The organism is Nocardia suismassiliense (assembly GCF_900269665.1).
GTDB classification, from domain to species: Bacteria; Actinomycetota; Actinomycetes; order Mycobacteriales; family Mycobacteriaceae; genus Nocardia; species Nocardia suismassiliense.
On the sequence record NZ_LT985361.1, the window covers coordinates 2,815,263 to 2,870,696 of the forward strand.

Annotated in this window: 61 protein-coding genes (1 of these 61 cut by a window edge); 46 read left to right on the forward strand and 15 right to left on the reverse strand. The window is 68.4% G+C overall.

The window, feature by feature from the left end; all coding sequences use genetic code 11:
- Positions 1-213 precede the first annotated feature (213 nt).
- Positions 214-375 (forward strand): hypothetical protein, encoded by a 162-nt coding sequence (locus tag DBO33_RS42725; RefSeq protein WP_159080227.1) that lies wholly within the window; start codon positions 214-216, stop codon positions 373-375.
- A gap of 104 nt (positions 376-479) precedes the next feature.
- Here DBO33_RS42725 and DBO33_RS12650 read toward each other — a convergent pair whose 3' ends face one another.
- Positions 480-1,424, reverse strand: coding sequence for a bifunctional helix-turn-helix transcriptional regulator/GNAT family N-acetyltransferase (locus DBO33_RS12650; RefSeq protein WP_107655202.1), 945 nt, complete (start codon positions 1,422-1,424; stop codon positions 480-482).
- Between the two features lie 181 nt (positions 1,425-1,605).
- Between DBO33_RS12650 and DBO33_RS12655 the strand changes: the two genes are divergently transcribed.
- Entirely contained in the window at positions 1,606-2,880 is a 1,275-nt protein-coding gene (locus tag DBO33_RS12655; RefSeq protein WP_107655203.1) for an adenosylmethionine--8-amino-7-oxononanoate transaminase, read from the forward strand.
- A 12-nt stretch (positions 2,881-2,892) separates the two neighbouring features.
- Here the strand turns inward: DBO33_RS12655 and DBO33_RS12660 are convergent, their stop codons facing one another.
- On the reverse strand, positions 2,893-3,264 hold the full coding sequence (locus DBO33_RS12660; RefSeq protein ID WP_107660213.1) for a cupin domain-containing protein: 372 nt from the start codon (positions 3,262-3,264) through the stop codon (positions 2,893-2,895).
- Positions 3,265-3,325: 61 nt separating this feature from the next.
- Here DBO33_RS12660 and DBO33_RS12665 point away from each other — a divergent pair, with 61 nt between their 5' ends.
- Genes DBO33_RS12665 through bioD form a run of 3 tightly spaced genes read left to right on the forward strand, consistent with a single transcriptional unit; the run spans position 3,326 to position 5,717 of the window.
- Positions 3,326-3,805: a MarR family winged helix-turn-helix transcriptional regulator gene (locus tag DBO33_RS12665; RefSeq protein WP_107655204.1), complete on the forward strand. Its 480-nt coding sequence runs from the start codon at positions 3,326-3,328 to the stop codon at positions 3,803-3,805.
- A 54-nt stretch (positions 3,806-3,859) separates the two neighbouring features.
- Positions 3,860-5,014, forward strand: coding sequence for an 8-amino-7-oxononanoate synthase (locus tag DBO33_RS12670; RefSeq protein WP_107655205.1), 1,155 nt, complete (start codon positions 3,860-3,862; stop codon positions 5,012-5,014).
- Positions 5,015-5,042: 28 nt separating this feature from the next.
- Complete coding sequence (gene bioD, locus DBO33_RS12675) at positions 5,043-5,717, forward strand: dethiobiotin synthase (protein ID WP_107655206.1); 675 nt, start codon at positions 5,043-5,045, stop codon at positions 5,715-5,717.
- A 21-nt stretch (positions 5,718-5,738) separates the two neighbouring features.
- Here the strand turns inward: bioD and DBO33_RS12680 are convergent, their stop codons facing one another.
- The 3 genes from DBO33_RS12680 to DBO33_RS12690 form a co-directional block, all read right to left on the reverse strand.
- Complete coding sequence (locus tag DBO33_RS12680) at positions 5,739-6,764, reverse strand: ABC transporter substrate-binding protein (RefSeq protein WP_107655207.1); 1,026 nt, start codon at positions 6,762-6,764, stop codon at positions 5,739-5,741.
- Positions 6,765-6,826: 62 nt separating this feature from the next.
- Complete coding sequence (locus DBO33_RS12685) at positions 6,827-7,909, reverse strand: ABC transporter ATP-binding protein (RefSeq protein WP_234390807.1); 1,083 nt, start codon at positions 7,907-7,909, stop codon at positions 6,827-6,829.
- The gene (locus tag DBO33_RS12690) at positions 7,906-8,937 is read right to left on the reverse strand and encodes a FecCD family ABC transporter permease (RefSeq protein ID WP_107655208.1); all 1,032 of its coding nucleotides are present in this window, start codon (positions 8,935-8,937) and stop codon (positions 7,906-7,908) included. The genes DBO33_RS12685 and DBO33_RS12690 overlap by 4 nt, the downstream gene beginning before the upstream one ends.
- Before the next feature lie 414 nt (positions 8,938-9,351).
- On the opposite strand from DBO33_RS12690, the gene DBO33_RS12695 reads away from it, so the two are divergent.
- From DBO33_RS12695 to DBO33_RS12715, 5 genes are all read left to right on the forward strand, one after another.
- Positions 9,352-10,521: an alpha/beta fold hydrolase gene (locus DBO33_RS12695; protein ID WP_107655209.1), complete on the forward strand. Its 1,170-nt coding sequence runs from the start codon at positions 9,352-9,354 to the stop codon at positions 10,519-10,521.
- A gap of 63 nt (positions 10,522-10,584) precedes the next feature.
- Positions 10,585-11,679 (forward strand): ABC transporter substrate-binding protein, encoded by a 1,095-nt coding sequence (locus tag DBO33_RS12700; RefSeq protein WP_107655210.1) that lies wholly within the window; start codon positions 10,585-10,587, stop codon positions 11,677-11,679.
- Positions 11,679-12,539: an ABC transporter permease gene (locus DBO33_RS12705; protein ID WP_107655211.1), complete on the forward strand. Its 861-nt coding sequence runs from the start codon at positions 11,679-11,681 to the stop codon at positions 12,537-12,539. Before DBO33_RS12700 ends, DBO33_RS12705 begins: the two co-directional genes overlap by 1 nt.
- Positions 12,515-13,267, forward strand: a complete 753-nt coding sequence (locus DBO33_RS12710; RefSeq protein ID WP_199856595.1) for an ABC transporter ATP-binding protein — start codon at positions 12,515-12,517, stop codon at positions 13,265-13,267. The genes DBO33_RS12705 and DBO33_RS12710 overlap by 25 nt, the downstream gene beginning before the upstream one ends.
- Complete coding sequence (locus DBO33_RS12715) at positions 13,264-14,613, forward strand: LLM class flavin-dependent oxidoreductase (protein WP_107655213.1); 1,350 nt, start codon at positions 13,264-13,266, stop codon at positions 14,611-14,613. The genes DBO33_RS12710 and DBO33_RS12715 overlap by 4 nt, the downstream gene beginning before the upstream one ends.
- Before the next feature lie 78 nt (positions 14,614-14,691).
- On the opposite strand, the gene DBO33_RS12720 is transcribed toward DBO33_RS12715, so the two are convergent.
- Positions 14,692-15,276: a TetR/AcrR family transcriptional regulator C-terminal domain-containing protein gene (locus DBO33_RS12720; protein WP_107655214.1), complete on the reverse strand. Its 585-nt coding sequence runs from the start codon at positions 15,274-15,276 to the stop codon at positions 14,692-14,694.
- Between the two features lie 218 nt (positions 15,277-15,494).
- On the opposite strand from DBO33_RS12720, the gene bioB reads away from it, so the two are divergent.
- The 5 genes from bioB to DBO33_RS12745 all read left to right on the forward strand — a co-directional run bounded on the left by bioB (position 15,495) and on the right by DBO33_RS12745 (position 18,364).
- A complete protein-coding gene (gene bioB / locus DBO33_RS12725) occupies positions 15,495-16,508 on the forward strand; it encodes a biotin synthase BioB (protein ID WP_107655215.1) in 1,014 nt (337 codons plus the stop codon).
- 26 nt (positions 16,509-16,534) lie between these two features.
- On the forward strand, positions 16,535-16,744 hold the full coding sequence (gene bsaP, locus DBO33_RS12730) for a biotin synthase auxiliary protein BsaP (protein ID WP_107655216.1): 210 nt from the start codon (positions 16,535-16,537) through the stop codon (positions 16,742-16,744).
- A 20-nt stretch (positions 16,745-16,764) separates the two neighbouring features.
- A complete protein-coding gene (locus tag DBO33_RS12735; RefSeq protein ID WP_107660215.1) occupies positions 16,765-17,412 on the forward strand; it encodes a DUF2567 domain-containing protein in 648 nt (215 codons plus the stop codon).
- A 93-nt stretch (positions 17,413-17,505) separates the two neighbouring features.
- Entirely contained in the window at positions 17,506-18,039 is a 534-nt protein-coding gene (locus tag DBO33_RS12740) for a DUF1353 domain-containing protein (protein ID WP_107660216.1), read from the forward strand.
- Between the two features lie 139 nt (positions 18,040-18,178).
- Positions 18,179-18,364 carry a hypothetical protein gene (locus DBO33_RS12745; protein ID WP_107655217.1) on the forward strand — a complete coding sequence of 62 codons (186 nt, stop codon included), beginning with the start codon at positions 18,179-18,181 and terminating at the stop codon, positions 18,362-18,364.
- A gap of 68 nt (positions 18,365-18,432) precedes the next feature.
- On the opposite strand, the gene DBO33_RS12750 is transcribed toward DBO33_RS12745, so the two are convergent.
- A complete protein-coding gene (locus tag DBO33_RS12750) occupies positions 18,433-19,191 on the reverse strand; it encodes an NUDIX hydrolase (RefSeq protein ID WP_107655218.1) in 759 nt (252 codons plus the stop codon).
- A 76-nt stretch (positions 19,192-19,267) separates the two neighbouring features.
- On the opposite strand from DBO33_RS12750, the gene nadA reads away from it, so the two are divergent.
- The 5 genes from nadA (at position 19,268) to DBO33_RS12775 (ending at position 25,331) form a co-directional block, all read left to right on the forward strand.
- A complete protein-coding gene (gene nadA / locus DBO33_RS12755; protein ID WP_107660217.1) occupies positions 19,268-20,326 on the forward strand; it encodes a quinolinate synthase NadA in 1,059 nt (352 codons plus the stop codon).
- 50 nt (positions 20,327-20,376) lie between these two features.
- A complete protein-coding gene (locus tag DBO33_RS12760; RefSeq protein ID WP_107655219.1) occupies positions 20,377-21,999 on the forward strand; it encodes an L-aspartate oxidase in 1,623 nt (540 codons plus the stop codon).
- A gap of 98 nt (positions 22,000-22,097) precedes the next feature.
- On the forward strand, positions 22,098-22,958 hold the full coding sequence (gene nadC, locus DBO33_RS12765) for a carboxylating nicotinate-nucleotide diphosphorylase (protein WP_107655220.1): 861 nt from the start codon (positions 22,098-22,100) through the stop codon (positions 22,956-22,958).
- Between the two features lie 102 nt (positions 22,959-23,060).
- A complete protein-coding gene (locus DBO33_RS12770; RefSeq protein WP_107655221.1) occupies positions 23,061-24,062 on the forward strand; it encodes an alpha/beta hydrolase family protein in 1,002 nt (333 codons plus the stop codon).
- Positions 24,063-24,329: 267 nt separating this feature from the next.
- A complete protein-coding gene (locus tag DBO33_RS12775; protein ID WP_107655222.1) occupies positions 24,330-25,331 on the forward strand; it encodes an alpha/beta hydrolase family protein in 1,002 nt (333 codons plus the stop codon).
- Between the two features lie 83 nt (positions 25,332-25,414).
- Here the strand turns inward: DBO33_RS12775 and DBO33_RS12780 are convergent, their stop codons facing one another.
- Both DBO33_RS12780 and DBO33_RS12785 read right to left on the reverse strand, forming a co-directional pair.
- Positions 25,415-26,593 (reverse strand): winged helix DNA-binding domain-containing protein, encoded by a 1,179-nt coding sequence (locus DBO33_RS12780; protein ID WP_107655223.1) that lies wholly within the window; start codon positions 26,591-26,593, stop codon positions 25,415-25,417.
- A 23-nt stretch (positions 26,594-26,616) separates the two neighbouring features.
- Positions 26,617-26,958 carry an ArsR/SmtB family transcription factor gene (locus tag DBO33_RS12785; protein ID WP_107655224.1) on the reverse strand — a complete coding sequence of 114 codons (342 nt, stop codon included), beginning with the start codon at positions 26,956-26,958 and terminating at the stop codon, positions 26,617-26,619.
- 106 nt (positions 26,959-27,064) lie between these two features.
- Here DBO33_RS12785 and DBO33_RS12790 point away from each other — a divergent pair, with 106 nt between their 5' ends.
- From DBO33_RS12790 to hisH, 10 genes are all read left to right on the forward strand, one after another.
- The gene (locus DBO33_RS12790; protein ID WP_107655225.1) at positions 27,065-28,345 is read left to right on the forward strand and encodes an MFS transporter; all 1,281 of its coding nucleotides are present in this window, start codon (positions 27,065-27,067) and stop codon (positions 28,343-28,345) included.
- Positions 28,342-29,331 carry an alpha/beta hydrolase family protein gene (locus DBO33_RS12795; protein WP_234390808.1) on the forward strand — a complete coding sequence of 330 codons (990 nt, stop codon included), beginning with the start codon at positions 28,342-28,344 and terminating at the stop codon, positions 29,329-29,331. The genes DBO33_RS12790 and DBO33_RS12795 overlap by 4 nt, the downstream gene beginning before the upstream one ends.
- A 124-nt stretch (positions 29,332-29,455) precedes the next feature.
- Positions 29,456-30,322, forward strand: coding sequence for an arylamine N-acetyltransferase family protein (locus DBO33_RS12800; protein ID WP_107655226.1), 867 nt, complete (start codon positions 29,456-29,458; stop codon positions 30,320-30,322).
- Between the two features lie 71 nt (positions 30,323-30,393).
- Positions 30,394-32,145 carry a penicillin-binding transpeptidase domain-containing protein gene (locus DBO33_RS12805; protein WP_107655227.1) on the forward strand — a complete coding sequence of 584 codons (1,752 nt, stop codon included), beginning with the start codon at positions 30,394-30,396 and terminating at the stop codon, positions 32,143-32,145.
- A 15-nt stretch (positions 32,146-32,160) separates the two neighbouring features.
- Positions 32,161-33,819, forward strand: coding sequence for a protein kinase domain-containing protein (locus DBO33_RS12810; protein WP_456093876.1), 1,659 nt, complete (start codon positions 32,161-32,163; stop codon positions 33,817-33,819).
- Between the two features lie 670 nt (positions 33,820-34,489).
- Positions 34,490-35,092 carry a maleylpyruvate isomerase family mycothiol-dependent enzyme gene (locus DBO33_RS12815; protein ID WP_234390809.1) on the forward strand — a complete coding sequence of 201 codons (603 nt, stop codon included), beginning with the start codon at positions 34,490-34,492 and terminating at the stop codon, positions 35,090-35,092.
- A gap of 101 nt (positions 35,093-35,193) precedes the next feature.
- The gene (gene hisD / locus DBO33_RS12820; RefSeq protein WP_107655230.1) at positions 35,194-36,531 is read left to right on the forward strand and encodes a histidinol dehydrogenase; all 1,338 of its coding nucleotides are present in this window, start codon (positions 35,194-35,196) and stop codon (positions 36,529-36,531) included.
- Complete coding sequence (locus tag DBO33_RS12825; RefSeq protein WP_107655231.1) at positions 36,528-37,661, forward strand: histidinol-phosphate transaminase; 1,134 nt, start codon at positions 36,528-36,530, stop codon at positions 37,659-37,661. Before hisD ends, DBO33_RS12825 begins: the two co-directional genes overlap by 4 nt.
- Before the next feature lie 20 nt (positions 37,662-37,681).
- Positions 37,682-38,299: an imidazoleglycerol-phosphate dehydratase HisB gene (gene hisB / locus DBO33_RS12830; protein ID WP_107660219.1), complete on the forward strand. Its 618-nt coding sequence runs from the start codon at positions 37,682-37,684 to the stop codon at positions 38,297-38,299.
- Positions 38,296-38,925: an imidazole glycerol phosphate synthase subunit HisH gene (gene hisH, locus DBO33_RS12835; protein ID WP_107655232.1), complete on the forward strand. Its 630-nt coding sequence runs from the start codon at positions 38,296-38,298 to the stop codon at positions 38,923-38,925. The genes hisB and hisH overlap by 4 nt, the downstream gene beginning before the upstream one ends.
- Before the next feature lie 2 nt (positions 38,926-38,927).
- Here hisH and DBO33_RS12840 read toward each other — a convergent pair whose 3' ends face one another.
- Positions 38,928-39,389 (reverse strand): hypothetical protein, encoded by a 462-nt coding sequence (locus DBO33_RS12840; RefSeq protein ID WP_107655233.1) that lies wholly within the window; start codon positions 39,387-39,389, stop codon positions 38,928-38,930.
- Between the two features lie 212 nt (positions 39,390-39,601).
- Here DBO33_RS12840 and DBO33_RS12845 point away from each other — a divergent pair, with 212 nt between their 5' ends.
- From DBO33_RS12845 to hisI, 8 genes are all read left to right on the forward strand, one after another.
- On the forward strand, positions 39,602-40,129 hold the full coding sequence (locus tag DBO33_RS12845; protein WP_107655234.1) for a hypothetical protein: 528 nt from the start codon (positions 39,602-39,604) through the stop codon (positions 40,127-40,129).
- A gap of 178 nt (positions 40,130-40,307) precedes the next feature.
- Positions 40,308-40,748 carry a MarR family winged helix-turn-helix transcriptional regulator gene (locus DBO33_RS12850; RefSeq protein WP_107660220.1) on the forward strand — a complete coding sequence of 147 codons (441 nt, stop codon included), beginning with the start codon at positions 40,308-40,310 and terminating at the stop codon, positions 40,746-40,748.
- A 211-nt stretch (positions 40,749-40,959) separates the two neighbouring features.
- Entirely contained in the window at positions 40,960-41,691 is a 732-nt protein-coding gene (priA, locus tag DBO33_RS12855; protein ID WP_107655235.1) for a bifunctional 1-(5-phosphoribosyl)-5-((5-phosphoribosylamino)methylideneamino)imidazole-4-carboxamide isomerase/phosphoribosylanthranilate isomerase PriA, read from the forward strand.
- On the forward strand, positions 41,688-42,503 hold the full coding sequence (locus DBO33_RS12860; protein ID WP_107655236.1) for an inositol monophosphatase family protein: 816 nt from the start codon (positions 41,688-41,690) through the stop codon (positions 42,501-42,503). The genes priA and DBO33_RS12860 overlap by 4 nt, the downstream gene beginning before the upstream one ends.
- A gap of 4 nt (positions 42,504-42,507) precedes the next feature.
- Positions 42,508-43,281, forward strand: a complete 774-nt coding sequence (hisF, locus tag DBO33_RS12865) for an imidazole glycerol phosphate synthase subunit HisF (RefSeq protein ID WP_107655237.1) — start codon at positions 42,508-42,510, stop codon at positions 43,279-43,281.
- Positions 43,282-43,391: 110 nt separating this feature from the next.
- Positions 43,392-44,336 carry a TIGR03564 family F420-dependent LLM class oxidoreductase gene (locus tag DBO33_RS12870; protein WP_107655238.1) on the forward strand — a complete coding sequence of 315 codons (945 nt, stop codon included), beginning with the start codon at positions 43,392-43,394 and terminating at the stop codon, positions 44,334-44,336.
- A gap of 298 nt (positions 44,337-44,634) precedes the next feature.
- Complete coding sequence (locus DBO33_RS12875) at positions 44,635-45,060, forward strand: MarR family winged helix-turn-helix transcriptional regulator (protein ID WP_199856596.1); 426 nt, start codon at positions 44,635-44,637, stop codon at positions 45,058-45,060.
- Positions 45,061-45,067: 7 nt separating this feature from the next.
- Entirely contained in the window at positions 45,068-45,415 is a 348-nt protein-coding gene (hisI, locus tag DBO33_RS12880; protein WP_107655240.1) for a phosphoribosyl-AMP cyclohydrolase, read from the forward strand.
- A gap of 55 nt (positions 45,416-45,470) precedes the next feature.
- On the opposite strand, the gene DBO33_RS12885 is transcribed toward hisI, so the two are convergent.
- From DBO33_RS12885 to DBO33_RS12900, 4 genes are all read right to left on the reverse strand, one after another.
- Entirely contained in the window at positions 45,471-45,968 is a 498-nt protein-coding gene (locus DBO33_RS12885) for a MarR family winged helix-turn-helix transcriptional regulator (RefSeq protein WP_107655241.1), read from the reverse strand.
- A 144-nt stretch (positions 45,969-46,112) separates the two neighbouring features.
- Entirely contained in the window at positions 46,113-46,685 is a 573-nt protein-coding gene (locus DBO33_RS12890) for a permease (protein ID WP_107655242.1), read from the reverse strand.
- Positions 46,686-46,767: 82 nt separating this feature from the next.
- The gene (locus DBO33_RS12895; protein WP_107655243.1) at positions 46,768-47,229 is read right to left on the reverse strand and encodes a peroxiredoxin; all 462 of its coding nucleotides are present in this window, start codon (positions 47,227-47,229) and stop codon (positions 46,768-46,770) included.
- 118 nt (positions 47,230-47,347) lie between these two features.
- Positions 47,348-47,641, reverse strand: a complete 294-nt coding sequence (locus DBO33_RS12900; RefSeq protein ID WP_107655244.1) for a hypothetical protein — start codon at positions 47,639-47,641, stop codon at positions 47,348-47,350.
- An 86-nt stretch (positions 47,642-47,727) separates the two neighbouring features.
- On the opposite strand from DBO33_RS12900, the gene DBO33_RS12905 reads away from it, so the two are divergent.
- The 8 genes from DBO33_RS12905 (at position 47,728) to DBO33_RS12940 (ending at position 55,283) form a co-directional block, all read left to right on the forward strand.
- Positions 47,728-47,877, forward strand: coding sequence for a hypothetical protein (locus tag DBO33_RS12905; RefSeq protein WP_159080228.1), 150 nt, complete (start codon positions 47,728-47,730; stop codon positions 47,875-47,877).
- A gap of 2 nt (positions 47,878-47,879) precedes the next feature.
- Positions 47,880-49,427, forward strand: coding sequence for an anthranilate synthase component I (locus tag DBO33_RS12910; protein WP_107655246.1), 1,548 nt, complete (start codon positions 47,880-47,882; stop codon positions 49,425-49,427).
- Positions 49,424-50,230, forward strand: coding sequence for a TIGR02234 family membrane protein (locus tag DBO33_RS12915; RefSeq protein ID WP_107655247.1), 807 nt, complete (start codon positions 49,424-49,426; stop codon positions 50,228-50,230). The genes DBO33_RS12910 and DBO33_RS12915 overlap by 4 nt, the downstream gene beginning before the upstream one ends.
- A 183-nt stretch (positions 50,231-50,413) precedes the next feature.
- On the forward strand, positions 50,414-51,232 hold the full coding sequence (trpC, locus tag DBO33_RS12920) for an indole-3-glycerol phosphate synthase TrpC (protein WP_107655248.1): 819 nt from the start codon (positions 50,414-50,416) through the stop codon (positions 51,230-51,232).
- A complete protein-coding gene (gene trpB / locus DBO33_RS12925) occupies positions 51,229-52,491 on the forward strand; it encodes a tryptophan synthase subunit beta (RefSeq protein WP_107655249.1) in 1,263 nt (420 codons plus the stop codon). The genes trpC and trpB overlap by 4 nt, the downstream gene beginning before the upstream one ends.
- Positions 52,488-53,288 carry a tryptophan synthase subunit alpha gene (gene trpA / locus DBO33_RS12930; protein ID WP_107655250.1) on the forward strand — a complete coding sequence of 267 codons (801 nt, stop codon included), beginning with the start codon at positions 52,488-52,490 and terminating at the stop codon, positions 53,286-53,288. The genes trpB and trpA overlap by 4 nt, the downstream gene beginning before the upstream one ends.
- 95 nt (positions 53,289-53,383) lie before the next feature.
- Positions 53,384-54,514: a prolipoprotein diacylglyceryl transferase gene (gene lgt / locus DBO33_RS12935; RefSeq protein ID WP_107655251.1), complete on the forward strand. Its 1,131-nt coding sequence runs from the start codon at positions 53,384-53,386 to the stop codon at positions 54,512-54,514.
- A 238-nt stretch (positions 54,515-54,752) separates the two neighbouring features.
- Positions 54,753-55,283 (forward strand): TM2 domain-containing protein, encoded by a 531-nt coding sequence (locus tag DBO33_RS12940; RefSeq protein ID WP_107655252.1) that lies wholly within the window; start codon positions 54,753-54,755, stop codon positions 55,281-55,283.
- Positions 55,284-55,355: 72 nt separating this feature from the next.
- Here the strand turns inward: DBO33_RS12940 and DBO33_RS42730 are convergent, their stop codons facing one another.
- On the reverse strand, positions 55,356-55,434 hold the final stretch of the coding sequence (locus tag DBO33_RS42730; protein WP_159080229.1) for a hypothetical protein. It continues 266 nt past the right edge of the window; 79 of the gene's 345 nt are visible here — the last part of the coding sequence; the start codon falls outside the window, past its right edge; the stop codon is at positions 55,356-55,358.

Consider the following 55,434-nt stretch of genomic DNA (forward strand, 5'->3'; position numbering starts at 1 on the left):
CCCGGGACTCGCGGCGCGGGGCCGGCCGCCCGGCGGCGCCGGGCGCCCTCGGGGTTCTTCCGCCTTCTGGACCCGCCCGGCTCCGGAATCCCCGCCCGGGGGGGGGGGGGGGGCGGGGGGCGGGGGGGGGGGGGGGGGCGGGCCCCCCATGGGGGGCGGGGGGTTTGGGGGGGGCGGCGGGCCGCCCCCGCCGATAGGCGGGCGCGGCTGGTCGTGCTGACCGACGCCGGTAAAGACGCGCTCGGCATTGCGGCGCAACGGATTCAGGGCATCGAGCAGATGATCGCCGGAAGTCTGGGCGATGGCGGGTTAGTCGATCTGCGGCGGGCGCTGGTCCTGGTGAACGAGGCGCTGGCGGCGGACGTCGCGCAGTGACTATCCCGCGATCCGGTGTACAGGCCGTGGGCTCGGTCTGCCGTCGATCGAGGTGCCTCTACTCCATATGTCGCGCAAGGTCTTTCGGCGCGAGTCAGGCAGTGCTACTTGGGTGACTCGAGTGACCGCCGCCAGGTCTGACCGATCAGGTCCGCACCCCAGCTGTGGTGTGGGCTCTCTTCCACCAGTTCGAAACCGGCCCGCTGATAGATGTGCCGAGCTGCGGTGAGCACGTCGTTGGTCCACAGCACCATCTCGCGGTAGCCCGCGGCGGTCGCGAAGCGCAGGCACTGCTCGACCAGCGCGGACCCGACGCCGAGTCCGCGCGCGCTTGGCTCGACCAGCAGCAGCCGCAACCGTGCGGTGGTCTCGCTCTCGGCGACGCAGAAGATGCTGCCCACCGGCTCGCCGCCGGATTCGGCGATCCAGGCCTGCTCGCGCTGCTCGTCGTGGGCGTTGAGGTAGTCGGCGACGATGCGCACGATCAACTCCTCATACGTTCCGTCCCAACCGTATTCGGCGCTGTAGAGCCGGGCGTGCCGTTCGATGACCCAGCCGTAGTCACCGGGCTTCGGCGCCCGGATGACGAACGGTGGCGCCGCCGCCGCGTGGGCGGGATGGTCCAGGATCTGCTGGATGGTGCGCATCGCGGTGACCAGCCGGGCGCGGGCGGCGGGCGGTTTGGCGGTTAGCAGGTAGCCGATCTCGTCGCTGGAGCGTTGGTCGAGCACCGCGAAGATTTCCTTGCCCTTGGTGGTGAGCCGGACCTCTTGGCGGCGGCCGTCGCTGTCGGAGCGGTTGCGCTGGACCAGGCCCGCGCTCTCGAAGCGGGCCAGGATGCGGCTCAGGTAGCCGGCGTCGAGATCCAGTGTCTGGCGCAGGGTTACCACCTCGGCGGTGCCGGAATTGGCCAGCTCGAACAGGATTCGGACCTCGGTCAGCGAATACTCGCTGTCCAGCAAGCCTTCGCGGAGCACACCGATGACCTTGGTGTAGCGGCGGTTGAATTCCCGGACTGCGGCGATGTCCGTGGCGGCGACGGTGGTCACGACGGCTCCGTTCCTGCGGTGCGACTCGGTTGATCTTTGACGGAGTCAAAGAATAACCCTGGACGACCGCTGAGCGCCGGGAATTCGCACGGATGCGGCTCGCGCGCAGCTCCGGTGGTAACTTGAACGGCGTTCAAGCCCGTCCGCTGGGCGGGGTCGTCGCTCGACCGCGAGGATTCCTGTGGCACTGACCCGTGACGAGATCGCCGCTATCGACGCCAAACACGTCTGGCACCCCTACGGCGGATTCCCGGCCACCACCGAGCCTTTGGTGGTCGCCGAAGCCCGCGGCACGCGGCTGACGCTGGCCGACGGCCGCGAGGTGATCGACGGCATGAGCTCCTGGTGGGCCGCCATTCACGGTTACCGGCACCCGGTGCTCGACGCCGCGTTGGTGGCGCAGTCGCAGCGGATGAGCCACGTGATGTTCGGCGGTCTTACCCACGAACCCGCCGCTCGGCTGGCCGAACTGCTGGTCGAGCTGACCCCGGCCGGCCTGGACAAGGTGTTCCTGTGCGACTCCGGTTCGGTGTCGGTCGAGGTCGCGGTGAAGATGTGCCTGCAATATTGGCGCGCGCTCGGCCGCCCGGAGAAACGGCGGCTGCTCACCTGGCGCGGCGGCTATCACGGCGACACCTTCACGCCGATGAGCGTGTGCGATCCGACCGGCGGCATGCACTCGCTGTGGACCGATGTGCTGGTCGATCAGGTCTTCGCGCCGATGCCACCGAGTGACTACCGGCCGGAGTATGTGGCGGAGCTGGACCGGCTGATCGGCGCCAACGCCGGCGAGCTCGCGGCGGTGATCGTGGAACCCGTCGTGCAAGGCGCGGGTGGGATGCGCTGGCATCACCCGCGCTACCTGACGGATTTGCGCAGGCTGTGCGACGAGCACGGCGTGCTGCTGGTCTTCGATGAGATCGCGACCGGATTCGGCCGCACCGGAACGTTTTTCGCGGCCGATCAGGTCGGCGTCGGGCCGGATGTGATGTGTATCGGCAAGGCGCTGACCGGCGGCTACCTCACCCTGGCCGCCACGCTGTGCACCGCGCTGATCGCCGAGACGATCAGCGCGGGACACGGCGGCTTGATGCACGGGCCGACCTTCATGGGCAACCCGCTGGCCTGCGCGGTCGCGGTGGCCTCACTGGAACTGCTGACGGCCGGGGACTGGCGTGGCGACGTGGCGCGCATCGAAGCCGGTCTCGAAGCCGGCCTTGCCCCGTTGCGTGCGCTGCCGAATGTCGTCGAGGCCCGGGTGCTCGGCGCGATCGGCGTGATCGAACTCGACCGCCCCGTGGACATGCGTACCGCGACCGACGCCGCGGTCGCTGCCGGGGTGTGGCTGCGGCCGTTCCGGAATCTCGTGTACACGATGCCGCCGTTCATCAGCACCGACGCGGACATCGCGGCGATCACGACCGGCATGCGTGCCGCTGTTGCGGCGCAGTCGTGATCGCCGGTCGGCTCAGGCGATCCAGGGCGGCACGACCAGGGTGTCGCTGCCCGGCACGCCCGCCTTGGCGCCCGCCTGTGCCGTGACGATGGCGGTGAAGCCATGCTCGGTGTGCACCTGGCGCAGCGCGTTGGCGGGCATGATCACCGTATCGCCTTCGGCGGCAGTGAGTTTCGTGCCGTCGAGGTCGACGGTGAGACTGCCCGCGACGACGGTCCAGATCTGCTCGGTGTCGATGATGTGGACCGGGCCCGACCTGTCGGCGGGCACCTCGACCCGCCAGAGGGCGAGCGCGGTGCCGCCCTGGGTGGGCGAGGCGAGGGTGGTCATGACACCGCCGGGGGTTTCGGTGCGACGGGTTTCGGTGTGTTGGATGAGCGTCATGCGTGGGCACTCCGTAAGATAGACAATCAGGTTGTCCATATAGTCAACGAGGTTGTCCAATATGTCAAGTGATGCCGGTGGATATGAACTGCCGTTGCGGATGCTGCTCGGCTTTCGTGCGGTCATCGACGAGGTGCACGCCGAGTTGGCCGAGCACGGGCACGCCGAGCTGCGGCCGATGCACGGCTTCCTTTTCCAGGCCGTCGGCCGGGTGGGTGGGCCGTACGGGTGTACCGCCGCCGATCTCGGTCGCGCCCTCGGTATCTCGAAACAGGCCGCGGGCAAGCACATCGAGACGCTCGAGCGGTTGGATTATCTGCGGCAGGGTCATGATCCGACCGATGCGCGGCGCAAGGTCTATACGTTGACCGAGCGCGCCGTCGACATGCTGAATCGGTCCGCGCAGGTCTTCGATCGCATTCATGAGCGCTGGGCGCGGCAACTCGGCGCCGATCGACTGGCGCAACTCGAGCAGGATCTGCGCACGGTGACGCCGGGGGAGGTGTTTCGCTTCGATACGCCGAACTGGTTCTCCGGGTGAGCGGATCGGTCGGGGCTATGCGTCCTGAACGGTGTTCAAGTATGCTCCGGAGCTGTGACTACCGATCCATTGAGTTGGTTGGACGAGCGTGCGTCCGCGCGGGTGGCCGCCGGACTGCGGCGTGAACTTCGTCCCCGCGCGGCGCGGTCGCCGTCGCTCGACCTGGCCTCCAACGACTATCTCGGGCTGGTTCGCCACCCCGAGGTGATCGACGGAGCGATCGAGTCGGTGCGGCGCTGGGGGGCGGGCTCGACCGGCTCCCGGCTCGTCACCGGCACCACCGTCGAGCACGAGCTGCTGGAGACCGAGCTCGCCGAATTCGTCGGTGCCGAGGCGGGACTCGTGTTCGCCTCCGGATACGCCGCCAACCTCGGCGCGGTCACCGCGCTGGCAGGGCGTGGTGCGCTGGTCGTTTCCGATGCGGGCAGTCACGCGTCGCTCGTCGACGCGTGCAGGCTGTCGCGGGCCAGGGTGGAGGTTGCCGCCCACGGGGATGTCGACGCGGTGGATCGCCTGCTTGCCGCGCGGACCGAGGAGCGGGCGCTGGTGCTCACCGATTCGGTGTTCAGCGCCGACGGTGATCTCGCGCCGCTCGCCGAGCTGCACCGGGTGACCCGGGCGCGGGGCGCGGTGCTGATCGTGGACGAGGCGCACGGTCTCGGAGTGCGTGGCGCGGGTGGGCGCGGGCTGGTGCACGAGCTCGGACTGGCCGGCGAGCCGGATCTGGTGATCACCGCGACATTGTCGAAATCCCTTGCGGCGCAAGGTGGCGTGGTGCTGGCCAGTGAGCGGGTCCGGGCGCATCTGATCGATGCCGCGCGCACCTTCATTTTCGATACCGGCCTCGCGCCGGCCGCCGTCGGCGCGGCGCGGGCGGCGCTGCGGGTGCTGCGCCGAGAACCCGAACTGGCGGGCCGGGTGCTGGAGCGGGCCGCCGATATCGCGCGGATCGCCGGTGTGTCGGTGCCGGATTCGGCGGTGGTGTCGGTGGTGCTCGGTAAGGCGCAGGTCGCCTTCGATGCCGCGCAGGCCTGCCGGGCGCAGGGCCTGGATGTCGGTTGCTTCCGGCCGCCGTCGGTGCCGGAGGGTACGTCGCGGCTGCGGCTCACCGCCCGCGCCAACCTGACGGAGGCCGAGCTCGACACCATCGCAACGGTTCTCGGTGATGTGCTGGCGCAGGCGCGTGGGTTGGACGCGGTGCGGGCATGAACGTCGCTGGAACACGAAGGATGGCGGTATGAGCGTTCTCTTGGTTACCGGGACTTCTACGGAAGTCGGCAAGACTGTGGTCACTGCGGCTGTGGCGGCGGCCGCGCTCGCCGCCGGCCGGTCGGTCGCTGTCTGTAAGCCGGGCCAAACCGGGGTAGCCGCAGGCGAACCCGGCGATCTGGCCGAAGTCGAACGGCTCAGTGGTGTCACCCGGACCTCCGAATTCGCGCGTTACCCGGATCCGCTCGCGCCCGATACCGCCGCCCGTCGTGCGGGATTGCCCGAGCTCACCGTGGCCGAAACCGTCGCGGGCATAGCGGCGCTCGACGATGCCGAACTCATCTTGGTGGAGGGCGCCGGCGGTCTGCTGGTTCGGCTCGGCGATTTCACCCTGCTCGATCTCGCCCAGAAACTCGACGCACCAGTACTTCTGGTGACCGCCGCCGGACTCGGCACGCTCAACCACACCGAATTGACCACGCGCGCTCTGCATTCGGCGGGTGTGCGATGCGCGGGCTTGGTGATCGGGTCGTGGCCTGCCGAACCCGACCTCGCCGCGACCTGCAACCGCGTCGACCTACCGCGCGTCACCGGTGTCGACCTGGTCGGCGCGATCCCCGAAGGTGCGGGCTCCTGGGACCGCGACCGCTTCACCGCCGCGGTGCCCGGCTGGTTCACTCCCGACTGGTCGCCGTTTACCTGAAGATGATCGCCGTCTCGGGCTTCAGCGGAGGGCGTCGTCGACCTGGGGTTGGATGCTGGAGGCGGGGACCAGGTTCCACTGTTCCAGTTGCTTGCGGATCTGTTCGGCGGCGTCGATGTTGAGGGGGCCGCTGGTCCACATGGCGTAGGGGAGGTTGAGGAAGCGGCCCTCGGTGACGGCGCGGAGTTGGTTGATGCCGGGCTTGGCGCGCAGGGCCTCGACCTTCTGGGCGAAGGTCTGCGGCGGGTAGTCGACGAACATGATGGCGTCGGGGTCGGCGGCGGCCAGTCGCTCCCAGGAGACCCGGGTCCAGGTGTCGGCCACGTCGCTGAGCGCGTTGTGACCACCGGCGGCGTCCAGGATCGCCTGGGGCGCACCGAAACTGCCGCTGGACATGAGGGAATCGGTGGCGCTGTCGAACAGGAAGATGGTCGGCTTGCGCTCGGCCTGCGGTGCGGCGGTCAGCGCGGCGAGGCGTCGATCCAGATCGGCGGTCACCTCGGTGGCGCGGTCGGCGCGGCCGGTGATGGCGCCCAGGTTGGTGAGATCGGTGCGCAGCGCCGTCCACGGCTCGACGATGCCGCGCGGGCGTTCACCATTTCGCTGACGGCAGCTCTCGGTCAGGGTGTAGGCCGCGATCCCGGCCTTGCTCAACGACTCCGGGGTCAGGTTCTTGGCTTCGTCATAGCCGTAGCTCCAGCCCGCGACCATCACGTCGGGACCCTGCGCCAGCACGGTCTCGCGCGAAGGATATTCGGGCGCAACAGACTTCAGCTGATCGACAACCGGACCGTAGTGCCTGCGCAACGTATCGGCGTCGCGCTGCACACTCGACACCGCGACCACCTGGTCCTGTGCCCCGAGTGCGAGCGCCATCGAGATCAGATTCCCGTCGTTGACGAACAAGCGTTGCGCGGGGGCCGGAAACCGCACGTCCACATCGCAATTCCGGATCGTGAGATCTCCGGCTGCGGTGTTGTCCGCACTACATCCGGCCACCGCCGCGGCCAGTGTGACCGCTACCAACACTCGCAGAGTGTGCTTCATAGATTCGCCTTTCAATGCTGGGTGCGTGCGTGGAGTGCTGATGCGTGCTGGCCGATGCAGGTTCACAGCGTCGCCTCGCGGGCGGTGATCAGGAGGTGAGGTTCGCCGGTTTCGGGATGGGGGACGCGGAGGGCGCGGACGCCGAACACCGTGTCGACGACCTCGGAAGCCAGGGCGACGGCCGGCGCGGCGAGGGGATGAGCGGTGCCGTTGTGTAGCACCAGGATTCGGTCGCAGTAGCGGTCCGCCAGGGTCAGATCGTGCAGCGCCATGATGACGGTTCGTTGCAGGGTGCGGGTCAGCGCGAGGAGTTCGAGGCGGTGGGTGATGTCCAGATGATTGGTCGGTTCGTCCAGCAGCAGCACCGGGGTGTTCTGCACAAGCGCGCGGGCGAGCAGCACTCGTTGGCGTTCACCGCCGGAGAGTCGATGAACCGGTCGGTCGGCGAACCCGGTCAGGTCCACCGTGGCCAACGCGTCTTGAACCGCCTGCTGTTCGAGCGGCGATCCGGCACCCCACGGCGGTAGGTACGGGGTGAGCCCTAGCGCCACGACCTCGCCCGCGCGCAGGTCGGCGGGCGGGCGTTCGTCCTGTGCGACCATCGCGACCGTGCGCGCCCGCTGGCGCGACGACATCTTCTGCAGCACGTGGCCGTCCACCGTTACCCGACCACGCACCGGCCGCCGCACCCCGGCGAGAGTCTGCAGCAGCGTCGACTTTCCAGCGCCGTTCGGCCCGACGATCCCGATCGTCTCGCCGGCCTGAATCGTGAAGCTCACGTCGGAGACCACGGTCCGACGCCCAGCGGCACACGCGAGCCCGTGCACCTCCAATGCCCCAGCGGTGCCGTCGGTTTCGACGCTGCCGTAGGCAGTGTGCGCGGCGCCGGTGGTTTCGACTACAACGTGTGCAGTGGCAGCAGTGCTGGAGGTTTCGGCCGTGCCGTGCGCAGTGCCAGTGGTTTCGGTCCTGCCGTGGGCGGTGCCAGCGGTGCCAGGGGTTTCGACAACCCCTTGCGCAGCGCCGGCGCCGGCGGTTTCCAGGATGCCGCTTCCAGCGGGATCCTTGCCGCCGTTGACGCGACGATCGGCCGCTCCGCTCAGCTCAGACTCGGTACGGCCCCGGGCGATGTCGTGACCGCTCATGACTCCCCGAACCGGTAACGCCGACGCCCCATCAGAATCAGGAAGGTGGGTGCGCCGATGAGTCCGGTCAGCACCCCGACGGGGATCTCGATGGGGCGAACCACGATTCGGGTGGCGGCGTCGGCCACGACGAGAAACAGCGCGCCGCAGAGTGCGCAGGCGGGTAACAGATTGCGGTGACGCGGGCCGACCAGCAGACGGGCCGCGTGCGGGACGACCAGCCCGACGAAGCCGATGCCACCGGAGACCGCAACGAGCACACCGACCAGCACCGCGAGCAGTACAAACAGCGCAATGCGCAGCTCTTTGACGGGAACACCGAGCGAGGCGGCGGTATCGCCGCCAACAGTCAGCGCGTCGAGCCAGCCACTCGCACCCAGCAGCGCGACACCCGCGACCGCGACGACGCTCAGCGGCAAGGCAATTCGCGTCCAGTCGGCACCGGCGAGGCTGCCGAGCAACCAGAACAGCACCGCCTGAGCGTGCGACGGGTCCGGGCGGCGGAAGATGAGATAGCTGCTCAACGCGGCGAACCCGGAGCCGAGCACCGTGCCGGTGAGCACCAGCCGCAACGGCGTCAGCCCGCCTTGCAGCACCGCGATCAGGAACACCAGCCCCGACGCGACGAACGCCCCGGCCAGCGCCCCGCCGGACAACGCCCACACCCCGGCCCCGGCGAACAACCCGGAGGTGATCACCGCAGCCGCGCCGACACCCGCACCTGACGAAACTCCGAGCAGATACGGGTCGGCCAGCGGATTACGCACCAGGGTCTGCATAGCTGCCCCGGCCAGCGCCAACCCCGCGCCGACGATCGCGGCGAGCACGGTTCGCGGCACCCGCAGCTGCCACACGATGGTATCCAGACCGAAGTCGGTCGGCGCCTGCCCGGTCACCCGGTGTTGCAACACCGTCAATACCGAAGAGACCGGCAAGGTTTCCGCGCCGAAGCCGGTAGCGAGGATCATCGCGCAGATCAGTAAGGCCCCGAGAACAGGGAAGATGATCGCCGCACGGACACGAGTCATGCCGCCACCCCGCCAGCGCTCGGTTCAGGCATGCCCCAAGGATCCGTGCTTCGCTCGCATGCCTGCCCCGCGCCAGCGGTCGGTTCCGTCAGGGCCCAGGAACGCTGCCAAATGACGCGCTCGCTCATGCTCGCCCCGCGCCAGCGGTCGGCTGCGGAATGCGCCGCGCGTACCGGCACATGATTCGGTGGTGCTCCACAGGCAAGTCGCGGCCTCTCCAGAGTTGTCCCGGCAGGGGAGGTCTGACTTTCGCCGTGAGGGCGATCACAGTGGCGCGACCGTTCCGGAATTACACCGGATTCCCGCACCCGCCGAGGTTGACGGCAGAACTCTACCGTTCGGTCGGGTTCGCGGCGCCGCGGGGGCAAGGTGTGGAATGGCGACAGTCCACATCCTTTACCTACAGTGGGACAGATGTCGCCGTTCGATGACCGGCACCCGTCCACTGTCGCGGACTGGGACGACGCGCGACGCAAAGCCCGGCTACGGGACACCAGCCTGTGGCACGAGTGGAAGACGTTGCGCCGGACCAGGTCCGCGGTGCTGCGGGTGGTCGTACTGCTGGCCGCCGTACTGGTCGTCTTCGCCCAGTACCTCACCTTCGACGTAGAACCCGAACAGGTACGACTCGCCCGCACCGACCCCGCGATCCTGCCCGTCGCCGCACCGGCCGATCCCAAAGACTGGGACACTGTGGTGGTCGACATGGTCGGCCTCGGCGGCCTGGACGCCAGCGCGACCGCCGCCGCCCTGCCCGCCCTGCGCGGGATGGGCGTGGTCTGGGCCATCCGCTACGACAACGAAGGTATCGACACCAAGGTCATCGCCGACCTGATCGTGCGCGCCACCGAGCTGTCCGGCTTGAAGAACATCGTGCTGGTCGGGCACAGCATGGGTGGGGTGATCGCGCTGGAGGTCGCCAAACACATCCACCTCGACAGCGACCGCCGCCTGGCCGGGGTGATCCTGGACTGCACCCCGGTGGACCTGAACGCGGTCCGCCCGGAGAGCCGCGGCCGCGGCGAGGACATGGTGCGCTGGATGCGCTGGCTGCCCGGCGCGCGAGAAAGCCGCCTGCTGCGGCTGGCCGTGGAAACGTATGCGCGCCGCGACCGTTTCGTCTCCTACGGCGGCGACGGCCGCCCACCCGGCATTCGCTTCGGCCGGCTGCGCGTGGTGATGGGCGAGGTGCTGCGGGAGAAGATCTTCTCCCGCAACGCGGCGAGCAACGGACTGATCGAGGCGCAGTTCACCGCGATCGTGGCGGGCGGCGCGACCAATGATCTGAAGGCGCTGGCCGCTCCGGTGGACGGAAAGCCGCGCCCCGCCATCGTTTTCATCCGCCCGCGCGACCCGAGCCGGGACCGGGTGGTCGATGTCGAGTACTCGCACCAGGTGTTGATCGAGCAGGTCGGCGGCGTGGACGGCACGCTCTCGGTGGTGCAGGCGCGAAACACCGGGCATGCCAATCCGATGCAGCGACCGGCCGAGTACAACACGGTGATCGACCAGCAGATCCTGCCGTTCATCCAGCAGTACCAGGAGCAGGTCCGGGCGCAGACGACGGCGGCGGCACCGCGCTGAGCAGTTCGAACCAGCATGAGACAAACGGTGTTCGGGCCGGATTTGTCTTGTTTGAATCCCTGCATGTACCGACCACGCACGTTTCTGTTCGGCCGCCAAGGCCGCACCGCCGCCGCATTGCTCGCCGTGGCAACCGTTGCGACCCTCGGACTCACCGGCTGCGCGAACAACGACAAGCCGGTCGGTCCCGTCGCCGCGGACACGCCGCTGCCCGTTGACGTTCCGGCAGGCACCAAGCTGATCGTCGCCGACCAGTCCGAGCGCCTGCAGTCGGTGCTGCGGATCTCCGGTGAGCTGGACAAGCTGCCGTTCCAGGTCGAGTTCGCCAATTTCGTCGGCGGACCGGCCATTCTCGAAGCCTTCCGCGCCGAGGCCGCCGACGTCGCGCAGGTGGGCGATGTGCCGCCGATCCACGCGCTCATCGCTGGGCAGGACGTGCCGATCGTGGCCGCCTACCAAACCAGCCCAACGGCACTGAAACTCGCGGTGGCGCCGGGCAAGTCGGTGCGCACGCTGGCCGACCTGAAGGGCAAGAAGATCGCCTACGCCGAGGGCACCGCCCAGCAGGCCGCGGTGCTGCGCGCACTGGACAAGGCCGGATTGAAACCCGGTGACGTGCAATTGATCCGGCTGCAGCTGGCCGAGTTCCTCGACGCCGTGCGCACCGCACAGGTCGACGTCGCGCCGCTGATCGAGCCGAATGTGACTCGGCTGCTGCGTACTCCGGGTGCGTCGCTGATCCCGGACGCGCAGACCGAAGGCATCTACGGCGGGCTCGGTTATCTGTATGCCCGCCGCGCGGTGGTGCATGATCCCGCCAAGGCCGCGGCGACCCGCGCTCTCGTCGGCGCGTTCGTGCGGGCCAACCAGTGGGTCAACACCCATCAGGAAGAGTGGGCGCGCCGGTACTACGTGGACAACCAGAAGGTCAGTCCCGAAGACGCCAAGCGCATCGTGGACTCACTCGGCACCTTCACCTTCCCTCATCTGGATCAGAAGCTGGTCGACCGGCAGCAGGCCACCATCGACGCCATCGCCAAGGCCGGCGAGCTGCCGAAGAAGGTGCAGGCGGCCAACGGTTTCGACCTGCGCTACGACGCCGCGATCACCGAGGCGGTCGCCGCCAGCGGCGCCGCGTTCGCCCCGAAGGAACGCTGATGGCCACCTTGGACGCCGGAGTATGGAACAAGTTCGGGCGCAGTGCCGCACCGGCGCGTGAGCTCGCCGAGCGCAAGCCGAACCGGCCCCGGCTCGGCCCCGGCCGGCCGATCCCGTTCGGCGCGGCCGTCGGACCGACACTGCTGATCGCCGCCTGGGTGCTCGGATCTGCCTCCGGCACATTGGATCCGGAGACCCTGCCGGCGCCGTGGACGGTCGCCGCGACCGCCGGTGACCTGCTCGCCGACGGCAGGCTGCAATCCAACCTGCTCACCTCGGTGCAGCGCGCCGGTTACGGCCTGGTCCTCGGTGTCGCCGTCGGGCTGGTCCTCGCGCTCGTCGCGGGCTTGAGCCGGATCGGTGAAGCGCTGGTGGACGGTCCGATTCAGATCAAACGCGCGATTCCGACGCTCGCGCTGATCCCCCTGTTCATCGTGTGGTTCGGCATCGGCGAGGAGATGAAGCTGCTCGTCATCACGACCAGCGTGGCCATCCCGATCTATCTGAACACTCACGCCTACCTGCGCAGCGTCGACGCCAGATACGTGGAACTCGCACAGACGGTAGGGCTTTCGCGCTGGGGCTTCATCCACCGCATCGCGCTACCTGGTTCGCTGCCGGGCTTCTTCCTCGGACTTCGCCTCGCGGTCACCATCGCCTGGCTGGCCCTGGTGGTGGTGGAACAGGTCAACGCCACCAGCGGCATCGGTTACCTGATGACTCAGGCCCGCACCTACGGCCAGATCGACGTGATCGTGGTCGGGCTCGTGATCTACGGCCTGCTCGGACTTTTCGGTGATCTCGCCGTGCGTGCGGTGGAAAGGAAGGCGCTGTCATGGCGACAGACATTGGGGGACTGAACGTTGTCCGGACGCGTGCGTTGCGCCGCGGATTCGGCGAACGGGTCGTGCTGCGCGACATCGATCTCGACATCGCACGCGGGGAATTCGTTGCCCTGCTCGGTCGTAGCGGTTCCGGAAAGAGCACCCTGCTCCGCGCGCTGGCGGAACTGGACTATGACGTGCCCGGCTCGGGCGAACTGACGGTTCCGGCCGAACGTGCGGTGGTGTTCCAGGATTCCCGGCTGCTGCCGTGGATCCGGGTGCTCGACAACGTGATCCTCGGTCTGCGCGGGACCGGCGCCGCCGAGCGCGGGCGGGCCGCGCTTGCCGAAGTGGGCCTGGCAGGTCGTGAAAAGGCTTGGCCCAGGGAACTTTCCGGCGGCGAACAGCAACGCGTCGCGCTGGCTCGTTCACTGGTGCGGGAGCCGGAACTGCTGCTGGCCGACGAACCGTTCGGCGCGCTGGACGCGCTCACCCGGATCAGGATGCACGTGCTGCTGCAGGACCTGTGCGCGCGGCACAAGCCGGCCGTCCTGCTGGTCACCCACGATGTCGACGAGGCGTTACTGCTCGCCGACCGTGTCCTCGTGCTCGACGAGGGACGGATCGCCCTCGACCAGCGGATCGATCTGGAACGTCCACGCAGGCACGGTGATCCGGCCTTCATTCGGCACCGCTCCTTGCTGCTGGCCAGCCTCGGCGTCGGCGCCGACGACCTCCACGAAGAAGAGAAGCAAGCCTCATGAGTATTCCGCGTCAGCTCAGCCTCAACGCGTTCATCTACCCGTCCGGCCACCACGAGGCCGCCTGGCGGCATCCCGACAGCCAGCCCGGCCGGATCTACGACGTGGACTACTACCAGCAGATCGGGCGCACCGCTGAAGCCGCGAAGCTGGACGCGGTGTTCTTCGCCGACGGACCGGCACTGCGCACCAACGTCAAGCACAATGCGGGATCCGGACTGGAGCCGATCACCCTGCTCACCGCCATCGCCACGGCGACAACACATCTCGGGCTGATCGCCACCGCGTCGACCACCTATTACGAGCCCTACAACCTGGCCAGACTGTTCTCCACGCTGGACCACATCTCCCGCGGCCGGGCGGGCTGGAACATCGTAACCACCGGCACCGACCTCGCCGCCGCCAACTTCGGCCTCGACAAGCACCCGGAACACGCCGAACGTTACGCGCGGGCAAGAGAATTCGTGGACGCGGTGGTCGCACTGTGGGACAGCTGGGAGGACGACGCCATCCTGCTCGACCAGGCGAGCGGGGTGTACGCCGATCCGGACAAGATTCACCCGATCGACTTCGTCGGCGAACACCTCAGTGTCCGTGGACCGTTCAACGCCCCGCGCACGCCGCAGGGGTACCCGGTGCTCGTGCAAGCCGGTGCGTCCAATGAGGGGCGTTCGTTCGCGGGTAAGTACGCCGAGGCGATCTTCACCGCGCACCAGCGGCTCGAGGACGCGCAGCGGTTCTATGCCGACATCAAGGCGCAGGCCCTGGGTTTCGGGCGCAACCCGGACCACGTCAAGATCCTGCCGGGCATCAGCCCGTTCATCGGCGACACCGAGGCCGCGGCCAAGCGGCTCGAGCGCGAGTTCAACGAGCTCACCGTGCCGGAATACGGTCTGACGCAACTGGAGAACATCGTCGGCAAGAGCCTGCGTCACCTCCCGCTCGACGAGGCGGTCCCGGTGGATCTGTTCGACGACGCGGGGGAGGTCACCGACAACGCCCGCAGCCGGCTCCAGGTGGTCGCCGGAATAGTGCAGCGGGAACGGCCGACCGTGCGCGGCCTGCTGCACAAGCTGGCCGGTGCGCGCGGCCACCGCGTGTTCGCAGGCACGCCCGAACAGGTCGCCGACACGATCGAAGAGTGGTTCCGAAGCGGTGCCGCGGACGGTTTCAATGTGATGCCGCCGTACTACCCAGGCGGTTTGGAGGTGTTCGCCGAGACCGTCGTCCCGATCCTTCAGCAGCGTGGCCTGTTCCGCACCGAGTACACCGGCAGCACGCTGCGCGACCACTTCGGCCTGCCCCGCCCCGCAGGCCGCACCACGCCCCAACCGGCGCTGGCCGGCTAGAACAGCCGCACACTTACTGTCGAGACGCACACGGAATCGCATGCGATTCCGTGTGCGGGAACGCGGAAAGTGTGCGGCTCAGCGCACCCGCGTGCCGAGCAAGTGGCGGACGCCTGCGATGAACAGTTGCAGGCCGAAGTCGAAACGGGCGGTGGGGTCGGGGGTTTCGTCGAGGGGGGTCTCGTCGTCGGGCAGGGCACCGGCGGATTCCATTTGCATCCTGGACTGTTCGTCGACGGTCTGGCCGAGGACGTAGTACAGCAGGGTGAACGAGCTGAGTTCGGCTTCGTGGCGCGGCATGCCCGCGCGAATAGCCGCGCCCGCCATGCGTTCCCGGCCCTTGCTGGTGGTGAGCCGCGATGCGTACGTGGCGGAGACCAATTCGGCGCCGTCGCGATAGGCGAGCAGGCAGTCGCGCAGCCGGTGCGCCAATTCGCTGATCTGGCCGGACCATTCGGTGGCGACGATCGGCTCGTCCATCGGCAGCCGGGTCTTGTCCGCGACCGCGCCGAGCAGCGCCTGCTTGTTGGGGAAGTGCCAGTACAGCGCGCCCGGCTGGACCTGCAGCGAGCCGGCGAGGCGGCGCATGGTCAGGTCGGCGAGGCCGTACTGGTCGAGGATCGCGATGGCACCGTCGACCACGTCCGCTCTGTGCAGTTGCACCCGATTTCCTTCCCTCTCCGAGAGGGCGTCGCCAGCCCCCTCGTGGTTACGCAGGTTACCGCCTCGAGGTCTGTTGCCGGTGCGCCGCAGTGGTCGATGAGAGCCACGGCACGGTTGATCATCCGGCCCGCAGTGTTTTGACTCACTGTCCCGGCTACCCTAGCCTGAACGCCGTTCAAGTTGCACGGCCACCTCGGCCGAACGAAGGGATTCGTGCAGTGACCCAGGCCCCCGTAGACCTCGCTATCCTGGCGCTCGCCCGCGAGCAAGTGCTCGACCGCGGCGAAGGACTGACCCAGGAACAGACCCTGGAGGTGCTCCGCCTCGGCGACGAACACCTCGAAGAATTGCTGGCCCTGGCGCACGACGTGCGGATGAAGTGGTGCGGCCCGGAGGTCGAGGTCGAGGGCATCATCAGCCTGAAGACCGGCGGCTGCCCCGAGGACTGCCACTTCTGCTCGCAGTCCGGTCTGTTCCAGTCGCCGGTGCGCGCGGCCTGGCTCGACATCCCCAGCCTGGTCGAGGCGGCCAAGCAGACCGCGAAGACCGGCGCCACCGAGTTCTGCATCGTGGCCGCCGTGCGCGGCCCGGACGAGCGGCTGATGGCGCAGGTCGCGGCCGGCGTCGAGGCGATCCGCAACGAGGTCGACATCCAGGTCGCGTGCTCGCTGGGCATGCTCACCCAGGAGCAGGTCGACCAGCTCGCGGCCATGGGCGTGCACCGCTACAACCACAACCTGGAAACCTCGCGTTCGCACTTCCCGAACGTGGTCACCACGCACACCTGGGAAGAGCGCTGGGACACGCTGCGCATGGTCCGCGAGGCCGGCATGGAGGTCTGCTGCGGCGGCATCCTCGGCATGGGCGAAACCCTGGAGCAGCGCGCGGAATTCGCGGCGAACCTGGCCGAGCTGGAGCCCGACGAGGTGCCGCTGAACTTCCTCAATCCGCGCCCCGGCACGCCGTTCGGCGACCTCGAGGTGCTGCCCGCCGCCGACGCGCTGCGCGCCGTCGCCACGTTCCGGCTCGCGTTGCCGCGCACCATCCTTCGCTTCGCGGGCGGTCGCGAGATCACCCTCGGCGACCTCGGCGCCAAGCAGGGCATCCTCGGCGGCATCAACGCCGTCATCGTCGGCAACTACCTGACCACCCTCGGCAGGCCCGCCGAGGCGGATCTCGATCTGCTCGGTGAGTTGAAGATGCCGATCAAGGCGCTCAACGAAACCCTCTGAGCGCCCCCATGAGTAATGTCTTGCCTATGGACGAGCGCTACAACCCGTTCACCGGCAAACGGATCGTGCCCGGCCTCGACGACGCCGTGCCCGCGGCCGCCGCACTGGGATTGGAGCCGCCGCGCTTCTGCGAGCAGTGCGGTCGCCGGATGGTCGTGCAGGTGAGTCCCGACGGCTGGTGGGCCAAGTGTTCCCGGCACGGCGTGATCGACGCGACCAGTCTGGAACGCCGCTAGTGCAGGCGCTGCGCAGTGGAATGCGGAACGAGGCGCGTGCGGCCGCGGTGATCGCGCTGGCCGTAGTGCTGGTCAGTGCGGTCGTCGGCGTCGGGTGGGGGCTGCTCGCGCCGACCGAGCAGCTGTTCGTGGTCGAGCCCGGCCGCGGCGCCGTCTTGACCGGCGAGAGCGTGCACCAGTTCGACGCGGTGGCGATATTCGTATGCCTGGCGGCCGTCGTCGGCCTGCTGACCGCCGTCGCCGCCTGGCGGTGGCGGGCGGCGCGCGGGCCATTGCTGCCCATCGGTCTACTGCTCGGCTCGCTCGTCGGTGCCGTGGTGATGGCGCGGCTCGGTGAACAGGTCGCCGAGTGGGCGCATCCGCGGCCCGACGATCCGCCGCTCGGACAGATCGTCGAACTGCCGACGGAGGTCGGCACCTGGCTCGCGTTGATAGTGCAGCCGCTGATCGCGTCACTGCTCGTGCTGTTCCTCGCCGCGCTGAATTCTTCGGAGGATCTGGGCAACAACACCGCCGTGCCGGCCGGATCGTTCGACCCGGCAGGCGCATTCGGGCCATACGGTGCCGCGTCGTACCCGGCGGGCGGTGTCCCGATGCCTTACCGTGGCTACGAACCGGCCCCCGAGGCCGGTTCCGGTTCGCTGCCGGAGACTCGTCCCCGCCGCTGAGCGTTGTCCGAACCGTTGCCCGCGGGACGGCATTGGCGTACCGAAAAAACCTAGAATGGTGGCATGCGCTGTGCGTTCAGAGAGGAACGAGTCGTGGCGTTCGTCGGTAGCGGGCTGGTCGTCGAGGAGATCGACGCCAAGTTCTGGCGGGTGGTCGAACCCCTCGTCTATCAAGGTGATTCCCAAGAATTCGTGATCCCGGCCGGGTTCCGCACCGACTTCGCCTCGGTGCCACGGGCTTTGGTCTGGCTCGTCCCGCGCTACGGCGCCTACACCCGCGCCGCCATCCTGCACGACTACCTGCGCGATACCCACCAGGTGAGCATCGCCGACGCCGACGGGATCTTCCGGCGCTGCCTGCGTGAGCTCGGGGTGTCGGTGCCGCGGTACTGGATGATGTGGGCCGCAGTGCGATTGGCCAGCAGGCTGCGCGGCGCGAGTTTCGGCGCGGTCGTCACCTGGGTGCTGATCGCCGTGCCGTCGGTGCTGTTCCTGGCGATCCCGGTGATCGTCGTCCAGGTGTTCCTGGTGCTGTTCTGGCTGGTGGAGTTGATCTTCTGGGGCCTGGCGCGCGTGTTCGCCCGCACCGCGACCCCGCCGCCGCAGCCGCAGATGAAGACCGCCTGAACTGTTCTCGCCGCGGTACTTCCGGCGCTTCGCTGTTCACCATGACGGGCTGCCTGGTGGGGCGGCATAAATTGAGTGGAGGCGACGTTGGGGGTGGGGGTAGCTTGTGCTGGCCCGGCTATGGAAGGGAGGTCCGGTGATGAACGAGAACAACAGGGTGGGGACAGTGTCGGATCTGCCCGCCGAGCAGGTGCGTGAGCGGGCGGATCTGGCTGCTTGGCGGCGGCGGGATGCGTTGCGGCGCAGCAGTGCTGCGCAGCCGGTGGCGAACAAGCGGCGGTATCGGCGGGGGAGTAAGCATCGCAAGGCGAGCGTCGAATCGTAGGTCTGCGCTGCGGAACTCCGTCGGTCGGCAGCTGATCGTCGAATTGTCGTTCCCGATTCACATGTCCGTCAGGTCGGCGGGCGCAGAGCGGCGAATTCGTCGGTGACGCGGATACCCGAGTCGGTGTAGCGGTAGACGGCGGCGGGGCGACCGCCCGCGCGGCCGGGAGCCCGGGTCTTGCCGGTGGGCGTGATCACCTTGCGCCGGGTCAGGACTCGTTGCAGGTTCGTCGTGTCGACGTCGTAACCCAATGCCGCACAGTAGATTTCGCGTAGCGTGGACATGGTGAAGTCGGCCGGGGCGAGCGCGAAGGCGATATTCGTGTAGGAGAGCTTCGCGGCCAGGCGGGTGCGCGCGTGCTCGACGACCGTGCCGTGGTCGAAGGACATCGTCGGCAACGCGGAGAGCGGATGCCACGCGGTGTCGTCGGGTAGCCGCGGGTCCGCCGTGAGCGGGACCAAGCCGAGATAGGCCGAGGCGATGCGACGCGGCGCGGGCACCCGATCGGGGGCGCTGAACACCGACAGTTGCTCGAGATGGGCCAGTTCGCGCACATCGACCTTCTCCGCGAGCTGACGGCGCGCGGAGGTGTCGAGGTCCTCGTCGTCGCGCAAACGGCCGCCGGGCAGCGACCAGGTGCCCTTCTGCGGGTCGAGCGCGCGCTCCCACAGCAGCACCGCCAATTCGGTCCGTTGTCCAGGTGGGCAGCGACCGATAACCCCGTTTCCGAGGGCGGCAGGGCCGGGACCTGCGGCGATGTTCGCGGGGAAGCGGCGAACCTGGAACACCGCGGTGAGCGATTCGTGGATAGTGCTACTATGGGCCACGTTTTCGATTATAAGTCGAAAACCTGGTTTGGTGCGAATCGGCGGAGGAGTCGGTCGCACGACGAAGGGAGCCATCATGGCGACGATGGGTGCGAAACTAGCGCCTCCGCTGATGGGGCAGGTGTTCGACGGGCCGTCGGGGTTCACCGGTGTCGAAGCAACCCCGGAGTGGGCGCAGGAAGTCAAGCGACTGGCCCGCGCACAGAACGCGACGATTCTCGCGCACAACTATCAGTTGCCGGAGATTCAAGACGTGGCCGATCACGTCGGCGACTCGCTGGCACTGTCGCGGATCGCCGCGGCCGCACCCGAGGACACCATCGTGTTCTGTGGCGTGCACTTCATGGCCGAGACCGCGAAGATCCTCAGCCCCGCCAAGACCGTGCTGATCCCCGATCAGCGGGCAGGCTGCTCGCTCGCGGACTCCATCTCGGCGGACGAATTGCGTTCCTGGAAAGCCGAATTCCCGAACGCGGTGGTGGTGTCGTACGTGAACACCACCGCGGAGGTGAAGGCGCTCACCGACATCTGCTGCACCTCGTCCAACGCGGTCGACGTGGTCGCCTCGATCGACCCGGAGCGCGAGGTGCTGTTCCTGCCGGATCAGTTCCTCGGCGCGCACGTCAAGCGGATCACCGGCCGGGAGAATATGCACATCTGGGCCGGCGAGTGCCACGTGCACGCTGGCATCAACGGCGACGAGCTGACCGAGCAGGCGCGCACCCACCCGGACGCGGATCTGTTCGTGCATCCCGAATGTGGTTGCGCCACTTCGGCGTTGTACCTGGCGGGCGAGGGCGCGTTCCCGGCCGACCGGGTGCACATCCTGTCCACCGGCGGCATGATCGACGCGGCCAAGCAGGTACGGGAACAGCGCGGCCAGGCGACCCAGGTGCTGGTCGCCACCGAGGTCGGCATGCTGCACCAGCTGCGTAAGGCCGCCCCCGGCGTCGACTTCCAGGCCGTGAACGACCGGGCCTCGTGCAAGTACATGAAGATGATCACCCCGGCGGCGCTGCTGCGCTGCCTGGTCGAGGGCAAGGACGAGGTGCACGTCGACCTGGAAACCGCTGCGCGCGGCCGTAACTCGGTGCAGCGCATGATCGAGATCGGCAATCCGGGCGGTGGTGAATGACGCCGCCCCCTGCCGTAACGGCGGTGGTCGGAGCGGAAAAGCACGGGTCGATGACTCCGGTGTCGATCGACTGGGAGGCCGAGGCCGATCTGGTGGTGATCGGCGGCGGCGTCGCCGGTCTCACGGCCGCGCGCACCGCCTCGCTGCGCGGGCTGCGAGTGCTCACCCTCAGCAAGGGCGGCGCCACCGATACGTCGACGCAGTACGCCCAGGGCGGGATCGCCGTCGTTGCACCGCATGGTGATTCGGTCGGATCGCATGTGCACGACACGGTCGAGGCCGGGGCCGGGCTGTGCGATGTCCAGGCCGTGCGGTCCATTGTCGAAGGCGGGCAGGCCGCGGTCGCGGCGCTGACCGATCTCGGCGCGGTCTTCGATCTCGGCCGGGACGGGCAGATTTCGCGGACCCGCGAGGGCGGGCACAGCACCCGGCGCATCATCCACGCCGGCGGCGACGCCACCGGCGCGGAGGTGCAGCGTGCGTTGAACGCGGCCGGGCTTCCGGTGTTGTTCGGCGCGGCGGCCTGCGAGATCCTCACCGGCCCTGCCGGGGTGCAGGGCGTACTCGCGGTGTCCGACAAGGGCTTCGGGGTCGTGCACGCGCCCGCGGTGCTGCTGGCGACCGGTGGGCTCGGCCAGCTGTACGCACTCAGCACCAATCCGCCGGGGGCGACCGCCGACGGTGTCGCGCTCGCGCTGTGGGCGGGCGCGGCGGTGGCGGATCTGGAATTCGTGCAGTTCCATCCGACCGTGCTGTACACGCCGGGTGGACTCGGACGGCGTCCGTTGATCAGCGAGGCGGTGCGCGGCGAGGGCGGCATTCTGGTCGACTCCGAAGGTGATTCGGTGACTGCCGGGGTTCATCCGCGCGGTGATCTGGCGCCGCGGGATGTGGTGTCGCGGGCGATTGCGGCACGGATGCGAGCCCTCGGTACCGATCACGTCTACCTCGACGCGCGGGCGATAGATGGGTTCGCGCAACGGTTTCCGACGATGACCGCGTCCTGCCTGGCCGCGGGGATCGATCCGGGCATCGACCTGATCCCGGTTGCTCCGGCGGCGCACTATCAGTGCGGTGGTGTGGTGACCGACCCCTACGGTCGAACGGCGGTCGCCGGTCTCTACGCGGCCGGCGAGGTGGCCCGCACGGGCCTGCACGGGGCGAACAGGCTGGCGTCCAACAGCTTGCTCGAAGGTCTCGTGGTCGGCGAACGAGTCGGAGCGGCCGCGGCCGAACGTCTCGGAGATCGAGTCCGAGTTACCGACATCCGTACCAGGGTGGCCGAACGTGCGGATCGTGGTGTGCTGCAGCAGTTGATGACCGAGCATGCCTCGGTGGTGCGGGACCGGGCCGGGCTGGACGAGGCGATCAAGCGCATGAAAGATGCGGTGACGCAGCGTCAAACGGTGCCTGCCGCAGTCTCGTTCGCCGCTGCTGTGGCGGGCGATACGGCGGAGCCGGTCCCGGAGCGCGCCGTAATCGCCGACCGCATAGCCGAAATCGAGGACGCTGCGCTTACCCTCACGGCGCAAACTCTGCTGCTCGCGGCGTCGGCCCGGACCGAAAGTCGCGGCTGCCATACCCGATCCGATTACCCGGAGTCCGACGACCGGCTCCGGCGCAGCAGGTCGGTGGTCCTGGACGAACAGGGGCGTCCCCAGCTCGACCGATGACATCCCGCCGTTGAGTCGAGTGGCACACAGCAGCTTTCGCCCTGTGCCGCTCGATCTCAGTGCAAAGCGTTCGCGCGTGAGTAGTAGAGGAGAGGTTGATGGGTCTGGACAGTGGGTTGGCTCGGGACGAGGTGGTCGCGCTCATCCGCACCGCGCTCGATGAGGACCTGCGCTACGGGCCGGACGTGACCACCGCGGCGACGGTGCCCGCAGACGCGGTGGTGAAGGCGTCCGTGGTGTCGCGCCAGCCGGGGACGGTGGCCGGGCTCGATGTCGGACTGCTGGTGCTGGACGAGGTGATCGGCGCAGGCGAGTACGAGGTCACCGGGCGGGTCGCCGACGGAACCCGGGTGACGCCGGGGCAGTCCGTGCTCACCGTGGTCGCCCCGACGCGCGGGCTGCTCACCGCCGAGCGCACCATGCTCAACCTGGTCTGTCACCTCTCCGGCATCGCCACCGCCACCGCCGCCTGGGTCGACGAGGTCGCGGGTACGGACTGCAAGATCCGGGACAGCCGCAAGACCCTGCCCGGGTTGCGTGCGTTGCAGAAGTACGCGGTCCGGGTCGGCGGTGGGGTGAACCACCGCATGGGTCTCGGTGATGCCGCGCTGATCAAGGACAACCACGTGGTCGCGGCGGGTTCGGTGGTCGAGGCACTGCGGGCCGTCCGCGCGCTGGCTCCCGATATCGCCTGCGAGGTGGAGGTCGACAGTCTCGAGCAGTTGGACGCGGTGCTCGCCGAGGACGTGGAACTCGTGCTGCTGGACAACTTCCCGCTGTGGCAGACGCAGGCCGCTGTGCAACGCCGCAACGCGGCCGCGCCGGCGACGAAACTGGAATCCTCCGGTGGACTCGGCCTCGAAGTGGCCGCCGACTACGCGCGGACCGGTGTCGACTACCTCGCCGTCGGTGCACTGACGCATTCGGTCCGAGTGCTCGACCTCGGCCTCGACATGTAGCGGAACGATCTCGGGCGCCGATCAACAGGCGTGTCGTCTCGTCTTTATCGCTTTACCGTTGTTACGCAACGCAATCGCGTGCGTCCGTGCCACGATGCCGGGATGAACGGCGGGTATCGCCTGCTTGCCGCGCTGCTGTCGATCGTGACAATCCTTGCGCTCTCGTCGTTCGGCGTGCCCTCGGCGGTGGCCGAACCCGACTGCGCGGGGGACGTGACGATGCGGCCGATCACTGTCGCCGTCGACGGGGAGCAGTCGCACGGGTGGGCTTACGAGCCCTATCACTGCGCGCCCGGCGATCTGGCGCCGCGCGGCCTGATCCTCGCGGTGCACGGGTTCAACGAGAAGGCCGCCGACTATCCCGACGTCATGTCCGCGATCGCGCGGCGGACCGGTGTCGCGCTGCTGACGTTGGACCAGCGCGGTGGAAACAGTGTGTGGAAGACGGGGGAGTGGAACCCGTGGGCCGGCTGGCACGACGTGGTGGCCACAGCCGAGTGGTACAAGAAGGAGCATCCGTCGGTCGGTAAAACCGTGCTGTGGGGGTGGAGCCAAGGTGGCATGACGAGCGGGTTGGCATTGGCGCACGGGCCTGCCGGGCTGTTCGACTATTGGGTCAATACCGCGGGACCCTCGAATGCCGTCGACTACTGGAATGTGGGGAACACGCTGGGTCTGCCGCAGGTGCAGCAGATCGAGCGCGACGCCGGCGGTTGCGCACCCACGGTTTGCCCGCAGGCGTATGCGGATCGCTCCACGGCGGCGCTCGCGGCGAAGATGACCGCCCAACGCGTGTTCCTGGTGCACGGCACCGCGGATCCGATTGTGCCGTACCAGCATTCGCTCGATCTGAAGGCCGCGCTCGCGGCGACGGGGCAGGCGTACTCGATGTACACGGTCGTCAGTGGTCGCGGTCCTGATGGTGCCGTGCTGCCCGGTACGCACTGGATCGGTCCGGTCTGGTTCCAAGGTGCCTGTGTGGTGGAGCGGGTTCTCACGGATCTGGAGCCGATGGACGGGGTGGCCCGCGAGTACGTCACGGATGTGTGGGCCGATGTGGATACCGCGCCCGCACCGCCGCCAGGTGCTACCTGCGCGGCGTGATCTCGTGGCCGGGAGGGCTGCGGGTACGCCACCGGGTGCGATAGGCGCGGTGTGAACCGTCGTCAGCGTCGAACCACGGCGAGCACCGCCGTGCGCGCGCGCCGTGCCCGAGACCGTTGACGCCAGGGCGTATCGGGCTGACGCCGACAGCGCACTGCCATGCTGCCGAAGTGCGCTGAAACCAGGAGTGACGTGCCCGACTCTGCACCGACGGCCATCTCGCTTGCCGTTAGCCGAACGTTTGCCCTGGTTGGGTACGATGCGGCGATGACTGCTGGCCGACGCTACCTTGCGTGGTTGTTGTCGATGGTGACCGTGTTGGCCGCATCGTGGCTCGCCGCACCATCGGCGTCCGCCGAGCCGGAGTGCGCCCGGGATGTGGCGGTCCCGTCGATCGCCGCGACCGTCGGCGGGGAACAGGCGACTGGGCGGGGCTACGCGCCGTACCGGTGTAATCCGGGTGACCTGGCCCCGCGCACCCTGATCGTCGCGGTGCACGGGTACAGCGAGACGGCGGCCTCCTATCCCGACGTGATGTCCGGGATCGCCCGGCGCACCGGTGCCGCACTGCTGACGCTGGATCAACGCGCCGAGAACAGTGTGTGGAAGCCCGGCGAGTTCAACCCGTGGGCCGGTTGGCAGGACGCGGTGACCATCACTCAGCAGTACAAGACCGAGCATCCGTCGATCGGCAAGACCGTGCTGTGGGGGTGGAGCCAAGGTGGCATGACGGCCGGGCTGGCGGTGGCGAACGGGCCCCCCGGGCTGTTCGACTACTGGGTCGATGCGTTCGCGCCGACGAACATCGTCGACTACTGGAACCTCACCAGTGCGTTCTTCCCGGCGCAGCGCGCGCAGATCGAACGCGATGCGGGTGGTTGCACGCCGCAGGTGTGCCCGCAGGCCTATACCGATCGTTCCCTGGTCGCGCTGGCGCCGAAGATCGATGCCGAGCGCACCTTCCTGATCCACGGGATCTTCGATGTCGATGTGCCGTACCAGCATTCGGTTGATCTGAAGAACGCATTGATCGCGGCGGGCAAGCCGTATTCGATGTACACGGTGGTCACCGACCGCGGCGCCGACGGCAGCATCCAGCCCGGCGTGCATGACGTCGGACCCACCTGGCGGCAAGGCATCTGCGTGGTGGAGCGGGTGGCCGAGGGGCTGGAGCCGCTGGATGGCGCGGCCCGCGACTACGTCACCAATGTGCTCGTCGGCGTCGATACCGCTCCGCCCCCGCCGCCGGGTGCCGCCTGTGCGGGGTGAGTAAGTCATACCTCCGGCGAATCATCGGAAGCTTTGCCGGCGCTGAGTTTTCGCGACAGCGCGAGGCAGGCCTGTCCTCGCCGTCAGGCGGTCAATTCCCGTTGCAGCGGGGTACGGAAACGCGGGATCGCGCGTACGTCGCCGAACCACTCGGCGGTCCGCGCGACCTCCGCCTCGATCATCGCCGTGGCGTCGGCTCCCACGTCTTCCAGTAGGCGATAGACGATTTCGCCGTCCTTGCGCTGCGCCCAGCCGCCGACGATGCGGCCGTTCCACCAAATGGACGGCCCGATATTGCCGTTGGTGTCGAACAGGGCAGGTGCGTGCGGGCCGAGGTACCAGTCGCGGGACTGCCAGCCCATCGGGGTGGGATCGAGTGCGGGCAGCAGCGACGCCCAAGGTTCCGGCGCCGCAACAGGTTCCACGTCGTCGGCGAGCAGCAAACCCGTTGTGCCGCCCAGATCGACCTCGACCACATCGAGATCGGTGAGGGCCTTGCGGACTTCGCCGACACCCCAGCCGGTCCACCATTTGAGGTCGGTGATCGGGGCCGGTCCGAAGGCGTGCAGCCACTGGCGCAGCAGTTCGGCGCGGGCCTGCTCGACGGGCATCGACGGAACACCGTGGGGCAGCCAGGATTCGATCGGTTCCCAGGTGTACTGACTGCTCGACCAACTGCCGTTCGGGCGGCCGCGCACGATGCGGCCTTCGCAGCCGAGCGTCACCAGCACCCAGGTCGTGATGTTGGTCGGCTTCGAATACGCCTTGTCCGGCGCGGTATTCACCTGCGTGCGCAGCCGGGGCACATCCTTGCTCAGCTGAATGCCGGTGGCGGCACCTCTGGCGAGCAGTGCGTCGTGGGTTTCGGCCTCGACCTCGGCGAGCCATTGCTGGACGTCACCGTCGATGACGCCGGCCTGCTCGAGGTACTTCCCGTAGGTGCGACGCTGCTTGTGCGCCAACGCATCCGCGCACGCCGCCTGCAACACCGGGACCAGCTCGATCGGCGCGACGAACATGGTGCGCCGCATGGCGAGCAGGCGCAGCAGCGTCCGGTCGTCGTACAGCGCCTGCTCGACGTGCGCCGGCGTGGCGGTGTTGCTGCGCGCGCCGACGGACAGGAACACCGTCGCCGGATCGGTCGCGTGCAACACCACCAGCGATCGGACGATCTCGGCGACCTCGTCGGTGCGGTTGGCCGCCGCGAGCCGGTGCCGTACCGCCAGCCTGGCCCGCCGCTCGGCGACATCAATCGAACGCATAGGCGAATCCTAGCGGTCGGGCGTCACTCCGCCGGTTCCCAGGCGCGGACCAGGTCGAGCAGGCCGGGGAAGCGGGCGTCGAGGTCGTCGATGCGGACCTTGCTGCGGCGCTCGAGACCGTAGCGCTGCTGTCTGGTCACGCCCGCTTCGCGCAGCACCCGGAAGTGGTGCGTGAGTGTCGATTTCGGGCGGTCGATGTCGAACCAGCCGCAGGAGCGGTCGGTGTCGGGGGACTCGGTCAGCAGCTTCTGCACCATGGTCAGCCGCAGCGGGTCGCTGAGCGCGGCGAGCACCTGGTCGAGGCGCAGGTCGGCGCGGTCCGGTTCGGGCAGACGGGTGTCGGGGACAGTGCTGGCCGGTGGCATCGGGTCTCCTGGGGTCGTCGCGCCCTGTACGTATTTTATCGTACTAGATGCTAAGTTCGACCGCGATCGTATCGGTACGAGAAAAGTCGAACTAGTGGAGGTTGGCATGGCGACGCTCACGACGCACCGACAGTCGGTGCCTGCGAAGAACGGCCTGGTGTGGTTAGCGGCGTGGCCGGTCATGGCGGTGTTCGTGCTGTCGAACGCCGCGACGCCGCTGTATGTGGTGTGGCAGCGCGAACTCGGCTTCTCGGCCGGCACGCTGACCGCGATCTTTGCCAGCTATATCGCCGGACTGCTCGGCGCGCTGCTGGTCGCCGGGGTGGTGTCGGACCGGATCGGCCGCAAGCCGGTGCTGCTGCCCGCGATCGTGCTGGCGATGGTGGCGTGCGTGCTGTTCGCGACTGCGAGTTCGGTTGCGGTGCTTGCCGTTGCGCGGCTGCTCACCGGTATTGCGGTGGGTGCGGCGGTGTCCGCCGGGATGGCGGCGGTGACCGATGTGGGCGGGTCTGGGCGCAAACGCACTGCGGCGCTGGCCGCTTCGTCGGCGATGGTGTTGGGTGCCGGGCTCGGGCCGCTGCTCGCCGGTGTCTTGTCGGAGACCGTGCCCGGCCCGACGGTGACCATCTTCGTGGTCGAGATCGCGCTGCTCGCTTCGGCTTTCGTGGTGGTTGCCCGGCTCGAGCTGCCGAAGGGTGCGGGTGGGCGCGGTCCGTGGCTGCGCATTCCCGCCGTGGCACCGGGTGGACGGACGGCGGTGCTGCTCGGCATCGCGGTGTTCGCGCCGGGGATCACGGCGACCTCTTTCGTGCTCTCGCTGGGACCGTCGCTGCTCGCGCACCTGCTCGGCGCCACCAACCGGGTCATTGCCGGCGGGCTCGCCTTCGTGATGTTCCTGGGCGCCACCGGCATTCAGTTCGCCGCGCGCCGCTGGCCGGTGCGCACGATCCTGCTCGGCGGCGCCGTCGCCACAACGGCGAGCATGCTGACGCTGATCCTCTCGCTGCGGTTGTCGTCGCTCGGACTGTTCGCAGCGGCTGCGGTCCTGGCCGGAATCGGGCAGGGATTGGGTCAATTCGGTGGTCTCACCGCGATCAGCACGAGCGTGCCCGCCGATCGGCTCGCGGAGGCGAACGCCGCGCAGAATGTCGGCGGATACCTACCCGCCGCCGCACTGCCGTTGACCGCCGGGTTCCTCAGTGACGCAATCGGTCTGACCGGCGGTGCGACGGTGTTCGGGATGGTGGTGGGAGCGGCGGCGGTCGGGGGCGGCGCCATTGTCGCGTTCCGGTCCGGGCCGGATCGCCTCGGATCGAGTGACGGTCGAGGTTCGGTCCGGCCGCGTACGCGGGCACCGTACCGATGGCGTGCCATTATTCGAGGATGAGGCGCGGATACGTACTGGTGGCGGTGGGTGCCCTGTTGGCTGCATGCGCGATGACCAGCGCGTCGGTGGCGGCCGAACCGGCATGTGCGACGGAGGTCGCGGTGCGCTCGGTGACGTTGACCGTCGACGGTGAGGAGGCGACGGGGCTGGTCTACGAGCCGTACCGCTGTGCACCGGGTGATCTTCCGCCGTCGGATCTGGTCGTCGCGGTGCACGGGCACGACGGAGCCGCCAGTGACTACGCGGGTTATCTGACGTCGATCTCCCGGCGGACCGGCACCCCGGTGCTGTCGATGGATCTGCGCTCGGCGAGCAGTACCTGGCGCACCGGTGAGTGGAACCTGTGGGCAGGCTGGCGCGACATCGTCGCCGCGACCCAGTGGTACCGGGACGAGCATCGTTCCATCACGCGCACGGTCCTGTGGGGCTGGAGCCAGGGCGGCATCATGAGCGGGCTCGCCGCTGCGCACGGACCGCGCGGGCTGTTCGACTACTGGGTCGACAATTACGGTCCCGCAGACGATTTCACGATGTGGCTCGGCGCGTCGGTGGTCGACCCCGACCTGCCCGCGCAGATCGAACGCGACGCGGGCGGCTGCACGCCGATCGTGTGCCCGCAGGCCTACGTCGAACGTTCGCCCGCGCTGCTGGCCGGCCGGATGGACGTCAAGCGCGCGTTCTTGATCCACGGCACCGGCGACGACGTGGTGCCCTACCCGACCACGCTGGAGATGCGAGCCGGGCTGCTCGCCGCGGGCAAACCGACCTCGATGTACACCATCGTCACCGGCCGCGACCTGAACGGCGCCGTCGTTCCCGGTGATCACAGCGTCGGCCCGGCCTTCTTCGAGGGTGGCTGTGTCGTGGAGCGGCTGCTCCTCGGTGCCGAACCCGTGGACGGTCCGGACCGCGACTACCTGGTCGACGTCGCACACGGCATCGCGACCGGCCCTGCCGCACCACCGAATGCCAAGTGCGCCGCCTGATCCGGACCGAACGGCACAGCAGCAACCATGGCGGAGCCCACACTCGCCGATTCGCACCACGGGGAACAGGATCGTGACCGGTCACGGTTGTGCCTGGCAACACCGACGAGGAAGTGAGGCCACGATGAGCGAACCGACGGACCCGGCATACCACTGGAACGGCGCGGACCTGGACCTGGACGGGTACCTGGCGCGCATCGGGTTCGACGGCGAACGCGCACCGACCCTCGACACGCTGCGCAAGCTGGTGCACGCGCACACCACCTCGATCCCCTTCGAGAACCTGGAGATCATCCTCGGCCGCACCATCCCGCTCGACCTGAAATCGTTGCAGGACAAGCTGGTTCGGCAACGCCGCGGCGGCTACTGCTACGAGCATGTCGGCTTGTTCGCGGCCGCGCTGGAACGACTCGGCTTCGGCATCACCGCTCTGCACGCACGGGTGACGATGGGGGCGACGGAGGGCCTGCGCCCAGCGACGCACGCCCTGCTGCGGGTGACCACCAGCGACGACGACCGAGTGTGGTTGTGCGACGTCGGATTCGGTGCTGGCCCGCTCGCGCCGATCGAATTGTCCACGGAGGTAGGTGAATTCACGGCGGGCGACTGGCGGTTCCGACTGGAACTCACCCGCGGCGAGCTGGACAGCGACCTGTGGGTGCTGCACCAGTTCGACAAGGACGGGTGGCACGACCGCTACACGTTCGCGATGACACCGCAGTACCGCATCGATTTCGCGGTCGGTAACCACTTCGTTTCGACGTCGCCGCGTTCACCGTTCACCACCCGCCCCTACGCGCAGCGGTTCCTCCCCGACGTGCACCGCGTCGTCGACGGCACCACGGTGACCACCGAGCGGCCGGACGGCACCAGCGAAACGCGGCAGATCGAGGCGACCGAGCTGCCGAAGATTCTGGCGGAAGAGTTCGATATCGAGCTCACCGAGGACGATGCCGCCGCCCTCGTCGCGGGGGACTGGCGCACGGCCTGATCAGGCACGCGAGCGCCGTTCCCGGCGCAGCCTCTGCCTCCTCGACGCGGTCGGCGGTTACAGTCGGCGGGGTGCGTACCCACCGGAAGTCCCTCGTCCTGTTCGCCGCACCCGCGCTCGTGCTCGCCGCCTGCTCGTCCGGCCCGGACCAGCCCGACACCGTCGCAGGCCAGTTCGCCGACGCGCTGAACCGCGACGACGTGGCGGCCGCCGCAGGCCTCACCGATGATCCGGCGAAGGCCTCCGACGCCCTCGGCAAGCTCTACGCCGGCCTCGGCAAAGAGGTGCGTTTCGACGTCCGCTCGATCGACAAGAACACCTTCACGCTGGCCGCCACCTGGAAGCTCGGCAAGGACGGCGCGGCCGAGTGGACCTACACCACCACCGGCACCGCGGACGAGGGCGGCGACGGGTGGAAGGTCAAGTGGAACCCGGACACGGTCGCGCCCGGCCTGGCGACGGGCCCGCTGAGTTACAGCCCGGTCTATCCGAAGCCCGCACGCGTCCTCGACGCGAGCGGCGGCGAGTTGATGACCCAGCAGGTGGTCACACTGGTGAACGTGAGCCCCGGCGCCGATACCGCCGCGCTCGCCGCGCTGCTGACCCCGATCGCGCCCGACATCACCGCGCAGTCGCTGCAAGCGGAACTCGCTGCGGCGCAGGGTAAACCGATCACCGCGATCAGCCTGCGCGACGCCGACATCGCGCCGATCCAGCCGCAGCTCGCCGCCGTGCCAGGCGTCACGCTCGCGCCGCAGACCCGCCTGCTCACCACCGACAAGTCGCTGGCCTCGCCCGCCCTGTCAGGCCTTGCCGAGCTGTGGCAGCAGAACGCCGACGCGAACGCGGGCTGGGCGGTGCGCGCGCAGACCGGCGAGGGCACCCAGCGGGTCGGCGGCCAGGATCCGAAGCCGACCGTCGATATCGCCTCCACCTTGAACATCGACCTGCAACAGGCGGCCGAGGCGGCGCTGGCGCCGATTACCCAGCCCGCAGCGATCGTCGCGTTGCAACCCTCGACCGGCAATGTGGTCGCGGTCGCGCAGAACGAGGCCGCCGACGCGCAGGGTCCGATCGCGCTCACCGGCCTGTACCCGCCCGGTTCGACCTTCAAGACAGTCACCGTCTCGGCCGCACTGCAAGCGGATACGGTCACCCCGGACACTGTGCTGCCCTGTCCGGGCGAGGCGAACATCGAGGGTCGCAAGATCCCCAACGACAACAATTTCGACCTGGGACAGGTGCCGCTACATACCGCGTTCGCGCGTTCCTGCAACACCACCATGGGCTCGCTCGCGGTGAAACTGCCCGCCGACGCGTTGACGAATGCAGCGGCACAGCTCGGGCTCGGCATCGACTACGTCACACCCGGGCTGACCACCGTGACCGGCAAGGTGCCGCCCGCGGACACCCCGGCGCTGCGGGTCGAGTCAGCTATCGGTCAGGGAAAGGTGACCGCTACGCCGTTCGGCATGGCGCTGGTCGCCGCGTCCATCGCGCGCGGCTCGGTGCCCGCGCCCGCCATCGTGCAGGGCAAGCCCGGCACGCCGGACAAGACGCCGGCCGCGCTGCCTGCCAGCGTTGCCGAGCAGGTCAAAGCCATGATGCGGGAGACGATCACGGCAGGCACCGCGACCCAGCTGCGCGATATTCCAGGCTTGCTCGGCAAAACCGGCACCGCGGAGTACATCGACGACCAGCACGCGCACGGCTGGTTCGTCGGCATCGCCGATGACCTGGCATTTGCTGTATTCGTGAACGACGCGAACAGCTCCGGACCCGCGGTGGACGCGGCCGGGCGGATGCTGCGGGCGGCGCGCTAGCCCCGCCGCGCCGATGTGGGCGGAGAATATGCCCCCGCTGGCGCGGACCGAAGTTCCGCGGCCCGCTACACTCGTCCCCGGACCGCGTCTGTAAGCAATAAGCGGGATGTCACGATTTCGAGAAGGTTCGGAGTAGGCGCCATCGATACCGGTCAGTTGATCGCGGAGCATTACCGCCTGGTCGAGCGGATTGGTAGCGGCGGCACAGGTGTTGTTTGGCGTGCCATCGACGAGCGCTTGCAACGCTCGGTGGCCGTCAAGCAGATCCATATCAAGCCGAGCCTGCCCGAGGCCGAGCGTGATGTGGTGCGCCAACGTGCGATTCGGGAGGCTCGCAACGCCGCCCGCTTCCAGCATCCGAACGCGATCGTCGTGTTCGACATCACCGAGCATCAGGGTGATCCCTGCCTGGTGATGGAGTACCTGAAGTCCAACAGCCTGGCCGGCGTGCTCTCGACGCAGGGCCCGCTGCCGTTGACGCAGGTCGCCCGCATCGGCGAGCAGGTCGCCTCGGCGCTGATCGCCGCGCACGACGCGGGCATCGTGCACCGCGACGTGAAACCGGGCAACATCCTGCTCGACGACCACGGCACCGTGAAGATCACCGACTTCGGCATCTCCCGGGCCGCCGGTGACGTCACGCTCACCGAAACCGGCCTGATCTGCGGCACCGCCGCCTACCTCGCCCCCGAGATGGCCCGTGGCGCGGACCCGACCCCCGCCTCGGACGTATTCGCCCTCGGCGCAACACTTTTCCACGCGCTGGAAGGTGAACCGCCGTACGGCGCGAATGCCAACCCGCTCGCGGTGCTGTACGCCGCGGCCAACGGTCAGGTCAGCGAACCCCGCAACGCCGGTCCCGCAACGGATTTCCTGCTGGACCTGCTCAGCCCGGAGCCGCAGGACCGGCCGACCATGCGCGCGGCACTCGACCACCTCGCCGCCTTCGCCGACGCCGGCCCCGCACCGGGGACCGCCGGATTCGTCCCCGCCAGTGAAGCTTTCGTGCGCCGCCGCAACGGTGCGCCCGAATCCGCCACCCGGGCCCTGCGGCCCTCGGCGGTGTCGGCTCCGGTCCATCAGCCGACCGAACGCCAGCCCCGCCNGGCCAACACCGCGACCCACCCGCGCACCGCAGCCCAGCCTCGCCCGGTTCCGCGCAAGTCCGGCGGCAAGAGCAAGGCCGTCATCATCGGCGCGGCCATCGGCGCCGTCGTAGCGGTGGGCGCGATCCTCATCGGCACGTTGTCGCAGCAGAACTCGAATTCGCCAACGGTCAACGCAAGCCCGCCGTCCACCAGTTCCCCAACCGGTGGCACGAGCTCGACCCCGCCGTCCGGCGCCCCTGGTAAAACCAGCAGTGATGGCAAGGTCACTCAGGGGCCGGCGGGTCAGCTGATCGTGGACTTCTACAACAACGCCGCAGGCTCGTGGTCGAAGCTCACGCCGTCGGCACAGAAGGGTTACGGCACAGAGCAGGCGTTCCGTCAGTACTGGAGCTCGCACACGATCGATACTTTCGCCGATATCGCAGCCGTCAACAACACCAACAACTCGGACGGCTCAATGGACATGAGGCTGGCCAGCCTCGTTGTCGACGGTCAGGACAAAGAGCTGATCCTGCGGGTAATCAGTTCCGGCGGCAAGCTGCTGATCGACAGCGACACCCGCTAGCTTTTGCGAAAGAAACTCGCGACACGGACCTTTTCGAACTGCTTCGCTGCGGCGCATATCGAGCAACGAGTAAGGGACTGCTGCAGGGCGCTGGCCGACTTATCGAATCGATCAGCGCACTGCGGCAAGTGAGCCACTGATTGTGGCTATGTCTGCCAGGCGATGTAGCAAGAGCTGACCCAGCCGACTCGACCGTTGTCGACAATGCGGACTTGGTGCCACTGGTCGTATACGCCCCCGTTCGGACAGGACACAGATCGGCCCGTAACCTGCGAAAAGTCCTCCAGGCATCGGGGGTAGCCGATTACGTCGATAAGTCCTGCGTTCTCATCGGTCGGTGAGTCGAGGACGACCACCTGTGGATAGCCGATTGCGATGCCGAAATCGCACCTGACCGGCTGCGCGTTCGCAGGAGCGGCGGAGAAAGTCGCCACTACCAGGCCACAGGCAACAGCGATTCCGCTCGCGAATCCAGCAAGAACATTCATGACAACCCCCAGAGTTCAATGGAATTCCTTGGAGCGCTGCCTTTTCGAAATCTTGCTTGCAACCCCCGGACTCAGCTTGGCAGCAGTTCTCCGCTCGCGCAAGGGGGTATGCCAGCGATAGCAACCCCAGCAACGGCACGCGCTACCTTCCTGAAAAGCCTTCGTGCCACTAAACTTTGGACATGGATGTCCGGGGGATGCTGGCCGAAGAACGTGCTGAACTGATCTCGTTGCTGCGCACGTTGAGTGACGAGGAATGGGAGGCTCCGTCGCTGTGCGATAGGTGGCGGGTGCGGGATGTTGTCGGGCATTTGCTCTACGACACCATCGGGCTGCCGACGTATGGGGGGATCGCGGTCCGGTGTGGGTTGTCCGTCGATCGGTTCAATGGTCGGCTCGTGGAGAAAGCGAAGGCGCTGTCGACCGAGGCTTTGGTGGACAAGTTCGAGCATGCGGCAGGGCGGGTCTCGAAGTACGCGCCCCGGTTGGCGCTGGCGGATGTCATGGTCCATCAGCAGGACATCCGGCGACCGCTCGGGCGTGCTCGCACGATTCCGGCGGATCGCCTGATCACCGTCCTGGAACATCCTGACCCGTTCGCCATGCCGTGGCGGCGCACCAGGGGGCTGCGGTTCGTGGCCACCGATGTCAGCTGGTCGAAGGGCCATGGTCCGGAGGTACGTGGCCCGGGGGAGGCGATCGTGCTCGCCGTGGTCGGACGTGCGGTCGCGGTCGATGAGCTGACCGGTGACGGCGTGGTCGAACTGCGGCGGCGCTGCGGGTGAGCCGTGGGACACCACGCGGATAACCGGTGGCGTCGGCCGACTAGGCTGGTAGCTGCAACTTTCCTGTTGCGGATTCGGCTGAAGACAAGGATCGACACCACATGACTACCCGCATCGAGCTCGCCCGCGTTGATCTGCGCGGTCGCACTCCCTCTGTTGCCGAGCTGCGCGCCGCGCTGCCGCGCGGGGGAGTCGACGTGGACTCGGTGCTGCATCATGTGCGGCCGGTGGTGGCGGCGATCCGGGATCGTGGCGTCGCGGCGGCGCAGGAGTACAGCGAGCAGTTCGACGGGGTGCGCCCGGCCGCGGTGCGCGTACCCGCGGCTGAGCTGGAAAAGGCGCTGACCGAGCTGGATCCTGCCGTGCGTGCGGCGCTGGAGGAATCCATCGCCAGGGCCAGGAAGGTGCACGCCGATCAGCGGCGCACCGACAAGACCACCGAGGTGGTGCCGGGCGGCACGGTGACCGAGCGCTGGGTACCGGTCGAGCGGGTCGGGCTGTACGTGCCCGGCGGCAACGCCGTCTACCCGTCGAGCGTGGTGATGAACGTGGTGCCTGCGCAGACGGCGGGCGTCGGCTCGCTGGTGGTGGCGTCACCCCCGCAGGCGCAATTCGGCGGCCTGCCGCACCCGACGATCCTGGCTGCCGCGCGGTTGCTCGGCGTCGACGAGGTGTGGGCGGTCGGCGGCGCGCAGGGCGTCGCACTGCTGTCCTATGGCGGCGTCGACACCGACGGCGCCCAGCTGGAGCCGGTCGACCTGATCACCGGACCCGGCAACATCTACGTGACCGCCGCCAAGCGGCTGTGCCGCGGCCTGGTCGGCATCGATGCCGAAGCGGGCCCGACCGAGATCGCGATCCTGGCCGACGCGACCGCCGACCCGGTGCACGTGGCGGCGGACCTGATCAGCCAGGCCGAGCACGACGTGCTCGCGGCCAGCGTGCTGGTCACCGACAGCGCGGAGCTGGCCGACGCGGTGGACGCGGCGCTGACCCGGCAGCTGACCGTGGTGAAGCACGCCGAACGGGTGACCGAAGCGTTGCGCGGCAAGCAATCCGGGACCGTGCTCGTGGACGACATCGCGCAGGGCCTGCGTGTGGTGAACGCCTACGCGGCCGAACACCTGGAGATCCAGACCGTCGACGCCGCCGCGGTGGCCGCCCGGGTGCGCAGTGCCGGAGCGGTTTTCGTCGGCGCGTACGCACCGGTGAGCCTCGGTGACTACTGCGCGGGCTCCAACCACGTGCTGCCGACCGCCGGATGTGCCAGGCACTCCTCGGGTTTGAGCGTGCAGACCTTCCTGCGCGGCATCCACGTCGTCGACTACACCGAGGCGGCGCTGAAGGATGTCGCCGGTCACGTCGTCGCCCTCGCCAACGCCGAGGACCTGCCCGCCCACGGCCAAGCCGTGCAGGCGCGGTTCGAGGCGCTCTCATGACGAAGCAGGCCACCGTGCCCGGCGCGGACATCAGCTTGGCCGACCTACCGCTGCGGGAAAACCTGCGCGGCAAGAAGCCTTACGGCGCACCGCAATTGACGGTGCCGGTGCAACTGAACACCAATGAGAACCCGCACCCGCCGAGCCGGGCGCTGATCGACGACGTCGCCGAGTCCATTCGGATCGCCGCCGCCGACCTGCACCGCTACCCGGATCGGGACGCGGTGGCGTTGCGCGCCGATCTGGCCGAATACCTCACCAGGCAAACGGGTGTCGCGGTGGACACCGACAATGTCTGGGCCGCAAACGGTTCCAACGAGATCCTGCAACAGCTGCTGCAGGCCTTCGGCGGACCGGGCCGCAGCGCACTGGGTTTCGTGCCGTCGTACTCGATGCACCCGATCATCTCCGAGGGCATCGACACCGAATGGATCGAGGCCAAGCGCGATGCCGACTTCTCCCTCGACGTCGACTACGCGGTGGCCGCCATCGCGGAGCGCTCGCCGAACGTGGTGTTCGTGACGAGCCCGAACAACCCGACCGGACACAGCATTCCGCAGGACGACCTGGCCCGGATCCTCGAGGCGGCGCCGGGCATCGTGGTGGTCGACGAGGCCTACGGTGAGTTCTCCGCGCAGCCGAGTGCCCTCGCGCTGATCGACCGGTTCCCCACCAAGTTGGTGGTGACGAGAACCATGAGCAAGGCGTTCGCCTTCGCGGGCGGTCGCCTCGGCTACCTGGTCGCCGCGCCCGCGGTGATCGAGGCGATGCTGCTGGTGCGGTTGCCGTACCACCTGTCGGTGGTCACCCAGGCGGCCGCGCGGGCGGCACTGCGGCACGCCCACGAAACCCTCGGTAGCGTCGCCGAACTCGCCGCGCAGCGTGATCGAGTGGCCGCGGAATTGACCGAGATCGGTTTCGACGTGATCCCCAGCGACGCGAACTTCCTGCTGTTCGGCCGCTTCACCGACGCGGCACGCAGCTGGCAGCGCTACCTGGATCACGGTGTGCTGATCCGCGACGTCGGCATCCCCGGCTACTTGCGCACCACCATCGGCCTGGCCGCGGAGAACGACGAACTCCTGAAAGTCAGCCGCCTTTTGGTGCACACCGACCTCACGCCCCGATGAATCCGCCTGTGGAGGAAAAGATCATGAACCGAACCGCGCGGGTGGAGCGCGTCACCAAGGAATCCAGCATCGTGGTCGAGCTGGACCTCGACGGCACCGGCAAGACCGAGATCGCCACGGGCGTCCCGTTCTACGACCACATGCTGACCGCACTCGGTGCGCACGCCAGCTTCGACCTGACCGTGCGGGCCGAGGGTGACATCGAGATCGAGGCGCACCACACGGTGGAGGACACCGCGATCGTGTTCGGCCAGGCGCTGGGAAAGGCGTTGGGCGACAAGGTCGGTATCCGCCGGTTCGGTGATGCCTTCATCCCGATGGACGAGACCCTGGCACACGCCGCGGTCGACGTGTCCGGGCGTCCTTACTGCGTGCACACTGGCGAGCCGGAACACTTGCTGCACGCCGTGATCCCCGGGTCGGGCCCCGGCGCACCGTATTCCACCGTGCTGAACCGCCACGTCTTCGAGTCGATCGCGTTGAACGCGCGCATCGCGCTGCACGTGCGCGTGCTGTACGGCCGCGACCAGCACCACGTCACCGAGGCCGAATTCAAGGCGGTGGCACGGGCTTTGCGTGCCGCGGTCGAACTCGATCCGCGGGTGCAGGGCATCCCCTCGACGAAGGGGACGTTGTGAAGTCTGTTGCCCTGCTCGACTACGGCTCGGGCAATCTGCACTCCGCCGAACGGGCGTTGGTCCGTGCGGGCGCGAAGGTCGAGGTGACGGCCGATCCCGAGGTCGCGCTGGCGGCGGACGGACTCGTCGTCCCCGGCGTCGGCGCCTACGCCGCCTGCATGGCGGGACTGCGAAAGGTGCGGGGCGAGCGGATGATCGGCCAGCGCCTGGCCGGTGGCCGCCCGGTGCTCGGCATCTGCGTCGGCATGCAGATCCTCTTCGAGCGCGGCGTCGAATTCGGCGTGCAGACCGACGGTTGCGCCGAATGGCCGGGCACCGTGGCGCGCCTGTCCGCTCCGGTGCTGCCGCACATGGGCTGGAACACCGTGTCGGCGCCGCAGGACAGCGTGCTGTTCGCGGGGATGGACGCCGACACCCGGTTCTACTTCGTGCACACCTACGCCGCGCAGAAGTGGGAGTTGCCGCCCGGCGATCACTTCGACGCCCCGAAGCTGACCTGGGCCGAGCACGGCGTGCCGTTCCTCGCCGCGGTGGAGAACGGGGCGCTCTCGGCGACCCAGTTCCACCCGGAGAAGTCCGGCGACGCCGGCGCTCAGCTGCTGCGCAATTGGGTGCAGGCGCTGTAGCCCTACTTGGTTTCGGCCCGGTTGACCAGCCAGCGGCCGTTCACGTTCTCGACGGTGATCAGCAGGGACATCTTGCTGGTCTTCGGCAGGCCCTCGGTGGCGTCGCTCGTCGTCGTCCGCACCACCTCGACGGTGACGTCCGCCGTGGCCGCGTCGCCGGACACGACCCGGCAATCCACCGAATCGACCTCGGCGCGGGCGTGATTCGCGGCGGCGTTGGCCTGGATGGTCGGCCGGGCCTGCTCGAACTCCATCCGGAACGTCCCGGTGGTCAGCTCCAGCATCTTGTTCGCGTGCTCATCGAAGCTCGCGTAGTCGTAGGTGCCCGCGACGGTGCCGAAGTCGCAGCCGGCCAGCCGCGCTTCCTCGGGCGGCGCGGCCGCGGCGGTCGGTGCGGTGGCGAGCACCGCGGTGCAGGTGGCTGCCGAAATCATGAGCACGGCAGCGAGAGTCGAGCGCGACATATGAGTTCCCTAGGGAGAGTGCGGAAGTAAGTGACCGGAGCGATCGCCGAGGCGAGACACTACCGGTGGTTTCCGTCGAACGGTGCGGCTCGCCGACAAGGCCGTGGTCGTCGGCCTCCGGGTAGACCCTGACCTCGGCGCGGCGGATATGGGGGTCGGCGCCGGATTCGCCTGCGGCGGCTCGGATCTACGGTCGAACCGAGGAGGATGATATGCGCAGTGTCACAGTCCCGTTGGTCGCGCTATCGGTGTATGCGGTGGTCGCGTGTTTCGCGTTCGGCACCACGGCAGCGGAAACAATGCTGTTGTATCCCAACATTTTCCGCGACATCCCCGAGTCTCTGGAGCTCACCGAACAGTTCATGAGCGTGGTCGCGGTCGGTGACGTGATGCGTCCACTCGGTGGTGTGCTCACGCTATGCGCGTTGATCGCAGGGGTGGCGGCGGTGCGCTATCGGATCGGGCTGCGCTGGGTAGGTCTGTCACTGGCCACATTGATCAGCGGACAATTCCTGCTGTCGATCCTGTACCAGTGGCCACGGGCATCGATCCTGTTCGACGACCGCGACAAGCACACCCTCGCCGAAATCGAGAGCGCGGCAAACGAATTCTTGATCGGACAAGGGTTCCGGATCGCCGCGGCGGCGCTGACCGCCCTGTTCGCGGTGGCCGCCGCGCTGGTCTGTTACCGACGCAGGGTGCTGGCACACAGCACTGAACCCGTGCCGTCGTTGACCTGAACCGATGGCAGCAGCCGAAATGGTCCAGTTCGGAATGGTTGCCGGCTGCGGTGGGGCGGCCGGCTGCGGTGGGTGCGAGCCGGACGCCGCGCGACACCGCCGCTGACTGTGCGTCGAGTCGCTGTCCGACCAGCGGCAACATATTGTGGGTGCGACCAACAAGCGTTACATTGCTGGCATGGAGATCTCGCGCGAGGATGCTCCCGCGAAATTGCGGGCCTTGCCGACTCGGCTGGTCAATCAAGTCGCCCTCGTCGCCAACCGGGCGACCGAGCGGGCACTGCAGACCACCGGCTCGCGGCGCTATCACTACGCGCTGCTCGCCGCGCTCGGCGAATTCGGTGCTATCAGCCAGGCCGACCTGGGCAGGCGCACCCGGATCGACCGCAGCGACATCGTCGCCACCGTCAACGAGCTAGCTGACCGCGGCTTCGTCGAGCGCAGCCAGGACACCGGCGACCGCAGGCGCAAAATCGTCACCATCACCGACGCGGGCACGGCCCATCTCGCCGAACTGGACGAGCGCCTGGCCGGTGCGCAGGACGAACTACTGGCCGGTCTGGACGCCGCGGAGCGCGCCGAGTTCATCCGGTTGCTCACCCGCATCCTCGATCGGTGACCCAGCTCCTATCCGCGCAGGCCGGAGACCGGGCGCGCACAGCTAACCACTAGGCTCATGCCCGTGAGTGTGCGCAGCGACCGAACCATCAACACAGCGTCGAGGACGACGACGGAGCCGAGCGAGGCGCAGTCGTGAGGGAGCGCAGCGACCGAACCATCGGCGCAGCGCCCAAGGCGACGACGGAGCCGAGCGCCAGCGAGGCGAAGTCGTGAGCCTTGTACTGCTCCCCGCCGTCGATGTTGCCAATGGCGAAGCTGTGCGCCTCGTGCAAGGTGAGGCCGGTAGCGAAACCAACTACGGCTCCCCCCGTGAAGCCGCCCTGGAATGGCAGCGCGCGGGCGCGGAGTGGGTCCATCTGGTCGACCTGGACGCGGCGTTCGGTCGCGGCTCGAACCGTGAACTGCTGGCCGGGGTCGTCGGCGAACTCGACGTCAAAGTGGAGCTGTCCGGTGGCATCCGCGACGACGACACGCTGGAGGCCGCACTGGCCACCGGCTGCGCCAGGGTGAACCTGGGCACCGCCGCGCTGGAGGATCCGGTGTGGTGCGCCAAGGCCATCGCCAAGCACGGCGAGCGGGTCGCGGTCGGCCTGGACGTGCGCATCATCGACGGAGACTACCGGCTGCGCGGCCGCGGCTGGGTCAGCGACGGCGGCGACCTGTGGGAGGTGCTCGAGCGCCTGGAGCGCGACGGCTGCTCCCGCTACGTGGTCACCGACGTCACCAAGGACGGCACGCTGACCGGCCCCAACCTGGACCTGCTCCGCGAGGTCTGCGCCGCGACCGACGCGCCGGTGATCGCCTCCGGCGGCGTCTCCACCATCGAGGACCTGATCGCGATCGCCGAACTGGTGCCCGACGGCGTCGAGGGTTCGATCGTCGGCAAGGCGCTCTACGCGGGCCGGTTCACGCTGCCCGAGGCGCTGGCCGCGGTGAGATGAGCCAGGACCTCCCCGCACTGCTCGCGGTCGCACGCGAGATCCTGGACTCGGTCACCTCGCGCTTCATCGAGGGGGTCGGCGCGCCGAGCGCGGTGACCAAGGGCCGCAACGACTTCGCCACCGAACTCGACCTGGAGCTGGAGCGCACCATCTCCGCCCAGTTGGAGCAGCGCACCGGAATCGAGGTGCACGGTGAGGAATTCGGCGGCCCGCAGCTCGTGTCGGGCACCGCGTGGGTGCTCGATCCGATCGACGGAACGTTCAATTACTCGTCCGGACATCCGCTTTCGGGCATGCTGCTCGCACTGGTGGATGAGGGCGAGCCGGTGCTCGGCCTGACCTGGCTGCCGCTGCTCGGCCAGCGGTACGCCGCCATCGCCGGCGGCCCGGTGCTGCTGAACGGCCAACCGCTGCCGCCGTTGCCGCACGGAAAGCTGGCCGACGCGATGATCGGCTTCGGCGCGTTCAACGTGGACGCGCAGGGCCGGATCCCCGGGCAGTTCCGCTTCGATCTGCTCGGCCCGCTCAGCAGGCTCTCCTCCCGGGTGCGGATGCACGGCTCCACCGGCATCGACCTGGCGTTCACCGCGTCCGGCGTGCTCGGCGGGGCCATCGTGTTCGGCCACCACCCCTGGGACAACGCCGCGGGCGTCGCACTCATCCGCGCTGCGGGCGGTGTGGTCACCGACCTGGCGGGCGAGCCGTGGACCATCACCTCGGGTTCGGTGCTGGCCGCCGCGCCGGGCGTGCACGAGGAACTGCTCGAAATGATCTGCACGGTCGCCGATCCGGTGATCGCGGAGGAAGGGTGAGCCGATGACGTTGGCGGTACGCGTTATTCCGTGTCTGGATGTCGACGCAGGCCGGGTGGTCAAGGGCGTGAACTTCGAAAACCTGCGGGACGCAGGCGATCCCGTCGAGCTGGCCGCGACTTATGACGCACAGGGCGCCGATGAGCTGACGTTCCTGGATGTCACGGCCTCCACCGGCGATCGCGGCACCATGATCGACGTGGTCACCCGCACGGCCGAGCAGATCTTCATCCCGCTCACCGTCGGCGGCGGTGTGCGCACCGTCGAGGACGTCGACCGGCTGCTGCGCGCGGGCGCCGACAAGGTGTCGGTGAACACCGCCGCCATCGCGCGACCCGAGGTGCTGCGCGAGATGTCGGAGCGGTTCGGCTCGCAGTGCATCGTGCTGTCCGTGGACGCCCGCACCGTGCCGGCCGGGCAACCCGCCACCCCGTCCGGCTGGGAGGTCACCACCCACGGCGGCAAACGCGGCACCGGCCTCGACGCCGTCGAATGGGCAACGCGCGGAGCCGAATTGGGCGTCGGCGAGATCCTGCTCAACTCGATGGACGCCGACGGCACCAAGGCCGGCTTCGACCTGGCCATGATCCGCGCTGTCCGCGCCGCGGTCTCGGTCCCCGTCATCGCCAGCGGGGGAGCCGGTGCCGTCGAACACTTCGCACCCGCCGTGCAAGCGGGCGCCGACGCGGTGCTCGCGGCCAGCGTCTTCCCCTTCGGCGAACTGACCATCGGCCAGGTCAAGGACTCAATGCGCGCGGCGGACATCGTCGTCCGCTAGTCACCGGCCCGGCCCCCGCCGCGATCCGATCGATACACCCGCTGAGTTCGTTCTGTGGCGGAATCCACCGTGTCGGAATCAGTTCCGTGGCGACCGGCGTTGCACCGGGGATGAGCATCGGAGTCTCGCTGTCGCCCTTCAGTCTCGACGCGACCGACAATGTGGTGGACGCTGCGGTGGCCGCAGGCAGGCAAGCCGCCGCGGCCCGGTTGAGTTCGCTGTGGTTCGGGCAGACGTTCAGTCACGACAGCGTCGTGCTGTCTGCGGTGGTCGGACGGGAGGTGCCCGAGCTGGCGGTCGGGACCTCGGCGATACCGATCTCGGCCCGCCATCCGCTGCTGATCGGCAGCCAGGCGCAGACCGCGCAGGCGGCGACGCACGGCAGATTCACCCTCGGTCTCGCCCTCGGTACGCAGGCGTTCACCGAGCCGGCCTTCGGTGTCACATACGACCGGCCGATCGCCCGGCTGCGTGACTTCCTGACCGCGTTGCACGACGTACTCCACAGCGGCACAGTGGATTTCCACGGAGAGACGCTCACCGCGGTTGCGCCGCTGCCCACCGCGGTGGCGGGCGCGAAGCCGACGGTGCCGGTCCTGGTTGCCGCGATGGGTCCACAGGCGCTGCGCGTCACCGGCGAACTCGCCGACGGCGCGCTACCGTTCCTGGTCGGGCCGAAAGCGCTCGCGGAACACATCGTGGCACCCCTCACCAAGGCCGCCGAGCGGGCGGGTCGGCCCGCGCCGCGCATCGTCGCCATGGTTCCCGGTGTCGTCACCGACGACATCGACGGCGCACGCGCGGAAGCCGAAGTGCAGTCCGCCTTCTACAACGACATTCCCTCCTATCGTCGAATTATCGAGCTGTCGGGGGTTTCTCGCGCCGCGGAGCTCGTCGTCATCGGCGACGAACAAACCATCGCCGACCGCGTCGCCGAGTACTTCGAAGCGGGCGCCACCGACGTGGTCTTCGCCCAAACCGACCTCACCACGCCTGCCGATCAGCAGCGCACCTGGCAACTACTCGGCGAACTGAATCGCGCCGCTGAGCGGTGATCTCGCAGCAACACGAGATTGCCCGCCCGGACAAAGATTGCCGACGATTTGGGCGTGGGCCGACGATTTCGTGCGGGGCCTGACGATGTAGGCGGCACCGGACGACGGGGGGTGCGCGGCCGGACGGTGAATATGTGGCCGGACGGTGAGTGCGCGGCCGGATGATGGGTGCGTAGCGGCAGGAACGATGTCTCAGCGGCGCCACCCATTCGCCGAGCGCGCACAGATGCGCCGGCACGCAAGGGCAGGGCCGACACCCCTCTTTGCGCACGCAGGAGCATGCATGTACACATAAGTGGTGTCGAACAGTGCGCACGACGAGCAGATGTGGAACCGGTTGATCGCCCTGCATGCCCAGGTGGAGGGTCGGTTGGCGGCGGCGGTGCAGCGTGGGCACGGCCTCGGACTCTCGGAGTTCCGGGCCCTCGGCTTCCTGGCCGAGGCGCCCGACGGCGAACTGCGGATGCAGGATCTGTCCGCGCGGTTGGGCCTGAATCAGAGTTCGGTGACCAGGCTGGTCGGCAGGCTCGATGTCGCCGGACTGGCCTATCGGGATCTGTGCCCGGATGATCGGCGCGGCGTCTACACGGTGATCACCGACAAAGGGCGCGAACGGCTCCGGTCCGCCGGGGACACCTACCGCGACACGCTGACCGCCGCACTCGACGAATCCGACAGCGACACCGTGGCCGCCCTGCGTAATGCCGAGGTCCGACTGTTATAACGGTGCCATGACTCTCGACCCTGCTATCGCCGCCCGCCTCAAGCGCAACGACGCGGGCCTGGTCGCCGCGGTCGCGCAGGAACGCGGCACCGGTGACGTGCTGATGGTCGCGTGGATGGACGACGAGGCGCTGGCCCGCACTTTGGAAACGCGCAAGGCGACGTACTACTCGCGCTCGCGCCAGCAGTACTGGGTCAAGGGGGAGACCTCCGGCCACACCCAATACGTGCACGAGGTTCGGCTCGACTGTGATGGTGACACCATCCTCTTGGTCGTCGACCAGGAGGGCGCGGCCTGCCACACCGGAACGCACACCTGCTTCGACTCCGACGTTCTGTTGGCCGACCCGGCCTAACCGGGTCCTGTGTCGAAGTCCCATCCGGCGCCCCCGGCCGGATTCGACGCTGGGCCTAGGTCTCCGAAGACCGATCTTCCTGGCCGGATCCGGGGGAGCGACTCAACGCATCGGTGAGGTGATCGGCGAGCAGCTCGCTCAATTCCGCCAGCTGCGCAGTCTGTTCCGGCTCCAGCCCGTCGAAAACCAGGTGGCGCACCGCATCCAGATAACCGGGCGCCGCCTCGATGACCTTGTGGTAGCCGTCGTCTGTCAGTACCGCCTGCACGCCACGGCGCCCGGCGGTAGCGGAGCGCTCCGCCCAGCCCATCCGCTCCAGCTTCGATACGACATGCGAAAGCCGTGATAGCGATGCATTTGCCTTGTGGGCGAGGTCACTCATCTGCAGCCGATGGCCAGGTTCCTCGGACAACAGGGTCAAAACCCAATACTCGAAATGGGTGACACCTGATTCGCGCTGCAGCTGGGTATCCAAAGCGCCTGGTAGGCGGGTCATCAGCGCAACAATCGCGCGCCATGCTCGTTGTTCAACCGGGTCGAGCCACTTCGTCACTGTGTGCCTTCTTTCAAGCCAAGTGACGTGGTTTTGTTAGTAAGCCTACCGATTATTGAAAAGCATGTTCACAGTCACCCGTGACTCCGAGTTTGCCACGACTTCGCTCGCCCGTCATGAAGTTGCTAAGGAGCGTGAGCTCACTCACAAACCGTCGGGCCGCGTCATGGCGCTGTCGGCAGGGTTAGCTGGAGCGGTCTGCCGCTTCGGATGCCTGCGCCGCCCCCAGCGCGGGACGACCAGGAACAGCGCCGCGAGGAAGACCGCGGCCGCGGCGATCGCACCGGCCATCGTGGCACCGCGGAAGGCGGGCGCGTCGACATCGAGGATGCGCTGCCCGGCATGCGCTGCGTTGCTGCCGCCGAGCACGATGGTCAGCGTCATCAGATTGGGAATCGCGACGAGTACCGCGATGACGACCGCCGCACCGGCCATGAACCGGCCACCCTTGCGCTTCCACACGCGCACCGCGAACAGCAGCAGGAACAGCGGGACGACCGTGCACACACCGCCGAAGACCAGCCCCCAGCCGATGCCCTTGCTGAAGCTGCCGTTGACCATCTCCGCGATCCGCTGCGCCCACCAGCGCGGGATGAAGGCGGACAGGATGAAGTAGGCGATGAACAAAAGGGCGAGAACCGCAAGCCCGCCGACGGCCCAGGTCTTCCAGGCCGGCCCGGTCGATTTTTGCTGCAGCTGTCCGTCGGTCGCAGTCATGGGGCCAGCGTAAGCCGGATGTGTGCGGAAACGGGCTGTTCGCCTCGGCGTTTCGGCCTGCGGACGTCCCGGTGGCCGGAAACTAGCTCGCGCGCTCGCGCAGGAATTTCAGCGCCTCGTCGGCGTGCACGTTGGCCCGCAGCTCGCCGCTGATGATCTTGCGCACGGTGCGGTCCTGATCGATGACGAAGGTCTGGCGTTTCACCGGCGCCAGCTTGCCGAGCAGCCCGCGCTTCACGCCGAACTGCGCGGCGACCGTGCCGTCGGGGTCGGAGAGCAGGGGGTAGCCGAGGCGCTGTTTGTCGGCGAAACCCGCCTGGGTGTCGACGCCGTCGGCGCTGATGCCCGCGCACGAGGCGCCGAGCGCGGCGAAATCGGCGGCCACGTCCCGGAAGTGGCAGGCCTCGGCCGTGCACACCGGCGTGTTCGCGGCGGGGTAGAAGAACAGGACCAGCGGACCGTCCGCGAGCAACGCGTCGAGCGAACGGGGCGTGCCTGATTGATCGGGGAGCTCGAACTGGGGAGCGAGCTGTCCTGTCTGCATGGAAAGGGACAGTACCGGGCACATGTCGCACCCGGTACCGCACCGTTGCGGCTCAATTGCGCACTCCCGCCTTCGCGGTGGCCAGAGCTGACCTGCTGACGGACTACGCGGCTGCGCCCTACACGCCGAGCAGGGCCGCCACTTCGGGGTTCTTGATCTGCATGACGTCGAGAATGCCGTGCGCGCGCAGGAACGGCCTCAGTTCCTTGATGCGGTCGGCGTGCGTGGCGTACTCGTCCGGAAAATGGTTCTTGTCCAGGGATTCGAGCGCCTTCGCGTAGGTGACGAAGGTGGCTAGTGCATTCGGGGCACCCTGGGGGCCTGTCTTCGACTGCAGACCGACCATCCGTGGGGGCTGGCTCGGCGCACCGCCCGGGGCGGCGTGCCTGCCCTCCGGTTGCGAGGGGTACATCAGTTGTCTCCTCTCGATCATGGGATACCGCGTGCGAGATGGAACGGAGCGAGTGTAAAGACGCCCGTCACACGGCGATCGGGGGCATGAGAACCGGGCGGTCGAGTTTGTTACTGGAGTGGTGGATGTGGTTCGCGCCGTCCGGGCCCGGCGCGTTCGTGGTGGTCGAAACCGGTATCGGCGCGGCCGCCCGGGGTGCGCCGCAGGGCCTGTCGGTGTGGCCTGGGATGATGTGACCATGCAAGGCGCGTCGACTCCCACCACCACGACCCGCGAACAGTTTCACCAGCTGGCCGCGGAACATCGAGTGGTACCGGTGACCCGAAAGGTGTTGGCGGACTCCGAAACTCCGCTCTCCGCCTACCGCAAACTGGCCGACGATCGGGCGGGAACGTTCCTGTTCGAGTCGGCGGAGAACGGGCGATCGTGGTCGCGCTGGTCGTTCATCGGCGCGGGCAGCCCCTCGGCCCTGACGGTGGTCGACGGCGAAGCGGCCTGGTTGGGCAACATCCCGGTGGACGCGCCCTCGGGCGGCGATCCGCTGGTCGCGCTGCGCGAAACTCTCGAACTGCTGAAGACCGAGCGACTGCCGGGCCTGCCCCCGCTGACCGGCGGCATGGTCGGCTACCTCGGCTACGACGCGGTCCGCCGGATCGAACGGCTGCCGAACCTGGCGCTCGACGATCTGCAACTGCCGGAAATGGTGCTGCTGCTCGCCACCGACCTCGCCGCCTTCGACCACCACGAAGGCGCGATCACGCTGATCGCCAACGCCGTCAACTGGAACGGCACCGCAGAGCGGGTCGACGAGGCGTATGACGACGCGGTCGCCCGGCTGGACCGGATGACCGAGGCGCTCGGCGCCCCCGCACCGTCCACCGTGTCGGTCTTCGATCGACCGGAGCCGGAGTTCCGGCGCAGGCGCACCACCGAGGAGTTCGGCGCGGGCGTGCGCCGCCTGGTCAAGGAGATCGAGGCGGGCGAGGCGTTCCAGGTGGTGCTCTCGCAGCGCTTCGAAATGGATTACGACGGCGCGCCACTGGACCTGTACCGGATGTTGCGCGCGTCGAACCCGAGCCCGTACATGTACCTGCTGCACGTGCCCAACGGCGACGGCGGCACCGCATTCTCCATCGTCGGCTCCAGCCCGGAATCGCTGGTCACCGTGAAGGAGGGCGTGGCGACCACCCATCCGATCGCGGGCACCCGCTGGCGCGGCGCCACCGAAGAGGACGACCTGCTGCTGGAGAAGGGCCTGCTGGCCGACGAGAAGGAGAACGCCGAGCACCTGATGCTCGTCGACCTCGGCCGCAACGACCTCGGGCGGGTCTGCCAGCCGGGCACGGTGCGGGTCACCGAGTACCGGCACATCGAGCGCTACAGCCATGTGATGCACCTGGTTTCGACGGTGTCGGGCCGGCTCGCCGCGGGCAAGATCGCGCTCGACGCGGTGAACGCTTGTTTCCCGGCGGGCACGCTGTCCGGTGCGCCGAAGGTGCGCGCGATGGAGCTCATCGAGGAACTCGAACCCACCCGCCGCGGCGTCTACGGCGGCGTCGTCGGCTACCTCGACTTCGCGGGCGACGCGGACACCGCGATCGCCATCCGCACCGCGTTGCTGAAGGACGGCACCGCCTACGTCCAGGCGGGTGCGGGCATCGTCGCAGACTCGGTCGCCGAGTACGAGGATGTCGAGGCGCGCAACAAGGCGATGGCGGTGCTCAAGGCGATCGCCGCGGCGAAAACGGTCCGCGCGTACGGCGCGACGAACGGCGAGCACGCATGACGGCAGCCGAGTCCGGCGGCGACACCGTTGACGACAAAAACGCGTCTGTTCCCGACCCCGACCTCGTCACTCCGGAGACCGCCGGTGCCGAGACAGCGGCCACTCCCGAAACGCGGCGCAAATCCCCGGTCGGGCCCCTCGTCCTGCTCGCCTTCGCGGCCGTCGCCCTCTGGGGTTCCTCGCGCATGACCTGGGTGACCGTCACCTCCTCCGACGGCCTCACCGAACCACGCACCGACCGCCTCAACGGCGGCGTCTGGTTCGGCGCGCTCACCCCGCTGGCCCTGGTGCTGCTGGCGTCCATCGCCGCGGTACTGGCCACGCGTGGCTGGCTGCGCCGCACCCTCGGCGTGCTCATCGCCTTGGTCGCCGCGGTGGCCGCCGTGCCTGCCTTCGCCCTGCTCACCAACTCCGGCAAGGTCGCCGAACGCGCCGCCAAGCTGGCCGAGCTCCCGGCCAGAGCACAGGTGGGGGAGGCGACCACGTCGCTGCTCCCGGCCGTACTGGCGCTGCTCGGCGCGCTGGCGGCGTTCGCGGCGGGCGGCTTGCTCACCCGGATGCCGCAGGACACCGCCCGCCTGTCCGGCAAGTACGACAACCCGGCCTTCCGCCGGGCCGACGCCACCGAACAGGTGAGCAAGCAGCGCACCGAGTCCGCGACCGGCGCCGAACAGAACCAGCTCTCCGAACGTGTGCTGTGGGACGCGTTGGACGCGGGCACCGACCCGACCGACGACACCGCGAACTCCGGTGGGCGCACCGGCGATCCGGACCAGGGCGAGGCAGGCGGACGTGTGCGCTGAGCGATTCGCGCGCGTCGACTGTGGCGGTTCACACCTTGTGCGCGGACTGGGTGCCTGGGCCACAACAAGCCCCGGCGCAAACGCGGGCGGGACGTCCATTTATTCTTTGTCAGCATCGGTGAGACAGCGCCTGGGGGGATTCTCAGGCAGCAAGTCCGTCTCCCCAGAAAGGATTCGAGCCAGATGACGGTACTCGACTCGATTCTCGACGGGGTCCGCGCGGATGTGGCCGCTCGGGAAGCCCTCCTCGATTTCCAGGCGATCAAGGCGGCCGCCGCGGCGGCCGCAAGCCCGCTCGACGCACGCGCGGCCCTGCTCGAAGACGGCATCGGCGTCATCGCCGAGGTGAAGCGGGCCAGCCCCTCCAAGGGTGAACTCGCCGACATCCCCGACCCGGCCAGCCTGGCCAAGGCGTACGAGGACGGCGGCGCGCGGATCATCAGCGTGCTCACCGAGGGCCGGCGCTTCCACGGGTCGCTGGAAGACCTGGACGCGGTGCGCGCCACCGTGAACATCCCGATCCTGCGTAAGGACTTCGTCGTCGGGCCGTACCAGATCCACGAGGCCCGCGCGCACGGCGCCGACGTGATCCTGCTGATCGTCGCGGCGCTCGAGCAGGACGTGCTGTCCTCGCTCATCGACCGCACCGAATCGCTCGGCATGACCGCGCTGGTCGAGGTGCACACCGAGGAAGAGGCGGATCGCGCGCTCGAGGCTGGCGCCTCGGTGATCGGCGTGAACGCCCGCAATCTCAAGACCCTGGAAGTCGACCGGGACGTGTTCGCCCGGATCGCGCCCGGTCTGCCCACCGAGGTCATCCGGATCGCCGAATCCGGCATCCGCGGCACCGCCGACCTGCTCGCCTACGCGGGCGCGGGCGCGGACGCCGTTCTCGTCGGCGAAGGCTTGGTGACCAGCGGTGACCCCCGCGCGGCCGTGTCCGAGCTGGTGACCGCGGGCACCCACCCGTCCTGCCCGAAGCCGGCGCGGCGGGGCCGGTGACCGGGGTGACAGAGCTACCCAAGGCCAGCGACGGCGTCGCACACCGCAGCGCGCACGAACCCGATACCGGCGGCCACTTCGGCGTCTACGGCGGCAGGCACGTCCCCGAGGCGCTGATGGCGGTCATCGAGGACGTCACCGCGATGTACGAGAAGTCGCGGCTCGACCCGGACTTCCTCAACGAGCTGGACCGGTTGCAGCGCGACTACACCGGCCGCCCGTCGCCGGTGTTCGAATGCACCAGGCTCGCCGAGCACGCGGGCGGCGCGCGCATCCTGCTCAAGCGGGAAGACCTGAACCACACCGGTTCTCACAAGATCAACAATGTGCTCGGCCAGGCGCTGCTCGCCAAGCGGATGGGCAAGACCCGGGTCATCGCGGAGACCGGCGCCGGCCAGCACGGCGTCGCCACCGCGACCGCCTGCGCGCTGCTCGGCCTGGACTGCGTCGTCTACATGGGCGCCGTCGACACCGCCCGGCAAGCGCTGAACGTGGCGCGCATGCGGCTGCTCGGCGCCGAGGTCATCTCGGTGACCACCGGTTCGCAGACGCTCAAGGACGCGATCAACGAGGCGCTGCGCGACTGGGTCAGCAACGCCGACGACACCTACTACTGCTTCGGCACCGCCGCGGGCCCGCACCCGTTCCCCATGCTGGTGCGCGACTTCCAGCGGGTCATCGGCCTGGAGGCCAGGGTGCAGGTGCAGGAGTCCACCGGGCAACTGCCCGACGCGGTCGTGGCCTGCGTCGGCGGCGGCTCCAACGCCATCGGCATCTTCCACGCCTTCCTCGACGACCCCGACGTCCGGCTGGTCGGCTACGAGGCGGCCGGTGACGGCGTCGAAACCGGCAGGCACGCGGCCACTTTCACCGGCGGCACGCCCGGCGCGTTCCAGGGCGCCTACTCGTACCTGCTGCAGGACGAGGACGGCCAGACCATCGACTCGCACTCCATCTCGGCCGGTCTGGACTACCCCGGCGTCGGCCCCGAACACGCTCTGCTCAAGGACATCGGCCGCGCCGAATACCGCCCCATCACCGATACCGAGGCGATGGACGCGCTGCTGCTGCTCAGCCGCAGCGAGGGCATCATCCCGGCGATCGAGTCCGCACACGCCGTCGCAGGCGCGCTGCAACTGGGCAAGGAACTCGGCCCCGGCTCGATCATCCTGGTGAACCTGTCCGGTCGCGGTGACAAGGACATGGATACGGCGGCGCGCTGGTTCGGGTTGATCGATGAGAAGGACGAACAGAAGTGAGCCAGCAGTCCCGTCTCGCCAATACGTTTGCCGCGACCCGTGGTGAGGGCCGTGCCGCGCTCATCGGTTACCTGCCCGCGGGCTATCCCGATCTCGCCGGTTCCATCGAGGTCTGCCGCGCCATGGTCGAATCCGGTTGCGACATCGTCGAAGTCGGCGTCGCCTACTCCGATCCGGTGATGGACGGCCCGACCATCCAGGCCGCCGCCGATCAGGCGCTGCGCGGCGGTGTGCGGGTGCGCGACGTGTTCTCCGTGGTCGAGGCGATCACCTCGGCGGGCGGTCAGGCCGTGGTGATGAGCTACTGGAACCCGGTGCTGAAGTACGGCGTCGACAACTTCGCGCGTGATCTCGCCGCGGCGGGTGGCGCCGGAATCATCACCCCGAACCTCATTCCGGAGGAGGCCGACGACTGGTTCGTCGCCTCGTCCACCTACAACCTCGATCGCATCTTCCTCGTCGCGCCGTCCTCCACCGAGGAGCGTCTGGTCAAGACTTTGGAAGCGTCGCGCGGTTTCGTGTACGCGGCCTCGACCATGGGCGTCACCGGCGCGCGCGATGTGGTGTCCTCGGCCGCGCCCGCACTGTGCGCGCGCATCCGGGCGCATTCCGACATCCCGATCGGCGTCGGCCTCGGCGTCCGTTCCGGCGCGCAGGCGGCCGAAATCGCTTCCTACGCAGACGGAGTCATCGTGGGTTCGGCGTTGGTCACCGCCGCGGGCGAGAGCCTGGACGCGGTTCGTGCGCTCACCGCCGAGCTGGCCGAGGGCGTGCGTTCGGCGACCGTCGCCTCGTAAGTACGGCCACCGCCGGTGGTGATTCCTACGCTGTACGGTGACCGCCACGGTGCGGTGGTTCCAGCGTCGCCGCGGTTCTCCGCTACGGTGGCCCCGTGACCTTACAAGTCCTGGCGTACATACCCAGCCCCCCGCAGGGCGTGTGGCACATCGGTCCATTCCCGTTGCGGGCCTACGCGCTGTGCATCATCCTCGGCATCGTCGTCGCCATCTGGTGGGGCGAGCGGCGCTGGCGCGACCGCGGCGGCCAGCAGGGCGCGATCCTGGACGTCGCGATGTTCGCGGTGCCGTTCGGTCTGGTCGGCGGCCGGCTGTACCACGTCGCCACCGACTGGCAGAAGTACTTCGGCCCCGACGGTGACCCCAAGGCCGCGCTGGAGATCTGGAACGGTGGCCTCGGCATCTGGGGCGCGGTGCTGCTCGGCGGCGTCGGCGCCTGGATCGGCTGCCGGGTATACCGAATCCCGTTGCCCGCGTTGGGCGATGCGATCGCGCCGCCGATCCTGCTCGCGCAGGCGATCGGCCGGCTCGGCAACTACTTCAACCAGGAGCTGTACGGTCGCACCACCGACCTGCCGTGGGGCCTGGAGATCTACTTCCGCTACGACGACAACCTGAAGCCGGACGCGATGAACGGCGTCTCCAACGGTGTCGTCGACAAGGTCGTGCACCCCACGTTCCTGTACGAGCTGATCTGGAACGTGCTGATCGTGGTGCTGCTCGTGCAGCTGGACAAGCGCTACCGGATCGGGCACGGACGCCTGTTCGCGCTGTACGTCGCCGGTTACAGCTTCGGCCGCTTCTTCGTCGAGCTGATGCGCGACGACGAGGCGACCAAGCTCGCTGGAATCCGCATCAACTCGTTCACCTCCGCAATCGTATTCCTCGCGGCCATCGCCTATTTCGTGTTCGCGACCAAGGGCCGCGAGGCACCCGAGCAATTGCAACCGTCGACCGAGCGCCGTCCCTGGCCGTGGCAGATCGGTGCGTTGCGAGCGGCGGGTGCGTCGTCCGCGGGATCGGACACTGTTGTGCTGGAAAAGGATTCAGCGGAGACCGAGGGCGCGACCGCGACGGACAAAATCGAGTCGGAGTCGAGCGAAACAACCGACGCCGTGGAGAAGGACACCGCCGACCCGGCAACCAGCACCGACGCGGACGCGAGCACGGACTCGGACGAGACCACTGCCGCGTCGAAAAAAGTCGCGGATCCCGACAAGTCCTGAATGCGACGGTGCCGCCGCCGATCACGCGGCGGCACCGCATTCGGTTGCTCCGAATTTCCCGCCGTCGATAACGGCGCGGCGTCCGCAGCGGATAACCCGGGGGAGTGCCGAGCGTTTACGGGGCGACAAATCACACCGGTCCGACCACAATGTCTCGTGATCGTCACGAGCATCTTCCCGCTCGGCAGATCGATCGATGCCGGGCAGAGGGTGCCCGCACGAATGAGGAGGACATTTAGTGACCGACCCCTACCAGCAAAACAACCCAGGATTCGGTGGACCGCAGTACGGTCCGCCCGGGACGGGGCCGGATCTCAACAAGCCGCAGGACACCGCGGCGCTCCCGCAGTTCGACGCCCAGCAGTCCGACCCCTACGCGCAGCCGCAGTTCGGCCAGCCGCCCGCCGACCAATACGGCCAGCCGCAGTACGGCCAGCCCAACCCCTACGGCCAGCAGCCGGGCGGTTACCCGCCCCAGTACGGTCCCCAGGGCTACAACCCGAACGATCCGGAAGCGCCTTACGGCCGTGACCAGTTCGGCGTCCCGCTGTCCGACAAGCAGAAGCTCGTCGCGGGCCTCCTGCAGATCTTCCTCGGAAGTTTCGGCGTCGGCCGCTTCTACCTCGGCCACAACGGACTGGGCATCGCCCAGCTGGTCGTCAGTGCCGTCACGTGCTTCACACTCGGCTGGATCTGGGGTGTCATCGACGGCATCCTGATACTGACCGGCAAGGTGCCCGACAGTGAGGGACGTCCACTGCGCGAATGACGGTGTGCTGCACGATCCGAGAACACCAGACCGGCCCCGCCTGATGACAGGCGGGGCCGGCGTTCTGTGAAATTATCCGCCGCCGCAGCGGTCAGCCATTCCGCTTGCAATGCCGAATGCGACGAAGCAAGGAACTACCTTTGCTGGTAGG

Excerpts from the sequence above, each read along its gene's own strand:
- DBO33_RS12660 (WP_107660213.1), bottom strand. The coding sequence starts at position 3,264 with ATGACGCTCATCCAACACACCGAAACCCGTCGCACCGAAACCCCCGGC.
- DBO33_RS12665 (WP_107655204.1), top strand. The coding sequence starts at position 3,326 with ATGTCAAGTGATGCCGGTGGATATGAACTGCCGTTGCGGATGCTGCTC.
- bioD (WP_107655206.1), top strand. The coding sequence starts at position 5,043 with ATGAGCGTTCTCTTGGTTACCGGGACTTCTACGGAAGTCGGCAAGACT.
- DBO33_RS12680 (WP_107655207.1), bottom strand. The coding sequence starts at position 6,764 with ATGAAGCACACTCTGCGAGTGTTGGTAGCGGTCACACTGGCCGCGGCG.
- DBO33_RS12685 (WP_234390807.1), bottom strand. The coding sequence starts at position 7,909 with ATGAGCGGTCACGACATCGCCCGGGGCCGTACCGAGTCTGAGCTGAGC.
- DBO33_RS12690 (WP_107655208.1), bottom strand. The coding sequence starts at position 8,937 with ATGACTCGTGTCCGTGCGGCGATCATCTTCCCTGTTCTCGGGGCCTTA.
- DBO33_RS12695 (WP_107655209.1), top strand. The coding sequence starts at position 9,352 with ATGTCGCCGTTCGATGACCGGCACCCGTCCACTGTCGCGGACTGGGAC.
- DBO33_RS12700 (WP_107655210.1), top strand. The coding sequence starts at position 10,585 with ATGTACCGACCACGCACGTTTCTGTTCGGCCGCCAAGGCCGCACCGCC.
- DBO33_RS12705 (WP_107655211.1), top strand. The coding sequence starts at position 11,679 with ATGGCCACCTTGGACGCCGGAGTATGGAACAAGTTCGGGCGCAGTGCC.
- DBO33_RS12710 (WP_199856595.1), top strand. The coding sequence starts at position 12,515 with ATGGCGACAGACATTGGGGGACTGAACGTTGTCCGGACGCGTGCGTTG.
- DBO33_RS12715 (WP_107655213.1), top strand. The coding sequence starts at position 13,264 with ATGAGTATTCCGCGTCAGCTCAGCCTCAACGCGTTCATCTACCCGTCC.
- bsaP (WP_107655216.1), top strand. The coding sequence starts at position 16,535 with ATGGACGAGCGCTACAACCCGTTCACCGGCAAACGGATCGTGCCCGGC.
- DBO33_RS12735 (WP_107660215.1), top strand. The coding sequence starts at position 16,765 with ATGCGGAACGAGGCGCGTGCGGCCGCGGTGATCGCGCTGGCCGTAGTG.
- DBO33_RS12745 (WP_107655217.1), top strand. The coding sequence starts at position 18,179 with ATGAACGAGAACAACAGGGTGGGGACAGTGTCGGATCTGCCCGCCGAG.
- nadA (WP_107660217.1), top strand. The coding sequence starts at position 19,268 with ATGGCGACGATGGGTGCGAAACTAGCGCCTCCGCTGATGGGGCAGGTG.
- DBO33_RS12760 (WP_107655219.1), top strand. The coding sequence starts at position 20,377 with ATGACTCCGGTGTCGATCGACTGGGAGGCCGAGGCCGATCTGGTGGTG.
- nadC (WP_107655220.1), top strand. The coding sequence starts at position 22,098 with ATGGGTCTGGACAGTGGGTTGGCTCGGGACGAGGTGGTCGCGCTCATC.
- DBO33_RS12770 (WP_107655221.1), top strand. The coding sequence starts at position 23,061 with ATGAACGGCGGGTATCGCCTGCTTGCCGCGCTGCTGTCGATCGTGACA.
- DBO33_RS12775 (WP_107655222.1), top strand. The coding sequence starts at position 24,330 with ATGACTGCTGGCCGACGCTACCTTGCGTGGTTGTTGTCGATGGTGACC.
- DBO33_RS12780 (WP_107655223.1), bottom strand. The coding sequence starts at position 26,593 with ATGCGTTCGATTGATGTCGCCGAGCGGCGGGCCAGGCTGGCGGTACGG.
- DBO33_RS12785 (WP_107655224.1), bottom strand. The coding sequence starts at position 26,958 with ATGCCACCGGCCAGCACTGTCCCCGACACCCGTCTGCCCGAACCGGAC.
- DBO33_RS12790 (WP_107655225.1), top strand. The coding sequence starts at position 27,065 with ATGGCGACGCTCACGACGCACCGACAGTCGGTGCCTGCGAAGAACGGC.
- DBO33_RS12795 (WP_234390808.1), top strand. The coding sequence starts at position 28,342 with ATGAGGCGCGGATACGTACTGGTGGCGGTGGGTGCCCTGTTGGCTGCA.
- DBO33_RS12800 (WP_107655226.1), top strand. The coding sequence starts at position 29,456 with ATGAGCGAACCGACGGACCCGGCATACCACTGGAACGGCGCGGACCTG.
- DBO33_RS12815 (WP_234390809.1), top strand. The coding sequence starts at position 34,490 with ATGGATGTCCGGGGGATGCTGGCCGAAGAACGTGCTGAACTGATCTCG.
- hisD (WP_107655230.1), top strand. The coding sequence starts at position 35,194 with ATGACTACCCGCATCGAGCTCGCCCGCGTTGATCTGCGCGGTCGCACT.
- DBO33_RS12825 (WP_107655231.1), top strand. The coding sequence starts at position 36,528 with ATGACGAAGCAGGCCACCGTGCCCGGCGCGGACATCAGCTTGGCCGAC.
- DBO33_RS12840 (WP_107655233.1), bottom strand. The coding sequence starts at position 39,389 with ATGTCGCGCTCGACTCTCGCTGCCGTGCTCATGATTTCGGCAGCCACC.
- DBO33_RS12845 (WP_107655234.1), top strand. The coding sequence starts at position 39,602 with ATGCGCAGTGTCACAGTCCCGTTGGTCGCGCTATCGGTGTATGCGGTG.
- DBO33_RS12850 (WP_107660220.1), top strand. The coding sequence starts at position 40,308 with ATGGAGATCTCGCGCGAGGATGCTCCCGCGAAATTGCGGGCCTTGCCG.
- DBO33_RS12860 (WP_107655236.1), top strand. The coding sequence starts at position 41,688 with ATGAGCCAGGACCTCCCCGCACTGCTCGCGGTCGCACGCGAGATCCTG.
- hisF (WP_107655237.1), top strand. The coding sequence starts at position 42,508 with ATGACGTTGGCGGTACGCGTTATTCCGTGTCTGGATGTCGACGCAGGC.
- DBO33_RS12870 (WP_107655238.1), top strand. The coding sequence starts at position 43,392 with ATGAGCATCGGAGTCTCGCTGTCGCCCTTCAGTCTCGACGCGACCGAC.
- hisI (WP_107655240.1), top strand. The coding sequence starts at position 45,068 with ATGACTCTCGACCCTGCTATCGCCGCCCGCCTCAAGCGCAACGACGCG.
- DBO33_RS12890 (WP_107655242.1), bottom strand. The coding sequence starts at position 46,685 with ATGACTGCGACCGACGGACAGCTGCAGCAAAAATCGACCGGGCCGGCC.
- DBO33_RS12895 (WP_107655243.1), bottom strand. The coding sequence starts at position 47,229 with ATGCAGACAGGACAGCTCGCTCCCCAGTTCGAGCTCCCCGATCAATCA.
- DBO33_RS12900 (WP_107655244.1), bottom strand. The coding sequence starts at position 47,641 with ATGTACCCCTCGCAACCGGAGGGCAGGCACGCCGCCCCGGGCGGTGCG.
- DBO33_RS12905 (WP_159080228.1), top strand. The coding sequence starts at position 47,728 with ATGAGAACCGGGCGGTCGAGTTTGTTACTGGAGTGGTGGATGTGGTTC.
- DBO33_RS12910 (WP_107655246.1), top strand. The coding sequence starts at position 47,880 with ATGCAAGGCGCGTCGACTCCCACCACCACGACCCGCGAACAGTTTCAC.
- DBO33_RS12915 (WP_107655247.1), top strand. The coding sequence starts at position 49,424 with ATGACGGCAGCCGAGTCCGGCGGCGACACCGTTGACGACAAAAACGCG.
- trpC (WP_107655248.1), top strand. The coding sequence starts at position 50,414 with ATGACGGTACTCGACTCGATTCTCGACGGGGTCCGCGCGGATGTGGCC.